Origin of the sequence: Pseudomonas graminis (assembly GCF_001705435.1) — a bacterium.
Lineage (GTDB): Bacteria > Pseudomonadota > Gammaproteobacteria > Pseudomonadales > Pseudomonadaceae > Aquipseudomonas > Aquipseudomonas graminis_B.
Genome location: NZ_MDEN01000047.1, coordinates 1 through 56,403, shown reverse-complemented (window position 1 = coordinate 56,403; position 56,403 = coordinate 1). Strand labels below are relative to the sequence as shown.

The 56,403-nt window shown below is 62.1% G+C and carries 52 protein-coding genes and 1 pseudogene (1 of these 53 only partly in view); 26 read left to right on the top strand and 27 right to left on the bottom strand.

The window, feature by feature from the left end; genetic code table 11:
* From BBI10_RS01510 to ssuE, 6 genes are all read left to right on the top strand, one after another.
* On the top strand, positions 1-414 hold the 3' end of the coding sequence (locus tag BBI10_RS01510; RefSeq protein ID WP_065986251.1) for a glycosyltransferase family 4 protein. The gene continues 708 nt to the left of window position 1, outside the view; the window shows 414 of its 1,122 coding nt (coding positions 709-1,122); its start codon lies beyond the left edge, outside the window; the stop codon is at positions 412-414.
* Between the two features lie 9 nt (positions 415-423).
* Positions 424-1,464: an acyltransferase family protein gene (locus BBI10_RS01505; protein WP_065986250.1), complete on the top strand. Its 1,041-nt coding sequence runs from the start codon at positions 424-426 to the stop codon at positions 1,462-1,464.
* A 96-nt stretch (positions 1,465-1,560) separates the two neighbouring features.
* Positions 1,561-2,784 carry a glycosyltransferase family 4 protein gene (locus BBI10_RS01500; protein ID WP_065986249.1) on the top strand — a complete coding sequence of 408 codons (1,224 nt, stop codon included), beginning with the start codon at positions 1,561-1,563 and terminating at the stop codon, positions 2,782-2,784.
* A gap of 13 nt (positions 2,785-2,797) precedes the next feature.
* Positions 2,798-4,210, top strand: a complete 1,413-nt coding sequence (locus BBI10_RS01495; RefSeq protein ID WP_065986248.1) for an undecaprenyl-phosphate glucose phosphotransferase — start codon at positions 2,798-2,800, stop codon at positions 4,208-4,210.
* Positions 4,211-4,378: 168 nt separating this feature from the next.
* Positions 4,379-5,461 carry a polysaccharide biosynthesis/export family protein gene (locus BBI10_RS01490; protein WP_065986247.1) on the top strand — a complete coding sequence of 361 codons (1,083 nt, stop codon included), beginning with the start codon at positions 4,379-4,381 and terminating at the stop codon, positions 5,459-5,461.
* Between the two features lie 352 nt (positions 5,462-5,813).
* Positions 5,814-6,395 (top strand): NADPH-dependent FMN reductase, encoded by a 582-nt coding sequence (ssuE, locus tag BBI10_RS01485; RefSeq protein ID WP_065986246.1) that lies wholly within the window; start codon positions 5,814-5,816, stop codon positions 6,393-6,395.
* A 10-nt stretch (positions 6,396-6,405) separates the two neighbouring features.
* On the opposite strand, the gene BBI10_RS01480 is transcribed toward ssuE, so the two are convergent.
* From BBI10_RS01480 to BBI10_RS01470, 3 genes are all read right to left on the bottom strand, one after another.
* On the bottom strand, positions 6,406-6,681 hold the full coding sequence (locus tag BBI10_RS01480; protein WP_065986245.1) for a hypothetical protein: 276 nt from the start codon (positions 6,679-6,681) through the stop codon (positions 6,406-6,408).
* 298 nt (positions 6,682-6,979) lie between these two features.
* Positions 6,980-8,350: a gluconate:H+ symporter gene (locus BBI10_RS01475; protein ID WP_065986244.1), complete on the bottom strand. Its 1,371-nt coding sequence runs from the start codon at positions 8,348-8,350 to the stop codon at positions 6,980-6,982.
* Positions 8,351-8,503: 153 nt separating this feature from the next.
* Positions 8,504-9,427, bottom strand: a complete 924-nt coding sequence (locus BBI10_RS01470) for a LysR family transcriptional regulator (protein ID WP_065986243.1) — start codon at positions 9,425-9,427, stop codon at positions 8,504-8,506.
* A 130-nt stretch (positions 9,428-9,557) separates the two neighbouring features.
* Here BBI10_RS01470 and BBI10_RS01465 point away from each other — a divergent pair, with 130 nt between their 5' ends.
* The 3 genes from BBI10_RS01465 (at position 9,558) to BBI10_RS01455 (ending at position 12,638) form a co-directional block, all read left to right on the top strand.
* Positions 9,558-10,259 carry a CoA transferase subunit A gene (locus BBI10_RS01465; RefSeq protein ID WP_037013408.1) on the top strand — a complete coding sequence of 234 codons (702 nt, stop codon included), beginning with the start codon at positions 9,558-9,560 and terminating at the stop codon, positions 10,257-10,259.
* An 82-nt stretch (positions 10,260-10,341) separates the two neighbouring features.
* Complete coding sequence (locus tag BBI10_RS01460) at positions 10,342-10,998, top strand: CoA transferase subunit B (protein ID WP_065986242.1); 657 nt, start codon at positions 10,342-10,344, stop codon at positions 10,996-10,998.
* Between the two features lie 221 nt (positions 10,999-11,219).
* Entirely contained in the window at positions 11,220-12,638 is a 1,419-nt protein-coding gene (locus tag BBI10_RS01455; protein ID WP_065986241.1) for a short-chain fatty acid transporter, read from the top strand.
* A gap of 155 nt (positions 12,639-12,793) precedes the next feature.
* On the opposite strand, the gene BBI10_RS01450 is transcribed toward BBI10_RS01455, so the two are convergent.
* Entirely contained in the window at positions 12,794-13,120 is a 327-nt protein-coding gene (locus tag BBI10_RS01450) for an antibiotic biosynthesis monooxygenase family protein (RefSeq protein WP_065986268.1), read from the bottom strand.
* A 4-nt stretch (positions 13,121-13,124) separates the two neighbouring features.
* Complete coding sequence (locus BBI10_RS01445; protein ID WP_065986240.1) at positions 13,125-13,835, bottom strand: CTP synthase C-terminal region-related (seleno)protein; 711 nt, start codon at positions 13,833-13,835, stop codon at positions 13,125-13,127.
* A gap of 89 nt (positions 13,836-13,924) precedes the next feature.
* On the opposite strand from BBI10_RS01445, the gene BBI10_RS01440 reads away from it, so the two are divergent.
* On the top strand, positions 13,925-14,803 hold the full coding sequence (locus BBI10_RS01440; protein WP_065986239.1) for a LysR family transcriptional regulator: 879 nt from the start codon (positions 13,925-13,927) through the stop codon (positions 14,801-14,803).
* 273 nt (positions 14,804-15,076) lie between these two features.
* Here BBI10_RS01440 and BBI10_RS01435 read toward each other — a convergent pair whose 3' ends face one another.
* The 4 genes from BBI10_RS01435 to BBI10_RS01420 all read right to left on the bottom strand — a co-directional run bounded on the left by BBI10_RS01435 (position 15,077) and on the right by BBI10_RS01420 (position 18,639).
* Positions 15,077-15,982 (bottom strand): helix-turn-helix transcriptional regulator, encoded by a 906-nt coding sequence (locus BBI10_RS01435; protein WP_065986238.1) that lies wholly within the window; start codon positions 15,980-15,982, stop codon positions 15,077-15,079.
* Positions 15,983-16,078: 96 nt separating this feature from the next.
* The gene (locus BBI10_RS01430; RefSeq protein WP_065986237.1) at positions 16,079-16,768 is read right to left on the bottom strand and encodes a fumarylacetoacetate hydrolase family protein; all 690 of its coding nucleotides are present in this window, start codon (positions 16,766-16,768) and stop codon (positions 16,079-16,081) included.
* A gap of 131 nt (positions 16,769-16,899) precedes the next feature.
* Positions 16,900-17,664: an SDR family oxidoreductase gene (locus tag BBI10_RS01425; protein WP_065986236.1), complete on the bottom strand. Its 765-nt coding sequence runs from the start codon at positions 17,662-17,664 to the stop codon at positions 16,900-16,902.
* Positions 17,665-17,706: 42 nt separating this feature from the next.
* Complete coding sequence (locus tag BBI10_RS01420) at positions 17,707-18,639, bottom strand: 2-hydroxyacid dehydrogenase (RefSeq protein ID WP_065986235.1); 933 nt, start codon at positions 18,637-18,639, stop codon at positions 17,707-17,709.
* 420 nt (positions 18,640-19,059) lie between these two features.
* Between BBI10_RS01420 and BBI10_RS01415 the strand changes: the two genes are divergently transcribed.
* Entirely contained in the window at positions 19,060-20,199 is a 1,140-nt protein-coding gene (locus BBI10_RS01415) for a glycerophosphodiester phosphodiesterase (protein WP_244160287.1), read from the top strand.
* Between the two features lie 65 nt (positions 20,200-20,264).
* Here the strand turns inward: BBI10_RS01415 and pyrF are convergent, their stop codons facing one another.
* The gene (gene pyrF, locus BBI10_RS01410) at positions 20,265-20,963 is read right to left on the bottom strand and encodes an orotidine-5'-phosphate decarboxylase (RefSeq protein ID WP_167355761.1); all 699 of its coding nucleotides are present in this window, start codon (positions 20,961-20,963) and stop codon (positions 20,265-20,267) included.
* Between the two features lie 175 nt (positions 20,964-21,138).
* On the opposite strand from pyrF, the gene BBI10_RS01405 reads away from it, so the two are divergent.
* Positions 21,139-21,306: a DUF2897 family protein gene (locus BBI10_RS01405; protein ID WP_065986232.1), complete on the top strand. Its 168-nt coding sequence runs from the start codon at positions 21,139-21,141 to the stop codon at positions 21,304-21,306.
* A 116-nt stretch (positions 21,307-21,422) separates the two neighbouring features.
* Here the strand turns inward: BBI10_RS01405 and BBI10_RS01400 are convergent, their stop codons facing one another.
* A complete protein-coding gene (locus tag BBI10_RS01400) occupies positions 21,423-22,235 on the bottom strand; it encodes a substrate-binding periplasmic protein (protein ID WP_244657039.1) in 813 nt (270 codons plus the stop codon).
* A gap of 441 nt (positions 22,236-22,676) precedes the next feature.
* On the opposite strand from BBI10_RS01400, the gene BBI10_RS01395 reads away from it, so the two are divergent.
* Together BBI10_RS01395 and BBI10_RS01390 are read left to right on the top strand one after the other, a co-directional pair.
* A complete protein-coding gene (locus BBI10_RS01395) occupies positions 22,677-23,219 on the top strand; it encodes an exonuclease domain-containing protein (protein ID WP_065986231.1) in 543 nt (180 codons plus the stop codon).
* 90 nt (positions 23,220-23,309) lie between these two features.
* Entirely contained in the window at positions 23,310-23,597 is a 288-nt protein-coding gene (locus tag BBI10_RS01390; protein ID WP_065986230.1) for a pyrimidine/purine nucleoside phosphorylase, read from the top strand.
* Between the two features lie 21 nt (positions 23,598-23,618).
* Here BBI10_RS01390 and BBI10_RS01385 read toward each other — a convergent pair whose 3' ends face one another.
* Positions 23,619-25,397, bottom strand: a complete 1,779-nt coding sequence (locus BBI10_RS01385; RefSeq protein ID WP_065986266.1) for an ABC transporter transmembrane domain-containing protein — start codon at positions 25,395-25,397, stop codon at positions 23,619-23,621.
* Between the two features lie 251 nt (positions 25,398-25,648).
* Between BBI10_RS01385 and BBI10_RS27515 the strand changes: the two genes are divergently transcribed.
* Positions 25,649-25,825 carry a PA1571 family protein gene (locus BBI10_RS27515; RefSeq protein ID WP_166650608.1) on the top strand — a complete coding sequence of 59 codons (177 nt, stop codon included), beginning with the start codon at positions 25,649-25,651 and terminating at the stop codon, positions 25,823-25,825.
* Positions 25,826-25,990: 165 nt separating this feature from the next.
* The gene (locus tag BBI10_RS01380) at positions 25,991-26,971 is read left to right on the top strand and encodes a zeta toxin family protein (RefSeq protein WP_065986229.1); all 981 of its coding nucleotides are present in this window, start codon (positions 25,991-25,993) and stop codon (positions 26,969-26,971) included.
* A gap of 1 nt (position 26,972) precedes the next feature.
* On the opposite strand, the gene pdxB is transcribed toward BBI10_RS01380, so the two are convergent.
* Both pdxB and tusA read right to left on the bottom strand, forming a co-directional pair.
* Positions 26,973-28,121 carry a 4-phosphoerythronate dehydrogenase PdxB gene (gene pdxB / locus BBI10_RS01375; RefSeq protein ID WP_065986228.1) on the bottom strand — a complete coding sequence of 383 codons (1,149 nt, stop codon included), beginning with the start codon at positions 28,119-28,121 and terminating at the stop codon, positions 26,973-26,975.
* A gap of 88 nt (positions 28,122-28,209) precedes the next feature.
* Positions 28,210-28,485 (bottom strand): sulfurtransferase TusA, encoded by a 276-nt coding sequence (tusA, locus tag BBI10_RS01370; RefSeq protein WP_167355760.1) that lies wholly within the window; start codon positions 28,483-28,485, stop codon positions 28,210-28,212.
* Between the two features lie 249 nt (positions 28,486-28,734).
* Between tusA and BBI10_RS01365 the strand changes: the two genes are divergently transcribed.
* The 6 genes from BBI10_RS01365 to BBI10_RS01340 are packed head-to-tail and all read left to right on the top strand — an operon-like array spanning position 28,735 to position 34,819.
* The gene (locus BBI10_RS01365) at positions 28,735-31,677 is read left to right on the top strand and encodes a monovalent cation/H+ antiporter subunit A (RefSeq protein ID WP_065986227.1); all 2,943 of its coding nucleotides are present in this window, start codon (positions 28,735-28,737) and stop codon (positions 31,675-31,677) included.
* Positions 31,677-32,021 carry a Na+/H+ antiporter subunit C gene (locus BBI10_RS01360; RefSeq protein ID WP_065986226.1) on the top strand — a complete coding sequence of 115 codons (345 nt, stop codon included), beginning with the start codon at positions 31,677-31,679 and terminating at the stop codon, positions 32,019-32,021. The genes BBI10_RS01365 and BBI10_RS01360 overlap by 1 nt, the downstream gene beginning before the upstream one ends.
* A complete protein-coding gene (locus BBI10_RS01355) occupies positions 32,018-33,697 on the top strand; it encodes a monovalent cation/H+ antiporter subunit D (protein WP_065986225.1) in 1,680 nt (559 codons plus the stop codon). The genes BBI10_RS01360 and BBI10_RS01355 overlap by 4 nt, the downstream gene beginning before the upstream one ends.
* Positions 33,694-34,182: a Na+/H+ antiporter subunit E gene (locus tag BBI10_RS01350; protein ID WP_065986224.1), complete on the top strand. Its 489-nt coding sequence runs from the start codon at positions 33,694-33,696 to the stop codon at positions 34,180-34,182. The genes BBI10_RS01355 and BBI10_RS01350 overlap by 4 nt, the downstream gene beginning before the upstream one ends.
* Entirely contained in the window at positions 34,179-34,457 is a 279-nt protein-coding gene (locus BBI10_RS01345) for a K+/H+ antiporter subunit F (protein WP_065986223.1), read from the top strand. The genes BBI10_RS01350 and BBI10_RS01345 overlap by 4 nt, the downstream gene beginning before the upstream one ends.
* Complete coding sequence (locus tag BBI10_RS01340; protein ID WP_065986222.1) at positions 34,454-34,819, top strand: Na+/H+ antiporter subunit G; 366 nt, start codon at positions 34,454-34,456, stop codon at positions 34,817-34,819. The genes BBI10_RS01345 and BBI10_RS01340 overlap by 4 nt, the downstream gene beginning before the upstream one ends.
* A gap of 107 nt (positions 34,820-34,926) precedes the next feature.
* Here BBI10_RS01340 and BBI10_RS01335 read toward each other — a convergent pair whose 3' ends face one another.
* Complete coding sequence (locus BBI10_RS01335) at positions 34,927-35,394, bottom strand: hypothetical protein (RefSeq protein ID WP_065986221.1); 468 nt, start codon at positions 35,392-35,394, stop codon at positions 34,927-34,929.
* Positions 35,395-36,148: 754 nt separating this feature from the next.
* On the opposite strand from BBI10_RS01335, the gene BBI10_RS01330 reads away from it, so the two are divergent.
* Entirely contained in the window at positions 36,149-36,385 is a 237-nt protein-coding gene (locus BBI10_RS01330; RefSeq protein WP_065986220.1) for a DUF2789 family protein, read from the top strand.
* A 93-nt stretch (positions 36,386-36,478) separates the two neighbouring features.
* On the opposite strand, the gene BBI10_RS01325 is transcribed toward BBI10_RS01330, so the two are convergent.
* The 12 genes from BBI10_RS01325 to BBI10_RS01270 form a co-directional block, all read right to left on the bottom strand.
* Positions 36,479-37,942, bottom strand: a complete 1,464-nt coding sequence (locus BBI10_RS01325; protein WP_065986219.1) for a T6SS phospholipase effector Tle1-like catalytic domain-containing protein — start codon at positions 37,940-37,942, stop codon at positions 36,479-36,481.
* A 273-nt stretch (positions 37,943-38,215) separates the two neighbouring features.
* A complete protein-coding gene (locus BBI10_RS01320) occupies positions 38,216-39,319 on the bottom strand; it encodes a methyl-accepting chemotaxis protein (protein ID WP_432213736.1) in 1,104 nt (367 codons plus the stop codon).
* Between the two features lie 704 nt (positions 39,320-40,023).
* Positions 40,024-40,428, bottom strand: a complete 405-nt coding sequence (locus BBI10_RS01315) for a TraR/DksA family transcriptional regulator (RefSeq protein WP_065986217.1) — start codon at positions 40,426-40,428, stop codon at positions 40,024-40,026.
* Positions 40,429-40,777: 349 nt separating this feature from the next.
* Positions 40,778-41,800, bottom strand: a complete 1,023-nt coding sequence (locus BBI10_RS01310) for an ABC transporter permease (protein WP_065986264.1) — start codon at positions 41,798-41,800, stop codon at positions 40,778-40,780.
* Between the two features lie 95 nt (positions 41,801-41,895).
* Complete coding sequence (locus tag BBI10_RS01305) at positions 41,896-43,458, bottom strand: sugar ABC transporter ATP-binding protein (protein WP_065986216.1); 1,563 nt, start codon at positions 43,456-43,458, stop codon at positions 41,896-41,898.
* Between the two features lie 85 nt (positions 43,459-43,543).
* Positions 43,544-44,470: a sugar ABC transporter substrate-binding protein gene (locus tag BBI10_RS01300; RefSeq protein ID WP_065986215.1), complete on the bottom strand. Its 927-nt coding sequence runs from the start codon at positions 44,468-44,470 to the stop codon at positions 43,544-43,546.
* A 536-nt stretch (positions 44,471-45,006) separates the two neighbouring features.
* Positions 45,007-46,026, bottom strand: a complete 1,020-nt coding sequence (locus BBI10_RS01295; protein WP_065986214.1) for a Gfo/Idh/MocA family protein — start codon at positions 46,024-46,026, stop codon at positions 45,007-45,009.
* A 163-nt stretch (positions 46,027-46,189) separates the two neighbouring features.
* Positions 46,190-48,121: a 3D-(3,5/4)-trihydroxycyclohexane-1,2-dione acylhydrolase (decyclizing) gene (gene iolD / locus BBI10_RS01290; RefSeq protein ID WP_065986213.1), complete on the bottom strand. Its 1,932-nt coding sequence runs from the start codon at positions 48,119-48,121 to the stop codon at positions 46,190-46,192.
* A gap of 223 nt (positions 48,122-48,344) precedes the next feature.
* On the bottom strand, positions 48,345-49,844 hold the full coding sequence (locus tag BBI10_RS01285; protein WP_065986212.1) for a CoA-acylating methylmalonate-semialdehyde dehydrogenase: 1,500 nt from the start codon (positions 49,842-49,844) through the stop codon (positions 48,345-48,347).
* Positions 49,845-49,866: 22 nt separating this feature from the next.
* Entirely contained in the window at positions 49,867-50,676 is an 810-nt protein-coding gene (gene iolB, locus BBI10_RS01280; RefSeq protein ID WP_065986211.1) for a 5-deoxy-glucuronate isomerase, read from the bottom strand.
* A 2-nt stretch (positions 50,677-50,678) separates the two neighbouring features.
* Entirely contained in the window at positions 50,679-51,632 is a 954-nt protein-coding gene (gene iolE / locus BBI10_RS01275; RefSeq protein ID WP_065986210.1) for a myo-inosose-2 dehydratase, read from the bottom strand.
* Between the two features lie 60 nt (positions 51,633-51,692).
* Complete coding sequence (locus BBI10_RS01270; RefSeq protein ID WP_065986209.1) at positions 51,693-53,630, bottom strand: bifunctional 5-dehydro-2-deoxygluconokinase/5-dehydro-2-deoxyphosphogluconate aldolase; 1,938 nt, start codon at positions 53,628-53,630, stop codon at positions 51,693-51,695.
* Between the two features lie 246 nt (positions 53,631-53,876).
* Between BBI10_RS01270 and BBI10_RS01265 the strand changes: the two genes are divergently transcribed.
* The 3 genes and pseudogenes from BBI10_RS01265 to BBI10_RS28465 all read left to right on the top strand — a co-directional run bounded on the left by BBI10_RS01265 (position 53,877) and on the right by BBI10_RS28465 (position 56,285).
* On the top strand, positions 53,877-54,803 hold the full coding sequence (locus BBI10_RS01265; protein WP_065986208.1) for a MurR/RpiR family transcriptional regulator: 927 nt from the start codon (positions 53,877-53,879) through the stop codon (positions 54,801-54,803).
* Between the two features lie 168 nt (positions 54,804-54,971).
* Positions 54,972-55,748 (top strand): annotated as a pseudogene (locus BBI10_RS28470) (PAS domain-containing protein); the annotation flags it as partial.
* A complete protein-coding gene (locus BBI10_RS28465; RefSeq protein ID WP_410929382.1) occupies positions 55,734-56,285 on the top strand; it encodes a methyl-accepting chemotaxis protein in 552 nt (183 codons plus the stop codon). The pseudogene BBI10_RS28470 and the gene BBI10_RS28465, both read left to right, overlap by 15 nt.
* Positions 56,286-56,403: the final 118 nt, after the last annotated feature.

Genomic DNA, 56,403 nt, shown 5'->3' with positions numbered 1-56,403 from the left:
CTGGGGCGCCTGAGCGACGACGAGCTGATCAGCCAGTATCAGGGCGCAACGGCCTTTGTGTTTCCGTCGCTGTATGAAGGCTTCGGCATTCCGCCCCTGGAAGCCCAGGCGTGCGGTTGCCCGGTGCTGGCGGCGAACGCGGCGTCGATTCCTGAAGTGCTGCAGGCCAGCGCGCTGTATTTCGACCCGCTGGACATTGAGCACATGGCCGCCGCCATGGAGCGCATTCTGACTGACATGCCGTTGCGGCTGTCGCTGCGCCGACGCGGACTGAACAACGTGGCGCGGTTCTCCTGGGAAGAATCGGCGCGCCAGGTTTCCCAACGCATCGACGCGCTGCTGAGTCCGGCCAGAGACCGGCGCAGCAGCCAGGGCAGCGATGCCTTGGGTCGTGAATCTTCCAGCAAGCTCTGAGGCACTGCCATGAAACGCCTTGCCTACCTCGACGCGTTGCGCGGCATCGCTGCCTTGATGGTGGTCTTCACCCATTTGTACGCACCGGTGATCGGTCACGTCTGGGCGCTGGATTACCTGATCGACCCCGGCAAATTGGGGGTGCTGTGGTTTTTCATGATCAGCGGCGTAGTGATTCCCTACAGCCTCAAGCCGGTGCCCGACGGCGCCCGACGCTTTCTGATCTCACGCTTCATGCGTTTGTACCCGGCCTACTGGCTGTCGCTGGTGTTGTTTGTGCTCATGCTTCAGTTGACCGGCGCGCCGCTGCCGTCCTGGCCGCAGATCGTCGCCAACCTGACCATGGTGCAAGCGGCACTGGGCTTCGACGACGTGGTCGGCCTGTACTGGACGCTGTTCATCGAACTGGTGTTCTACGGGCTGTGTTTGGCGCTGTTCATCGCCGGCAAGCTGTACGACCTGGCATTCCGGGCGCGCTGTTCGCTGGTGTTTCTGCTCGCCGCGCTGGCAATGGGCATTGCCCGCGCACTGACCGAACACAAACTGCCGGTGGCGCTGCCCCTGGCGTTGTCGCTGATGTTCTTCGGCTCGGTGTGGCGCCAGTGGTTGCTGGCCGAACACAGCGCGGCGCTGACGCGAAACCTGAACATGCTGTTCGTGGCCTTCGCCGTGCTGCTGCCGCCGACGCTGATCATGGCTTACAGCAAGGACATGGGCACCGGCGAAACCTGGGGCCGTTACTGCTTCACCTACGCCGTCGCCATCGTCAGCTTCGTGCTGCTGACCCGCAGTGTGCGTCTGAACCACCCGGCGCTGGTCTGGCTGGGCGCAGTGAGTTATTCGCTGTACCTGCTGCACCCGTCGATGGGCATGCTCAGCGAGTTTCTGCTGCGCGGGGCCGACGCACCGGGCCTGCTGGTGGCGCTGGTCGCGACGGTGCTGACCCTGGGCGCCGCCCATCTGTGCTTTCGCTACATCGAACACCCTTTCATCCAGCTCGGAAAACGCCTCAATAACCGCAACGCCAAGACGCAGCCTGTGAGCGTCTGATTTAGCGCCTGCGAACATGGAAAGGTTGTGGGACCGCCCTCGCGAGCTTCGCTCGACGTGCCGGGCGTCCTTCGGCCGTTAATGCAGAGAATTCCAATGAAAATTGCAATCGTCCACGACTGGTTGGTGACGTACGCCGGTGCCGAAAGGGTTTTGGCATCGCTGATCAACATCTGGCCCGAGGCGGACCTGTTCTCCGTCATCGATTTCCTCAGCGACCAGGACCGCGCCCAATTGGGCGGCAAGGTCGCGACAACCACGTTCATCCAGCGCCTGCCCAAGGCCAAGACCAAATACCAGCGCTATCTGCCGCTGATGCCGATGGCCATCGAGCAACTGGACCTGTCCGGTTACGACCTGATCATCAGCAGCAGCCACGCCGTGGCCAAAGGCGTGTTGTGCGGCCCGGACCAGTTGCACGTCAGCTACGTGCACTCGCCGATCCGCTACGCCTGGGACCTGCAGCATCAGTACCTCAAAGAGGCGAACCTGAGCACCGGCCTGAAGGGCAAAGTGGCGCGGATGATCCTGCATTACATGCGCATGTGGGATCAGCGCACCGCCGCCGGCGTCGATGACTTCATCGCCAACTCGCACTTCATTGGCGCGCGCATCACCAAGGCCTACCGTCGCGAATCCACGGTGATCTACCCGCCCGTGGACACCCGCGGATTCGCGCTGCAGGAACAGAAGCAGGATTACTACTTCACCGCCTCGCGCATGGTCCCGTACAAGCGCATGCCGATGATCATCGAAGCCTTCGCGGCCATGCCGAACAAGCGGCTGGTGGTGATCGGCGACGGTCCGGAAATGGACAAGGCCAAGGCCGCTGCGGCCAACGCGCCGAACGTTACGCTGCTGGGTTATCAGCCGTTCGCGGTGTTGCAGGAGCACATGAGCAACGCCAAGGCGTTCGTGTTTGCCGCCGAAGAGGATTTCGGCATCAGCCCGGTGGAAGCCCAGGCCTGCGGCACGCCGGTCATCGCGTTCGCCAAGGGGGGCGTGGTGGAAACGGTCTGCGGCCTGGATCACCCGCAGCCCACCGGCGTGCTCTACCCGGAGCAGAGCGTGGCGTCGCTGATGGCCGCCATCGAGACGTTCGAGATCAACGGTTCACGCATCACCGCGCAAGCCTGCCGGAGCAACGCCGAGCGCTTCAGCGAAGCCCGCTTCGAGCAGGAAATGCGCCAGTTCGTCGAGGCCCGCCTGACCGCTGCCCGTCAGAGCCGCCAGCCAGCACACACCCGGCCGATCCTGAGCGCGCCGACGCTGGTCAGCAGCGACCTCTCCGCCCGCGTTGTTCCGATCAAATCCGTCTGAGCGAGCACAGAATATGCGCACTCCATTACGGGGCATCCTGCATGCCCATTCATCGTCGCTGTCCGTCGCTCACCGGCTGCTCGATCTGGCGGTCATCGCGGTCGGCGGTTATGGCATCAACCTGCTCGCCGGCACGCCGATGAGCGCCGAAGCCTGGATGCAGATTCTGCTGGCGGCGGTGGCTTTCCACTGGCTGGCTGAATATCACCAGCTGTACGGCTCGTGGCGGGGCGAGCGCATCGTGCGCGAGCTGCTGAAGGTCGCCAATTACTGGGGCCTGGCCTTCGTGCTGCTGCTGTTCGTCGACTACCTGCTGTTACAGCCCGACCATCTGGCCGACAACAGCCAGATGGCCTGGTTTGCCGCCGTGCTGGTAACGCTGTGTGGCTACCGTCTGGCGATCCGCAGCGTGCTGCACAGTTTGCGCGCCCAGGGTTTCAATACCCGGCGCGTGGCGATCGTCGGCACCGGCCATTGCGGCGAGCGCCTGGCGATGTCCATCGAGCGCGCGCCCTGGATGGGCCTGAACTTGCTGGGCTTTTATGACGAAGCGCCGCAGCAGATCGACCTGGCGCGCATTGGCCGGCGCATTCCGGTGCTGGGCGATCTGGATCAACTGATCCAGGACGCCCGCGACGGCAAAATCGACAAGGTCTACATCACCCTTGAACTCGGTGCACAGGAACGTTTGCAGGCACTGATCAAAGGCTTGAGCGACACCACCGCGTCGGTCTACGTGATCCCGGACGTTTTCATGTTCGAGTTGCTGCACGCCCGCAGCGAGAGCATCAACGGCCTGCCCAGCATCAGCATTTTCGACTCGCCCATGGACGGCGCCTGGAGCGTGGTCAAGCGGCTGGAAGACATCGTGCTGTCGAGCATCATCCTGACCATGATCGCCCTGCCGCTGATCCTGATTGCCCTGGCGATCAAGCTCACCTCCCCCGGCCCGGTGCTGTTCCGTCAACGCCGTTACGGGCTGGACGGTCGGCCGATCATGGTCTGGAAATTCCGCAGCATGAGCGTGCAGGAAAACGGCTCGGTGGTGACCCAGGCCACGCGCAACGACAGTCGCATCACGCCGCTGGGCGCGTTCCTGCGGCGCACTTCGCTGGACGAGCTGCCGCAGTTCTTCAATGTGCTGCGCGGCGAGATGTCCATCGTCGGCCCGCGCCCCCACGCCGTGGCGCACAACGAGCAGTACCGCAAACAGGTGTCGGGTTACATGCTGCGGCACAAGGTCAAGCCGGGCATCACCGGCTGGGCACAGATCAACGGCTGGCGCGGCGAAACCGACACGCTGGACAAGATGCAGAAACGCGTTGAATTCGACCTGCAGTACATCGAGCACTGGTCGGTCTGGCTGGACCTGAAAATCATCCTGCTGACGCTCTTCAAAGGCTTCGTCAACAAGAACGCCTTCTAAAAGAAAATCTGCCAATAACCACAAACATGGCCAAGGGCTAGTAAGCTTGGCGGGAGGTGCACGGGTGCATGAGCGAATGTGATCCGATGTTCGGTGTAAGTAAGGGATGCAAAGAAATCACTGCGGTGCCAGTACGCACCTATTAGTAGGATGAGAAGGAACATTCATATGAAAGTAACGTTAGCGGTCGTGCTGCTTTCCAGTCTGGTGTTGCAAGGCTGCGCATTCGCCCCCGGTCAGTACATGTCTTACAGCGATGTCACCGAGAAAGACCCCGACGGTCCCCAGGTCACGCTGATCAACATCACCCCTGCCACCCTTGCGCAGCAGCAGAAAACGGCGGACGCAGCGGCCAAACCGCTGCCCCCGGAACTGCTGAACTACAAGACGCCTGAATACGTCGTCGGCCCGGGCGACGCCTTGCTGGTGACGGTGTTCGAACACCCTGAACTGACCGCGCCCGGCTCCCAGGAACAACTGGACGCCAACAGCCGCGAAGTGCTGAACGACGGCACCGTGTTCTTCCCGTACGTGGGCCGTATCCAGGCCGCCGGCAAGACCGTTTCGCAGATCCGCGATCAACTGCGCATGGGGCTGGCGCCGCAGTACACCGAAGTGAAAGTCGACGTCAAAGTGCTGCGTTACAACAGTCAGCGCGTCCTGCTCTCGGGTGCCTTCAAATCGGCTGGCCCGCAACCGATTACCAACATTCCGCTGAGCCTGGTTCAGGCCATCAGCCAGGCCGGTCTTGATTCGACCGACGCCAACCTTGCCGGCCTGACCCTGCGTCGCGATGGCAAGGATTACGTGATCGACGTGGACTCGCTCAACCGCAAGGATTCGCAGATCAGCAAGATCTTCCTGAAAGACGGCGACTACCTGCACCTCAACAGCAATTCGAAGAACAAGATCTACGTGCTGGGCGAAGTTCAGCGCCCGCAGGTGATCTCCTTCAGCACCACCAGCGTGACCTTGCTGGAAGCGCTTGGCACCTCTGGCGGCCTGAGCCCTGACGCAGCCGATGGCGATGCGGTGTATGTGATTCGTGCACAAGACGCCACCCACGGCGCGACGGTCTATCACCTGGCCGCGAAGAAGCCGACCAGTTACGCGCTGGCGAAAGGCTTCGAGCTGGCCGCCCAGGACGTGGTGTTTGTCGGCCCGGCCAACATCACCCGCTGGAGCCGTTACGTGAGCCAGTTGCTGGGCTCGAACAACATCATCCAGACCGGTGCGATGTTCAGGAATTGAGTGCCAGCTTCAAGCCGCAAGTCTGAAGCTTCAAGCTGACAGCAGAGCAACAGAGAAATCCCCGCAGTGGTCCGACTGCGGGGATTTTTTTTGGGTTTGATTTGATGAGGGCAAGTGTCGCTGGGGAAACAGTGGATCAACAGTCGCGTGCGCCTGGATCAACAGTTTGGGGTGGTTGGCAGGATTGCAGCTGTGTGTGATCGCTGGATTGACGGGGGCGGCGGGCGATGGAGAGCGCTGGCACGCATGCTGCTTGAGTACCGGCGAAGGGTCTTCACGCCCATTACTTCGCGTTGAACGCGGCCTGCTCGGTGCCTCGCACCTCGGGTGACTGACCCCAAGGAAACAACACATGTTGGTAGTTTCGATTTCAGGTAGCCCTTCCACCCGATCGCGCTCGGGCGTGGTGTTGCAGCATGCGGCGCACTGGCTCAAGGACCGTGGCGTCGAAGTCAGCGGTGTGCGCATTCAGGATTTTGCTGCCGAGGATTTGCTGTACGCCCGATTCGACAGCCCCCAGGTGGTGGCTTTCATCGACGCGGTGGCGAAGGCGGACGGTTTGCTGATCGGCACGCCGGTGTACAAGGCGTCGTTTTCGGGGGCGTTGAAGACGCTGCTCGACCTGCTGCCGGAGCGTTCATTGCACGGCAAAGTGGTCTTGCCGATCGCAACGGGGGGGAGCATTGCCCACATGCTGGCGGTGGATTACGCGCTGAAACCCGTGCTGTCGGCACTGAAATGCCAGGAAGTGCTGCACGGTGTATTCGCCATCGACAGCCAGATCAGCTATGGCGAGAACGCGTTGGGCGGTGAGCTGGATGAACTGCTGACCCAGCGCCTGCATGACGGTCTGGATCACTTTTTACTGGGCCTGCAACACCGGACTCAGGCGCGTCACAAGGAAGCGGGCGGGCACTTGAAGCTGGCGTTGTAAGTGTTCCGGCTTAACCCTGACGGGCTTTCGACGCGACGCTGACTTCGGCATTCACTTCACCACGGTTATCGAACGCGTGGGCCCGTTGCAGCTGTGGCTGTTCGATCAGTCGGGCTTTGCGGGCCTGGAATTCGTCGTAGGACAAGCCACGACGATTGAGGTCTTCGAGGGCCAGCTGGTGGGTTTCTTCAGCGCTGTAGGCACGCAGCTCGGGATGATTGCCAGCGGCACAACCGGCGAGGAGGGAGGCGCAGAGTAACAGGGAGAGGACAAGAAGACGGTTCATTGGGAGCCTCCATTCGGCTCGTTTCCGGAATGAAGCCAAGGCTACGCCCCGGGCCTTTCCAGCAGAAATCAGTCGTCTTGATAGTGGCTATCGGGTTGGGCGGTGACTGGACTTTTTGCGTTCGAAGATCGAGATCAAAAGCTTCCCGGCTGAAGCCGGTCCTACAGACACCGCATACCCATTGTAGGACCGGCTTCAGCCGGGAAGAGGCCCGCATGACCGCCATCAATTTCTTGGCAAATACCATTCCATAAGGCTCCTCACTCCGAAAAGGCTTCAGCGTTTGCTCTGGACATGGTCAGACCAAAAAGTGCCACAACAGCGACGTGCCGATCAGACCCACCACCGACACAATGGTCTGTAGCACCGACCAGACCCAGATTGTCTGCTTCAGTTGCAGGCCGAAGTATTCGCGGACCATCCAGAACCCGGCGTCGTTGACGTGGCAGAAGAACACCGAGCCCGCCCCGATCACCAGCGCCACCAGTGACGCTTCCACCGGCGCCAGCCCGGCCATCATCGGCGCAAGGATGCCCGCCGTGGTGGTCGTCGCGACGGTGGCCGAACCGGTCGCCTGACGCAGCGCGACGGCAATCAACCACGCCAGCAGCAGGTACGGCATGTGCGCGCCTTCGGCCACTTTGCTGATGGTCTGGCTGACGCCGGCGTCCAGCAAGGTTTGCTTCAAGCCGCCGCCCGCGCCGATGGTCAACAGCAGCACGGCAATCGGCGCGAGACTCTTACGCAGCGTGCCGCCCACTTGCTCGCGGGAGATACCGTTGGCCCAGCCCAGACACACCGTCGCCGCCAGCACCGCAATGCCCAACGCCACCAACGGCTCACCGAGAAATTTCAGCGTCAGGGCGGTGTTGCTTTCCGGCGCCATGGCGATTTTCGCCAGGGTGCTGCCGAGCATCAGGATCACTGGCAGCAGGATGATCAGCAACGAGATGCCGAAGCCCGGTTGGCGGGAGGCAGTGGGTTTGGCCGAGAACAGCTCGCCCAGCTCTGCCGGCTCCTCGATGTGCATGCGCTTTGACAGCCAGTTGCCGTACAGCGGACCGGCGAGAATCACCGCCGGCACCGCCACGCAAAACCCCAGCAACATGGTCAGGCCCAGATCGGCGTGCAACGCAGCGACGGCGATCAGCGGCCCCGGGTGCGGCGGCATCAGCGCATGCAGCGTGGTCATGCCGGCCAGCGCCGGAATGGCGATTTTCAGCAGCGGCTGATTCGACTGGCGCGCCATGACGAAGATGATCGGCACCATCATCACCAGGCCCACTTCGAAGAACAGCGGCAGACCAATGACCATGGCCACCAAGGCCATGACCCACGGCAGCATCTTGCCCTTGCCCAGCCCCAGCAGCGTCGACGCGATGCGATCCGCCGCCCCCGATTCGGCCATCAGCGCACCGAGCATGGCACCGAGGGCAATGATGATCCCGGCCTCTCCGAGAATCCCGCCCGCGCCCTTGCTGAACGCCTTTGCCACTGCTTCCGCTGGCAACCCCGCGCCTATCCCTGCGATGAATGTGCCCACCAGAATCGACAGAAACGGCGGGAGCTTGGTGGCGCTGATCAGCACGATGATGGTGGCAATGGCGATCAGGCAGCAGATGATCAGGCGAGTGTCATGAAACACCCAGGCAGCAGACGACAGATCCAACGCGGAGCCCCTTACCGTTCGGTTTTTATCTCGGGATGTTTTGAAACAATATGTTTCAACCGGCCGAACCATACCGGATGCGGCATTGCGTCGCAGTTAAATTTTTACAGGATCTGGCCGTTTCGCCGCCGGTCTCCAACGTGGAATGCGGTATCACCCAGCGGGAGCGAGCTTGCTCGCGAGGGCGGCATTCGAATCCCGCGCGCATTCGATCAGCACCTCGCGCAACCCCTGGGCCGCTGCCGACAGTTGGTGATCCGCCTGGGTCATCAAACCAATACGACGCTCGATGCGCGGGCCTTCCAGGGCAATGCAGCGGGCGCCGAGTTCTTCCATCTGCGCGATGCACAGCGATGGCACCGCGCTGACCCCCAGGCCATTGGCGACCATGCGCCCCACCGTCGACAGCTGATGGCTTTCGAACGCCACCGACAGCTTGCCGTGCTGGCTCTGCAGGTCCTGCTCCAGCAGCAGGCGCACGGCGGACGGGCGTTGCAGGGTGATGAAGTCGTGACGCAGCAGCTCATCCCAACTCACTTCGCGGCGCGCGGCCAGTGGCGAATCTTTCGGCACCACGGCGACAAACCGATCCATGTAGAACGGCGTGAAGATCAGGTTAGTGCCCGCCTCGGGCTCGAAGCCGATGCCCAGTTCCACGCGGCGATGGCCGACCATTTCCACCACCTGCTCGTTGATCACGTCGTGCACCGCCACGTTCACCCGTGGGTAGCGCTCGCGAAACACCTTCAGCGCGATGGGCAGCAGATTGCCCGCGTAGGACGGCATGGCGGCCACCGACACCTTGCCCATCTGCAGGGTGAAACGCTGACGCAGGAGTTCCTCGGTGTTGTCCCAATCAGCGAGCAACTGGCGGGCCAGTGGCAGCAAGGCCTCGCCCTCCGGGGTCAGGCTGACATGGCGCGTGGTGCGGGTCAGCAACTGCCCGCCCAGGTCTTCCTCCAGCGCCTTGATGGTCAGGCTTAAGGCCGGTTGCGACACATGCAGCCGCTCGCCGGCCTGAGCGAAACTCAGGCACTGCGCCACCGCCAGAAACGCACGAAGCTGTTTCACGTTCATATATTTGGATTACTTATCAATCGATGAATAAATCAAAATTAACAAATCACTGCGTGCGAGAGAAGATGCGGCCAACGCTCTCCGATGCTTAGATTGTCGGACACAACTACAAATAAGGCGGGATCTCACCATGGCTGGACTCGACAAACGCGTGGCAACCTACGCTGAAGCCCTCGCCGGGCTGACCGACAACATGACCGTGCTGTCCGGCGGCTTCGGATTGTGCGGCATCCCGGAAAACCTCATCGCAGAAATCAAACGCATGGGCGTGAAAGGCCTGACGGTGGTTTCCAACAACTGCGGCGTCGATGGCTTTGGCCTGGGCATCCTCCTGGAAGACCGGCAGATCCGCAAAATGGTCGCGTCCTACGTCGGTGAAAACGCCCTGTTCGAACGCCAGTTGCTCAGCGGCGAGCTGGAAGTCGAGCTCACCCCCCAAGGCACCCTGGCCGAAAAAATGCGCGCAGGCGGCGCCGGCATTCCCGCCTTCTATACCGCCACCGGCTACGGCACGCCCGTCGCGGAAGGCAAGGAAACCCGTCAGTTCAACGGCCGCAACGTGATTCTGGAAGAAGCCATCACCGGCGACTTCGCCATCGTCAAAGGCTGGAAGGCCGACCACTTCGGCAACGTGGTCTACCGTCACACCGCGCAGAACTTCAATCCGGTCGTGGCCACCGCCGGCAAGATCACCGTGGTGGAAGTCGAAGAAATCGTTGAGCCCGGCGTGCTGCTGCCCACCGAAATCCACACCCCCGGCATCTATGTCGATCGCGTGATCCTGGGCACGTTCGAGAAACGCATCGAGCAGCGAACCGTCAGAAAAGCCTGACCCAAGCGCCGTACTCGCACCGATTTCCCCCTTGTATCTCCGGTTTTCTACAGTCCGGACAGAATAAAAGAGACCCAAGACCATGGCACTCTCCCGCGAACAAATGGCACAGCGCGTTGCGCGCGAACTGCAAGACGGCTTCTACGTGAACCTGGGCATCGGCATTCCGACCCTGGTCGCCAACTACGTCCCGGACGGCATCGACGTGATGCTGCAATCGGAAAACGGTCTGCTCGGCATGGGCGCCTTTCCGACTGAAGAGACCATCGACGCGGACATGATCAACGCCGGCAAACAGACCGTGACCGCACGCAAGGGCGCATCGATCTTTTCGTCGGCCGAGTCCTTTGCGATGATCCGTGGCGGCCACGTCGACCTGACCGTGCTCGGCGCGTTCGAGGTGGACGTCGAGGGCAACATTGCGTCGTGGATGATCCCCGGCAAGCTGGTCAAGGGCATGGGCGGCGCGATGGATCTGGTGGCTGGCGCCGAAAACATCATCGTCACCATGACCCACGCGTCCAAGGACGGCGAATCCAAGCTGCTGTCACGCTGCAGCCTGCCGTTGACCGGCGCCGGCTGCATCAAGAAAGTGCTGACCGACCTTGCGTACCTTGAGATCGAAAACGGCGCCTTCGTGCTGCGCGAAACCGCCCCGGGCGTGACCGTGGATGAAATCATCGCCAAGACCGCCGGCAAACTGATCGTGCCGGATGACGTGATTGAAATGACGTTTTGATCGCCCCGGCAATGGCGCGGTTCTGCAGGATCCGCGTCATGCCCCACGTTTTCGCCACAGCGTAAGCGTTTGCCACACCCGCACCTTTCGTCAGACCGCCCTGCCCCTTCAGCGATGAAGGGGCTTTGCTGTATCTGAACCGGTGCTTTTTTCACGTCACCGCCAACACTTGAAACTGCCGTCCAAAAAACCTGAAAAATAACTAAAATGAGGTAACACACGTGGCCGCCGACATCGAAGAAAGCCGCTCCGCCCGCTTTGCCCTGCGTTGCGCCAAATGGGCGGAACGCTGGTTCCCGGACTCGTGGGTGTTCGCCGCCCTGGCCGTGGTCATCGTCACCCTCGCCACGCTGGTCATCGGCGCCAAACCCGCCGACACCGCCAAAGCCTTCGGTGACGGTTTCTGGAGCCTGATCCCGTTCACCATGCAAATGGCCTTCGTGGTCATCGGCGGTTACGTCGTCGCCAGTTCGCCGCCGGCGGTCAAACTGATCGACCGCCTGGCGCGCCTCCCGAAAAACGGCCGCTCGGCCGTGGCCTGGGTCGCGCTGATCAGCATGGTGGCCTCACTGCTCAACTGGGGACTGTCGCTGGTGTTCGGCGGCTTGCTGGTGCGGGCCCTCGCCCGTCGTACCGATCTGAAAATGGACTACCGCGCCGCCGGTGCTGCGGCTTATCTGGGTCTGGGCGCGGTGTGGGCCCTGGGCTTGTCGTCGTCCGCCGCGCAGCTGCAAGCCAACCCGGCCAGCCTGCCGCCGTCGATTCTGGCGATCACCGGGGTGATTCCGTTCACCCAGACGATCTTTCTCTGGCAGTCCGGGGTAATGCTGCTGGCCCTGGTGGTGGTCTCGATCATCGTCGCCTACGCCACGGCGCCCGGCCCGGCCAACGCCCGCGATGCCAAGGAATGCGGCATCGACCCGAGCTTCAGCCTGCCACCGCTGCCGCCGCGCACCCGCCCGGGCGAATGGCTGGAATACAGCCCGCTGCTGATCATTCTGATGGTCGCGCTGGCGTCCGGCTGGTTGTACAACGAGTTCAGCACTAAGCCCGCCATCACCGCGATTTCCGGCCTGAACACCTACAACTTCCTGTTCATCATGGTCGGCGCGCTGCTGCACTGGCGTCCGCGCAGTTTCCTCGATGCCGTCGCCCGAGCAGTGCCGACCACCACCGGCGTGCTGATTCAGTTTCCGTTGTACGGCTCGATCGCCGCGCTGCTGACAACCGTCAAGGGCGGTGACGCGCAAACGGTCGCGCACCACATCTCGACGTTCTTCACCAGCATCGCCTCCCACGACACCTATGCGCTGCTGATGGGTGTGTACTCGGCGATTCTCGGGTTCTTCATCCCGTCCGGCGGCGGCAAGTGGATCATCGAAGCGCCGTACGTGATGCAGGTCGCCAACGACCTCAAATACCACCTCGGCTGGGCGGTGCAGATCTACAACGCTGCCGAAGCCCTGCCGAACCTGATCAACCCGTTCTACATGCTGCCGCTGCTGGGCGTGCTCGGCCTGAAGGCACGGGATTTGATCGGCTTCTCGTTCGTGCAGTTGCTGGTGCATACGCCGCTGGTGCTGTTTCTGTTGTGGGTGCTGGGTACGACGCTGGCGTACATCCCGCCGGTCATGCCTTGATTAGATAATTAGGACCGGCTCTAGCCGGGAAGACGTCATTCGCCACACCGCACAATCGAGGGTGCATGTGAAGGCCCCTTCCCGGCTATGCACAAAGGGGACTGATTTATTTACAGCGCTTCACCGTAAATTAATCTGTCCCCGGCTACGGTACTTCAACTGCCAAAGCTGTACTCCCGCTCCACCCTGCAAACCCGCGTCGTACATTGCCGATACCAGGTCGACCGGCCGCGCTCACGGATTGCTCGATGTTCCGGATGTTCTTTCCAGGCCAGGATCGCGGCTTCATCCGCCCAGTAAGACACAGTGATCCCCAGCCCATCGTCGCCGCGTGCCGACTCCACGCCAAGGAAACCCCGCTGCTGACGAACAAGTTCGAGCATCCGTCGGGCCGCGTCGTCATATTCCGGTGCTTCGAGCTCAGTGCGGATCGAAGTGAAGATCACCGCGTAATACGGCACACCAAACGTGTTGGCCATCATCATGTCAAATCAACTCCGCCGCGCAGGCGCGCACAAAAGCCTTCACCAGCGGCGGGGTGCTGCCCTCCAGCGCGGCGCGTTCCGGTTGAAACAACGTGGCGACGAAAAACGGATGACCATCGAGTTCCACAGCCCGGACCTCGTCGTCTTCGTCGTAACCCGACACTCTCAGCGGGCCGGCAAACACGTCGGCCTCCAGTTCCTTGCGCAAACCATAACGGCAACGGTAGCGCTCCCGGGTTTCGAGCGAGTTGTACGCAGCGGCAATCCGCGACCCGGCCCGTAGACGAATCGGCGCGAAGGCCTCGACCAGCGAGCAAGTCAAGGGCGTGATGATGGCGTTCTCCGATTCCGGCGCCGTTTCGGCGTGCTCGGCATCGGCCCAGCCCAGATAATTGCGCGCGTACTCCAGCAACGCATGCTGAAAGCCGCCGCACGTCCCGAGGAAGGGCACCTGCCGCTCCCGGGCGAAGCGAATCGCCGTCAGCGCGCCGTCCATGTCGAGGTAGGGGCTGGCCGGCACGCACCAGATGCCCGCGAACCCCTGCGGGCTCGCGCCATCCCCGATGTCCGTCGTCGGGACCCACGTTGCCTGGACGTCGAGCCCCGTTTCGTTCGCCACCCTGTCCAGCGCCACGGGTATCGCTTGATGCGCCGGCACGCTCGGGTCGTAGTCTCCCACCAACGCGATTCGGATTTTCTGCCGCTGAGTCATGTGTGCTCCCTGATATCAAAACGCTTTGCATGAGGTCCGGGGGCGACTATAAGCTTGTCGTTCTGCAATCAGAATTGGCGTCCAGGCAAGTGATCAATGCAGCTGCGCACTATCGAATCAATCATGCCGACCTCACCCTCATCCTCGCGCTGGTGCGTGGGCGGACGCTGGCCAAGGCCGCTGAACTGCTGAGGGTCGATGTCTCGACGGTGTTTCGCGCGGTGCGTCGGATGGAAAAGGCGGTGGGCACGGCGCTCTTCGACAAGAGCCGCGCCGGCTATGTGCCGACCAGCGCAGCACTGGCGCTTGCCCAGCAGGCCGAAAGTGCCGAGAACGCGCTGGCCCTCGCGCAATTGAGCCTTGAGCAGGGCCGGCAAGTCGTCAGCGGCACCGTGCGCCTGACCTGTACCGAAGCTGTTCTGCAAAGCCTGTTGCTCCCCGCCCTGAGCCGCTTCATGCCGGACTACCCGGGCCTGCGCCTGGAACTGAACACCTCCAGCACCTTTGCCAACCTGAGCCGCCGCGACGCCGACATCGCGCTGCGTCTGACCAACACACCGCCTGAGCACTTGGTCGGGACTCGCCTGGGCACGGTTACGTATCAGGTCTGTTCGAGCGAGGCCTACGCACAACGCTGCGGTGATCGGGCCCTCGACGACATGGCCTGGATCGCCCCCGACGATTTCCTCCCCGATCACCCGACCGTGATGTGGCGCTGGCAGCATCTGCCCGGCGTGAACCTCGCTTATCGCTGCAGCTCCATGCTGGCAGTGGCGCAACTGGTGCGCGCAGGCATGGGTGTGGCAGCGCTGCCGGATTTCATGGTTCGGGACAGCGAGGTTCAGCCCATTACTGAAGCACTCGCAGGGCATGACACCGGGCTGTGGCTGCTGACCCGGCCGGATTGCCGGGCGCTGCGCTCGGTGTCGGCGCTGTTCAGCGAGCTGACCAAGGCGATTGAGCTGTAGGTTAGACGGCGCCAGATTGATGCCAGCTGTGTCGACGCCTTCCCGGCTAAAGCCGGTCCCACTAAGTAGGCGGTGTTCAGGTGGCCTGGGTTCAGGCAGGAAAGAAGTCAGCACATTGCGATTGAGCGGGCAAGATGCTTTCAGTGGGACCGGCTTTAGCCGGGAAGAGGCCAGTCCCGGCGCCATCACTTTCTCCCTCGAACGGGGACAGATTAATTTACGGTGAAGCGCTGTAAATAAATCAGTCCCCTTTAAAACCGTTCCAAACCCTCTTCAACCACCCCGCCGCTCCCGGCGAAACTGCCCCGGCGGCATGCCGTGGGCTTTGCGAAAACGCCGCGAGAAATAGGCTTCGTCGGCGAACCCGCAGATCTCGGCGATGTGGCTCAAGGGTTTGCTGCTGTTCATCAAATGCGTGCGCGCCAGCCGCATGCGCCGCTCCAGGACCAGTTCGGAAAAGCTGCTGCCGGTTTCCTTGCGCAGCAGGTGGGTCAGGTAATTGGGCGACAAAAAGGCCGCCGACGCGGCATCGGTGAGGGTCAAGGCCGGATCGGCGATGTGCGCGCGAATGTAGTCGATCACCCGGCCCATCGCATCGCGCCGTCCCCGCCGCTCGGCCTTGTTCGCCGACAGCGCCAGCAACTGCGCTTCGTAGCGATTGCACACCGTGCCGATCAACTGCAGCAGACACCCCCGCAGGATCGCGCCTGAACCCAATGGCCTGGCGCGATCCATGTCGCGCATCCGCATCAACAGCGCGGTTACCTCAGCGAAGTCAGCGTCGTCGAGTGTGAAATCCACATGCTCCTGAAACCGGAACGGCGCCAGCTCAGGCGCGTCGGCGACGGGCACGTCTTCAAGGTCCATCGGATCGCACTGCAGATGCTGCAGGAGAAATTCCTGAGAAAAATTGATCAGCACAAAATTGCCGTCTTCGGGGTGCGGAATCACGTGCAGTCGATGGGGCAGGATGAACGCCAGGGTGTTGCGCGGAAATGGCCTGACCGCGCCACCGATGTGCTGCACGGTGTCGCCGCCGAGGTTGATCTGGATCTGGAAATATTCATGGCGATGGGGCGCTGTCAGCGCGGGTCGGGCGGACTTGTCACGGATGTAGAAATCCATGCGGTCGCTGCGCTGCTGCATGCCATAGGTCTGGATGCGGGACGGATGGGCCATCGCTGAAACACCTGAAATCGCTGGTTCGGACTGCCCCATGGTAGGGCAACGGCAGCAGCCGGACCAATCGATTATCAGGCGGGCATCCACATCGGATCAGCCAATTGTCACACTGAGTTCGGCAATGCCTTCGATCCCGGCGGTGAGCACATCGCCACGCTGCAACGCACCTACACCGGCCGGCGTGCCGGTGTAGATCAGGTCGCCCGCCTTGATCCCGACCGACTGCGACAGGTGCGCAATCACGTCCCGCACAGCCCAGATCTGGTCAGACAGATCGCCGCGCTGACGGCGCTCGCCATTGATGTCGAGCCAGATCGCCCCGGCTTCCGGGTGGCCGATCTCGCTGACCGGACGCAACGGTGTGGCAGGCGCAGAGGCGTCGAAGGCTTTGGCCCACTCCCACGGCCGGCCCATTTTCTTGGCCTGCGCCTGCAAGTCGCGGCGCGTCAGGTCCAGACCGACGCCGTAGCCCCAGACGTGGGCCAAGGCATCCTGCGGGTCGATGTTCACGCCGTCCTTGCCGATCGCCACGACCAGTTCGATCTCGTGATGCAGGTCCTCGGTGAGCGGCGGGTAGGCAATCCGGCCTTCGGCGGGCACCACGGCATCGGCGGGCTTCATGAAGAAGAACGGCGGCTCGCGGTCGGGGTCGTGGCCCATTTCCCGGGCGTGGTCGGAATAATTGCGGCCGACGCAGAAAACCCGACGAATCGGAAAGCGGCCGGACGTCCCGGCGACGGCCAGGGACGGTGTGGCAACGGGGGCGATAACGAACTCGGTCATGGCAGTGTCCTCGATTGAAGGTGGCGCGGCATGGGTTGAGTGTGGCGATTGATCCTTCAGCCGGGTTGGACGGATCCCGCCAGCTCTTGGACAAAACAACGCAACTCAACGCAACGAGCCGCCCCGGTCAATCAGCCACGTCCCACAAACGGCATGCTGCTGGCCATGACAGTCATGTTCAGCACGTTGGCCGACAGTGGCAGCCCGGCCATGTAACTCACCGCTTCAGCCACGTGCTGCACATTCATGGTCGGCTCGACTTGCAGCTCACCGTCAGGCTGCAAGACGCCTTTGGTCATGCGATCGGTCATTTCAGTCAGGGCGTTGCCAATGTCGATCTGACCGCAGGCGATATTGAATTGCCGGCCGTCCAGCGCGGTGCTTTTGGTCAGGCCCAGCACGGCGTGTTTGCTGGACGTATAAGGCGAGCTGAAGAGACGTGGCGTGTGCGCGGAAATCGAGCCATTGTTGATGATCCGGCCGCCTTGGGGCGCTTGGCGCCGCATCAGGCCGAACGCTGCACGCACGCACAAAAACATCCCGGTGACGTTGGTGTCGATGACGTTCTTCCACTGCTCGACCGACAGCTCATCCATCGGTACAGCGGGTGCGCCGATGCCGGCGTTATTGAACGAAACGTCCAGCCGGCCGAAAGAGCGTTCAATGGTAGCGAACAGCGCCTCGACACTGGCCGGATCGCGCACGTCCGTCGGCACCGCCAGCGCCTGCTGACCGGCAGCCTCGGCCTGTTCAACCAGCGCCTGCAACGGTTCAGACCGACGACCGGCCAGCACGACAGCAAAACCGTCGGCCAGTAATTGCAGCGCCACAGCACGGCCAATGCCGCTCCCGGCGCCCGTCACCAAAGCAACTTTCAACACAGAAGATGAAGACATGCACGATTCCTTTTTTGTCAGAGAGTGCCAGACCACTGATCGTCAGCTGTGAACAGGCGTCAGCACCGGCTTGCCCGCGTAAAACGCCAGCAGGTTGTCGGCAACCCTTTGCACGGTGTCGCGCGATGCTTCCGGCGACAGCCCCGCAAGGTGCGGCGTGAGAACCACGTTGTTCAGCGCCTTCAAGGCATCGGGGACCTGCGGTTCATCGTCGAACACGTCCAGCGCCGCCCCAGCCAGGCGACCCTGCTTGAGCGCGTCGATCAGCGCATCGGTGTCGACAACACTGGCCCGGGCGATGTTCACGATGAAGCCGTCAGCGCCCAACGCTTCGATGGCGGCCTTGTCGATCAGGTGCCGCGTCGACCCGCCGCCCGGCGTTGCCACCACCAGAAAGTCAGACGCTTCTGCCAGCGCCAGCGGCGTCGCGCAATAGTTGAAATCCACGCCCGCCCGGGGCGAACGGCTGTGATAGTTGATGATCATGTCAAACCCCAGCGCGCGTTTGGCGATGGTCATCCCGACCGAGCCAAGGCCAAGAATGCCCAGGCGTTTGCCAGCGAACGAGGGCCGGGTGACCTTGCGCCATTCGTTGCGGCGCACCGACGCGTCGGCCTGGGGAATGTCGCGGACCGCCGCCAGCAGCAAGGCCATCGCGTGGTCCGCCACCGTCGGGGCATTTACCCCTGCCCCGTTGGTCACCACGATGCCTCGCGCTTCGGCGGCTTCGAGGTCGACGCGCTCGTAGCCCGCGCCAATCACACAGATGATGCCGAGGTTCGGCATCGCGGCCATCTCCTCGGCGGTGAACCCCAACGGGCCACGGGTCAACACGGCGTCAATCTCCCCACCCCCGTTCACCACCGCCTCCGCGCGCATCGCCGGCGTCGGCGCCAGAATCAGGCGAAAGCCGCTGCTTTCCAGAATCGGCAAATACATGTTCACGCTCTCAACCAGCACCAACACTGTTTTCATCATCCCTCCGCTGCGCGAAATTCGTGGAGCTGACAGTAGCGCGAGTAAGAGCGGTTTGGCAGGGTTGGAAGCCAGATAGAGATGGATTTCATAATAGACACGGTGCCGGAGTGCCAGCCCGACTGAGTTTTTCCCAGCTAAAACGAGGCCCACTGCGCTAATCCCCGTCGCTGAGTCGTAACCCCCGGTTAGGACCATCGGCCTCAATGTCATAAAAATCCCGGAAACTGGCAGCGCCGCATTAACACTCAAACCGACAGCAATTCCCCTCACAGCGACAACCCCGGTTGCCCGCGACGCGCTTTGCTGTTTAAGGTCTGAGCCCTGCGACACCCGATTTCGTCACGACAAAACGATGTGCCACGCGGTGCGGCAACGGCTGCGCCATGAACGGACATGCACAAAAGGAACATCAGAACCATGTTGAAAGGATTATCCAGAACGTTGAGCGGCGCCGCGATTGCCGGCGTGTTGTTGTCATCTGCCGTGGCCATGGCCGCCGCTGACACCGGCAACGCACCGGGTCGGGCGCTGGCGGCGAAGATCGGTGTGCCGTGGCCGGCGGTGATCGCCCATCGCGGTGCTTCGTTCAATGCGCCCGAAGAAACAGTGCCTTCGTACACGCTGGCCCGCGAACTGGGCGCGGACTACCTGGAGATGGACATTCAGCGCACCAAGGATGGCGTGCTCATCGCGCTGCATGACAACACGCTGGAGCGGACGACCAACATCGCCGACGTCTATCCGCAACGGGCCAAGGACCCGCTGAACACCTTCACGCTGGAAGAAATCAAGCGCCTTGACGCCGGCTCCTGGTTCAACAAGGCCTACCCCGATCGCGCCCGCGCCACCTACGCCGGGCTGAAGATTCTGACGCTGGACGAAGTCATCGACATCGCCGAAGGCGGCAAGAACAAGCCCGGTCTGTACATCGAAACCAAGGTGCCGGCACAGTTTCCGGGCATCGAAGAAGATTTGAAGAAGAAACTCGATCAGCGCGGTTGGCTGAGCCAGCGCCCTGCCGCCGAGAAAGGCTACGTCAACGTCGCCCACATGCCGGGCCGCGTGGTCCTGCAGACCTTCGAAAAACCAAGCCTGGAATTGCTGCAAAAGAGTATGCCCGACACGCCGAAAGTCCTGCTGCTGTGGCTGGGTGACGGCTCGATCGAAACGGCTTCGGGCAAGACATTCAAGGATTCGGGCGCAAAGGACAAGGCCAGCTTCTACGCCAGCCAGCAGGTGAAATCGAAAGAGGAGTTCGCCGCCTGGATGGACTGGGCCAAAGCCCACGGCGCCGTAGGGACCGGGCCGTCGGCAGCGCTGAAGAACGGCGGGGACCAGAGCTACAGTGACCTGGTGCAGCCTTGGATGAACAAGATGGCCCACGATCGCGGAATGATCGTTCACCCGTACACCGTGGATGACGCGGTGGACTTCAAAGCGATCAGCGAACAAGGGGTGGACGGGTTCTTCACCAACCGGGCTGCGGAATTGCTGAAGTTCTACGGCCGGCCGTCGAAGGAAAGCATGGACTCGATCCTGAAACGCAGCGGTTTCTAACGTCGAAACCAGTGATCAGGATGTGGGAGCGCCACCCCGGTCACTCCCACAAATGCCCGACGGTTTTAAGCCAGCTCTGCCACCACCGCAGCCAATGCTTTCGCCGGATCGGCCGCCTGGCTGATCGGGCGGCCGATAACCAGATAATCAGACCCCGCATCCAGTGCCTGACGCGGCGTCAGGATGCGGCGCTGATCATCCAGCGCACTGCCAGCCGGACGAATGCCCGGGGTCACCAGTTGCAGTGACGGATGCGCGGTTTTCAGCGCCTGGGCCTCCAGTGCGGAACACACCAGACCGTCCATCCCGGCTTTTTCAGCCAGCGCCGCCAACCGAAGCACTTGCTCCTGGGGCTCAATGTCCAGACCGATCCCGGCCAGATCCTCGCGTTCCATGCTGGTCAGCACGGTGACGCCGATCAACAGCGGCTTGGGGCCGGTGCGCTGATCCAGCACGTCACGGCAGGCCGCCATCATGCGCAGGCCGCCTGAGCAGTGCACGTTGACCATCCATACGCCCATCTCAGCAGCGGCCTTGACCGCCATCGCCGTGGTGTTGGGAATGTCATGGAATTTGAGGTCCAGAAACACGTCGAAGCCCTTGCCGTTAAGGGTTTCGACGATGTCCGATGCACAGCTGGTGAACAGCTCCTTGCCCACTTTGACCCGGCACAGCTTGGGGTCAAGCTGATCAGCCAGATTCAACGCGGCTTCGCGGGTCGGGAAATCCAGGGCGACGATGATGGGGGTCTGGCAGGCGGACATGAGCGGGTTCTCTGGCAAGTCGAAATCGGCGCGCATTGTAGCCGAACATCCCCCATGGCGGGACCCGGCAATCGGTAAATGCCTGCCCGACACGCACCAGGCGTCGGGCATCTTCTACAATTGAACCACTGGGCAGCGTCGCTGCTCCAACCTCTATCACAAGAAGGAGAGCGTTATGCCCTGGTATGCCTGGTTAATTCTGGTCGTTGCAATCGGCTCGATCGTCGGCGGTCTGCTGATGCTCAAGGACTCAGCGAAGAAACTGCCCCTGACTGATGAACAGCTCAAGCGTGTCCACGAGCGCAATGCCGAGATGGACGCAAAAGAAGCGCGGGACCGCTGAGTCAGCCCGCCAAACGATACGGTTAAAGCCCATTGCGGGAGCACGCTGCCAGCGCTCCCGCATCGCGCGCCCCCCCTCTTGCGCCGCGCTTCCTCAGCCGGTAATAGGTGCCCTCGTCAGTCCCCCTCCTTCCTGTCGCCCAACGCCACCGCGCGACGGGTGGACTGCGGTGTCACCGCGATGCGAAACGGCTGAAAGATTTTGAACATCTCCCCGTTCTCCCGGAGCTGCCGCAGCAGTTCGCTGAAGCGTTCGCCGCTGATGGGCGCATCCGGACGCAACAACGCGTAGTGGCGATAGACCTGATCCACACGGTCCGAGATCAGAAACTGATCGGCGTCCTGCGGGTTGTTCGACATGAACGTGCTCAGGTAGGAGCGCGTCACCAGGGCGATGTCCGCACGGTCACGCAGCACCATCAGCAAGTTGCTGTCGTGGGAATAGGTCAGCGTGGCGTTGTAGTTGTCGGCAAGAAATTTAGGGTCGGGGTCGAACCCCGCGAACGCATAGTGATAGCCGCTGAACAGCGCAAGGCGCTTGCCATGCAGCTCATCGAAATAGGTCTGGGTCCTGCCCTTCAAGCGATGGGCCACAAACACTTCGGCGTCTTCGAGCCCCATATCGACCGCTTCGTGGGGAATGCCTTTCCAGCCCCAGTCGGGGTTTTCGAAAATGGCCATGTCGAAGCGTGCCTGCTGGAAATCGCGAAACCGGCGCGGGATGGACGTGGGCACCGCTTCGAAGCGGTATTCGGTCTGCATCGCGTTCAGTGCGCTGATCATCTGCGGCAGCAGCCCGGTGTCTTCGCCGCGCTCGGGACGAATCGTATACGGCGGGAAATGCGCTGCACCAATGCGCACGATCTGGGTCGCACCGACCTGCCAGGCCCACAGCGTTGTGGTCGTGAACAGCAGGGTTTTAAAAACCATCCGCATCGGCGTGGATATCAAGAAAAGGCACCTCAGGCGAAACGGAGTACGTAAGCTATGCGTTCGCGATCAATTAGACAACGGTCAAACGGAAGCTAAATCGCCTCTGTCGTTCCAACTCTCGCCCTCCTTGCGCCTTGCTGCCCCCTTTCCCTTTTAGCCCACATCCGGGCTGAAGCTGTCCTTGTCCTGTGCATTATCGACCGCGCAGCGCTTTATGTGAGGACCAATGCGCCTGCAATTTATGCCGAGGGATGGGGGCCAGGCAAGCGCTGTCCCGGCCATATGCAAGTCAGGCACTACAAAAGACGCTGGCCCGGCAAACCTTCCTGCCCGCCGCGAGTCCCAATCATGGATCATCTGCGCCGGCAGTTGGACGTAAGGGCCGTGATGTGGCTACGCTCCAGGGCGCTGCCGCAGGTTATGAGACAGGAGTTCGAAATGCCCTACTGGCTGGTGATAGACCTGGAGGCCACCACCGAAGAGGGCGGGTGGCCGGTGGCGGAAATGGAAATCATCGAAATCGGTGCGTCGCTGGTCAATCAGGACGGGCGCGAAATCGACCATTTCGAACGTTACGTGCGGCCCATGCGCCGGCCGTTGCTCACGCCCTTCTGCCGCGAGCTGACGCACATTCGGCAGAGCGTCATCGACAGCGCCTTGACGCTGCCCGCCGTATGGCCACAGTTCGAACGCTGGATCGCCCAACACCGCGAGCGACTGGTGGCCTGGACCAGTTGGGGCGATTACGACCGCCAGCAACTGCAACAGGATTGGCATCAGCACCGGCTCGCCAGCGAACTCGCCACCCTGCCCCACATCAACCTGAAACAACGCTTCGCCAAAGCCCGTCACCTGCAAAAGCCCTGCGGCCTGAACACCGCGCTGCAACTGGCGGGAATGCATTTCAACGGCCAGCAGCACCGGGCGTTGTCAGACGCGCGCAATACCGCACGGTTGTTACCGCTGGTGATTCCCGGCTAGGGCGTGACGCATTTATCAAAGCGGATGACGGCCTTTTATACGTTCGGCATACTGTCCGGCCCTTTCCAGCCCTTCCCAAGGAATTCAGCCATGTTCAAGGTCAACGAGTATTTCGACGGTACCGTCAAATCCATCGCCTTCAAGCAAGCAGCAGGCGACGCGACCATCGGCGTCATGGCTCCCGGAAAATACAACTTCGGCACCGGCGACCGGGAAATCATGCACGTGATCTCAGGCGAGCTGAAAGTGCTGCTGCCGGGCGCCAATGATTGGGAAACCTTCAAAGCCGGCACGGATTTCAAGATCCCGGCGAACGTCAAATTCGACGTCGAAGCCACCGAAGAAACCGCCTACCTCTGCGAATACCGCAAAGACTGATACGCAGATTCAGGCCGGCGCTCAGCCGGCCTGCTCCACCCCGGCATTGAACTGCAAGGCTGCCAGCCGCGCGTACAGCGGGTTGCTGGCAATCAGCTCGCGATGGGTTCCCACCGCGACCAATTTCCCCTGATCCATGACAGCAATTCGGTCTGCGTTCTGCACCGTCGCCAGTCGGTGGGCGATCACCAGGGTCGTGCGGCCCTTCATCAACGTTGGCAACGCCTGCTGAATCAGGTACTCGCTCTGGGCATCCAGTGCGCTGGTGGCCTCGTCGAGCAACAGAATCGGCGCATCGGCCAGCAAAGCCCGGGCGATCGCCAACCGCTGACGCTGCCCGCCCGACAAGCCCATGCCGCCGTCACCCAGGTGCGTCTGATAACCCTGGGGCAGCAGTTGAATGAACTCATGGGCATGGGCAATCCGCGCCGCGGCCTCCACCTGCTCGACACTCGCCGCCGGGTTGCCGTAGCGAATGTTGTCCTCCACCGAGCCGAAAAACAGCGCAGGGGTCTGTGACACCCAGGCGAAGCACCGGCGCAGGTCCAGAGGATCAAGGCGCTCGGCGGGGATGCCTTCAATCAGCACGCGGCCCTGTTGCGGGTCATAGAAGCGCAACAGCAGGTCGAACAAGGTCGACTTGCCCGCGCCCGAAGGCCCGACCAGCGCCAGGGTTTCCCCCGCTTCGACGCTCAGGCTCAAGCCGTCTACGGCATTGCGTTCCGGGCGAGAGGGGTAGGCGAAACTGAGGTTTTCCAGCGCCAGGCGACCGCTGATGCGCTCGGGCAGCGTGAGCAGATCACTGGCGGGCGCGGTGATTTCACTGCGCGCCTGCAGCAACTCGCTGATCCGCTCTGCCGCGCCCGCCGCCCGTTGCATTTCCCCGATCACCTCGCTGAGGGTGCCGAACGCGCTGCCGACGATCAGGCTGTAGAACACGAACGCTGCCAGCTCGCCCCCGGAGATGCGGCCGGCAATCACGTCCATCCCGCCGACCCAGAGCATCACACCCACCGCGCCCAGCACCAGCACGATCACCAGGGTAATCAGCCACGAGCGCTGCAGAATCCGCTTGCGTGCCGTCTCGAAGGCGCCTTCGGCGGTCTGCGCGAAACGCTGTCGATCCTGCTCCTGATGGTTGTAGGCCTGGACGGTTTTGATCTGTCCCAGGGCCTCGGACACGTAGCTGCCGACATCCGCCACGCGGTCCTGGCTCTCCCGCGACAGGCTGCGCACACGCCGCCCGAAAATCAGAATCGGCGCGATCACCAGCGGCAGTGCCACGACGACGATGCTGGTGAGCTTGGGGTTGGTGAAGAACAGCAGGATGATTCCGCCAATGACCATCAGCGCGTTGCGCAGGAACATCGACAGCGACGAGCCGATCACCGATTGCAGCAGCGTGGTGTCGGCGGTCAGGCGCGACTGGATTTCCGAGCTGCGGTTGTTCTCATAGAAGCCCGGGTGGAGGCTGACCAGATGGTCGAACACCTGCTTGCGCAGATCGGCGACCACCCGTTCGCCGATCCACGACACCAGATAAAACCGCGCGAAGGTGCCGATGGCGAGGGCGATCACCAGCCCCATGAACAGGCCGATGGTTTCATTGAGCAGCGTCGGCGAACGGGTCATGAACCCCTGATCGACCATCAGCCGGATGCCTTGCCCCATCGACAGCGTGATGCCGGCAGTGACCACCAGCGCGAGCAACGCGCCGAGGGCTTGCTTGCGGTACGGGGCGATCATGCGCAAGGCAAGACGAATGGCATGCCGCTGACGGCCGGAAAAAACTGAAGCCATGGAGAACACTCGCAAGACGAATCAGTCGCAGAGCCTACACCTCCCTCCCCGCGCACGCTCGTCAGCTTTCGCTGAACTCTGCGCGCCGTCGTCAGTCATGGATTGTTCTCACGCCCTGCGTGCATGGGCCTTGCACACCGCCTTCCCCGACGACTCGCGACCGCGACGCAGATCGGCCGGAGCAGGTGTCACGGCGCAGTCACGCGGGCGTGGCTACTATGACGCGCAACCCCCTGATGAGGAGACAGCCCATGAGCTTGCAAAGCAGCAGCAATCAAGAACCCGTGTTCCGCCCGCAACCTGAGCTGCAACTGGGCGGCGCGATTCTCGACAGAAACGGGCAGGAAATCCTGATCACTGAAGAAATGGTTCAGGCTGCCTGTCAGGAATGCGAGAAGTACTGGGTGCAGCCCGAAAAACAAGATTGATGCACAGATCTGCTTGAAACCCGGCCATGGCGCCGGGTTTTTTATGGGCGCGATAAACATTCTGCAATACACAGCGCGTTTATTCCGTTGCCCATCGGCGGGCACTCCGATTACGTCCTTGGGACTTTCAACAGTCAATCCGACTCAACTCAAGGAAGACCTGCCATGACCGACACTCACTACGCCTACACACCAAAAGAACTGGATGCCGTATTTGAGGCAGTTGTGAACACCATCTTCGATGTACCGAAGGACATTGCAGACGATGGGCAGCCCGCCCCGAAAATTCTGGTGGTCGCCGGCGTACAAGGGTCCGGCAAGACCTACATGCTGAACAACACGCTGCTCAAGATTCCCGGATACGGCAACTACGTGCATCTTTATCAGGAGTATTTTCGCGAGCTGCACCCGCGCTATGCCGAGTTCGCCGATCAGGACGTGACCCGCCGCTACAAGCACACTGAAACCTTCATCTGGGAGCTGTGCAGCCGCATCTTTGCTTATGCCCACAGCAACACGTTCAACATCGTGATGGAAACCGCGCTGGACACCAAAGCCTTCGCCACGGTGATCTCGGGCCAGGCACTGGCCGCCTACCAGTTCGACGTTCACCTGATTGGCTGCAAGAAGGATTTCGTGCACCTTTCAACCATCAGGCGCGCCTTCAACGCGCTGGAAGCCGGGACCCTCGAGCGTTTTGTCGATATCGCCACCATCGAGACGAGCATCGAGAACGCCGAGGTCATTCTCAATGCGTTCGAGGAGGCTTGCATGAGGGTGAGCGGCTCCACCATCACCCTGTACGAGCGCGGCTTCGGTGAGCTCAAAGACCGCAAAAAAATCTGCAGCAGCCGCTGTGATCGAGTCGACTCGCTGACCCCGTACGTGTTCACCAATGAACAAGGCACAGAAATCACGTTGCAGGAACAGGTGCACCGGATCGAACGCAGCGAAGCGTTACCCACCCCCTGCAGCTTTGCCAGCTTCATCGCGCTGATCCAAGCCCCTGTCTCAGGCGCTGAAGATCGCCTGGAAGCCTGGCAAGAGGCCTACAACGCACTCCCGAGAATGCGCCGATTCTGGCAGCACGTTCCGCCCCGCCTGCCCGAGACACTCTGGTCTTACATCAAAAAATACAGCGAGTGACTCACTCAGTGACAACGGTGGCGCCCAAGGCCTCGACGATCTGACTCAACGTCGCCGACTCACCGTTGAGGCGAACCCGCAGGCTGTCGATTTCCCGACGGGGCGGATAATGCTTGCGCAGGGCATCGAAGGCCAGGCGCTGGCTCTGGGCATCCCCCACCAGACTGCGGCGGAAATCCGCGTCATCGCGGCGCGGATCGTACACGCCGCGACACAGCGTGTTCAGCGCCCAGACCGGGTCCGTGGCGGCATCCAGCGTGACCTCGGCCAGCCACGGCTTGGGCAGCAGATCTTCAAGACGGATGCTCGCCGGTTGCTCAAGGTGCGCACACAGGGCCTGATAGATTTGCGCCGTGCCGCGCTGCCTGCCGTCGAGGCTGTAACCGGCGATGTGGGGCGTGCCGATGACGCACAGCTCGGCCAGCTCGACGTCGACCGCCGGTTCCTGCTCCCAGACATCCAGCACCGCTTGCAGGTCTTCGCGCTCCAGCAACACTTGGCGCAAGGCGGTGTTGTCGACCACCGGGCCACGCGCCGCGTTGATCAGCCAGGCGCCGGGCTTGAGCTGTTGCAAGCGGGTGCGGTCGAACAGGTGCCAGGTGGGCGTGTCGCCGGTTTTATCCAGCGGTGTGTGCAGGCTGATCACATCGCAGCGGGCAATGATCTCGTCGAGGCTGACGTAATCGCCGCCCTCGCTGGCCTGACGCGGCGGGTCGCAGACCAGGACGTTCCAGCCTAGGCCGCGCAACACCTTGATCAAGCGACCGCCGACCTGCCCCGCGCCGACCACGCCGTAGGTGCGACTGGCGAGGCCGACGCCTTCGATTTCCGAGAGGGTCAGCAGGCTGCCCAGCACGTAGTCCACCACGCCGCGGGCATTGCAGCCCGGGGCGCTGGACCATTGAATGCCGGCTTCTTTGAAGTAATCGAGGTCGAGGTGATCGGTGCCGATGGTGCAGGTGCCGACGAATCGTACGGGTGTGCCTTCGAGCAAGGCGCGGTCGACCCGGGTCACCGAGCGCACCAACAGAATATCGGCGTCGGCAACGGCGGCACGGTCAAGGGTGCGGCCCGGGTAACGCTGGATATCACCGAGTCCGGCGAAAAAGGCGTCGAGCAAGGGAATGTTTTCGTCGGCAACTATGCGCATGTCAGGGCTCCTGGAGTGGCCGCAGTGTAGGCGCCAGCGCCCCGTCGAGCCAGCGTGACGCGCAACGCGTCAGCGAGTAGGTCGCAAATCAGTCTAGCTTCTTGCGGATCCAGTACAGGAACTCGCCGTCGCCCGCCTGTTTATCCACCAGTTCGTGGCCGAGGAAGACACAGAATTTCGGGATATCCCGCTGGGTGGAAGGATCGGTGGCGATCACCTTGAGCAGGCCGCCGGGCGGCAGGTCGCGCACCTTCTGGTGCAGCATCATGACCGGCTCGGGGCAGTTGAGGCCGGTGGCGTCGAGGACGGCATCGACGGCGGGGCTTTCAATGGGATCAGACAGGGGGGTGATCGAATCAGACATGAGGGGGCTCCGGAAACAGGCCGGCATTGTCGCCTAATCGGTACATGCCGCCAATCGGCACTTTGCCTCGGCCCTTTCGCGAGCAAGCTCGCTCCCACAATAGGGCAGATAGCCGCCAACCTTACGCGAACCAGACTGTCAACTACGCTGCTGCCTACAAACTTTGTAGGATTCTGCGACATCTTGGCGTTTGGTCATCCCGGACCCGGCACGTATGATCCTTGACATTTCTCCGCAGATTAGAAGCCTATGTCCCTGATAGTTCTACTGCTTCTGCCTTTCATCGGCAGCTGTCTGGCGGCGCTTTTGCCGCACAACGCACGCAACAGTGAATCCCTCCTCGCCGGCCTGATCGCCTTGATCGGCGCGGTGCAGGTCGCACTGTGGTATCCGCAGATCGCCCACGGCGGGGTCATCCGAGAAGAGTTTTTCTGGCTGCCCAGCCTGGGCCTGAACTTCGTCCTGCGCCTGGACGGTTTTGCCTGGCTGTTCTCGATGCTGGTGCTGGGAATCGGCGCGCTGGTGTCGCTGTATGCGCGTTATTACATGTCGCCGGACGACCCGGTGCCGCGCTTCTTCTCGTTTTTTCTGGCGTTCATGGGCGCCATGCTCGGACTGGTCATGTCCGGCAACCTCATTCAGATCGTGTTTTTCTGGGAGCTGACCAGCGTCTTCTCGTTCCTGCTGATCGGCTATTGGCACCACCGCGCCGACGCCCGACGCGGCGCTTACATGGCGCTGATGGTCACCGGCGCTGGCGGCCTTGCGCTGCTGGTGGGGATGATGCTGCTCGGGCATGTCGTCGGCAGTTATGACCTGGATCGCGTGCTGGCTTCAGGCGATGCGATTCGCGCCCACGCGCTGTACCCCGTGCTGTTGACGCTGATCCTGATCGGCGCGCTGAGCAAGAGCGCGCAATTCCCCTTCCACTTCTGGCTGCCCCACGCCATGGCGGCGCCGACACCGGTGTCGGCGTATCTGCACTCGGCGACCATGGTCAAGGCCGGGGTGTTCCTGCTCGCGCGCCTGTGGCCATCGCTGTCGGGCAGTGAGCAGTGGTTCTGGATCGTCAGCGGCGCGGGGGCGTGCACACTGGTGATCGGCGCTTATTCGGCCATGTTTCAAAACGACCTCAAGGGCCTGCTGGCCTATTCCACCATCAGTCACCTGGGGCTGATCACCCTGCTGCTGGGCCTGAACAGTCCACTGGCCGCCGTCGCGGCGGTGTTTCACATCCTCAACCACGCCACGTTCAAGGCCTCGCTGTTCATGGCGGCGGGGATCATCGACCACGAAAGCGGCACCCGCGACATCCGCAAACTCAGCGGGCTGATCAAGCTGATGCCCTACACCGCGACGCTGGCCATGGTCGCCAGCGCATCAATGGCGGGGGTGCCGCTGCTCAATGGCTTCCTGTCCAAGGAAATGTTCTTCGCAGAAACGGTGTTCATCACCTCAACCGACTGGGTCGAGATCGCCCTGCCGGTGATCGCCACGATCGCCGGGATCTTCAGCGTGGCGTATTCCCTGCGCTTTACCGTCGACGTGTTCTTCGGCCCTAAAGCCACGCGCCTGCCTCACACGCCCCACGAGCCGCCGCGCTGGATGCGCCTGCCCGTGGAATTGCTGGTGCTGGCGTGCCTGATCGTCGGCATTTTTCCCACGCACTCCGTTGGCCCGTTGCTGGCCGCTGCGGCACAGCCGGTGGTGGGGGGTGAACTCCCCGAGTACAGCCTGGCGATCTGGCACGGGTTGAACGCGCCGATGATCATGAGCCTGATCGCCATGGCGGCTGGCATCGTTCTATACCTGCTGCTGCGCGGCCCGATCAAGCGCAAACAGGTCAACGGCCCGCCGCTGATGTGGCGCCTGAACGGCAAGCGCATGTTCGAGCGCGTGCTGGTGTGGAAGATGCGCGGCGCCCGCCGACTGATGAGGCTGCTGACCACACGTCGTTTGCAGGCGCAGCTGTTTCTGATGGTGCTGGCCGCGCTGGTCGCCGGTTTCGTGCCGATGTACGAAAGCGGGCTGAGCTGGGGCGATCGACCGAAGATCCCGGGTTCCGGCGTATTTGTGATGCTCTGGCTGATCGCGATTGCCTGCGCCATTGGCGCTGCGTGGCAGGCCAAATATCACCGGCTGGCGGCCGTGACCATGGTCAGCGTGTGTGGGCTGATGACCTGTGTGACCTTCGTCTGGTTTTCCGCGCCGGACCTGGCACTAACCCAACTGGCGGTGGAAGTCGTCACCACGGTGTTGATCCTGCTCGGCCTGCGCTGGCTGCCGCGACGTAACGAAAACGTGCCACCACCGTCCCAGGCGCGACGCCGGGCCAAGGTGCGGCGGATCCGCGACTTCGTCCTCGCCGTGGCGGTGGGTGGCGGCATGGCGGTGTTGTCCTACGCGATGCTGACGCGGCCGACGCCGAACGCCATTTCCGAGTTTTACCTGAGCCGTGCCCTGGCCCAGGGCGGCGGCACCAATGCGGTCAACGTCATGCTCGTGGACTTCCGTGGCTTCGACACCTTTGGCGAAATCACCGTGCTGGCCGTGGTGGCGCTGACGGTCTTTGCCCTGCTGCGGCGCTTCCGTCCACCGAAAGAGAGCATTGCCCTGCCAGCCCAACAGCGCTTGCTGGCCCGTGACGTGGTCACCGATCTGGTCAATCCGCGTCACGCCGCCGATACCGCACTGGGCTTCATGATGGTGCCGGCGGTGCTGGTGCGCCTGCTGTTGCCGGTGGCTTTTGTGGTCTCGATGTACCTGTTCATGCGCGGGCATAACCAGCCGGGCGGCGGTTTCGTGGCCGGGCTGGTCATGTCAGTGGCGTTCATCCTGCAATACATGGTGGCCGGCACCCAGTGGGTCGAGGCCAACATGAGCCTGCGGCCGTTGCGCTGGATGGGCACCGGGCTGTTCTTCGCGCTGGCCACGGGTCTGGGCTCGATGGCCCTCGGTTATCCGTTCATGACCACCCACACCGCGCATGTGGTCCTGCCGATACTGGGTGACCTGCACATCGCCAGCGCGCTGTTTTTCGACATCGGCGTGTACGCGGTGGTGGTCGGCTCGACCCTGTTGATCCTCACGGCGCTGGCTCACCAGTCGGTGCGCAGCCATCGCCCGACCTCGCTGCCGCAGCCCATTGAACCGGTCCCGGCCGACAGTCCGATTTCACAAGGAGCCATCTGATGGAAGAAGTCATCGCCATTGCCATCGGCGTGCTTGCCGCGTCCGGCGTGTGGCTGATCCTGCGTCCACGGACCTTTCAGGTCGTGATGGGCCTGTGCCTGCTGTCCTACGGCGTCAATCTGTTTATCTTCAGCATGGGCAGCCTGTTCATCGGCAAGGAGCCGATCATCAAGGACGGCGTGCCCCAGGACCTGCTCAATTACACCGATCCCCTGCCCCAGGCGCTGGTGCTGACGGCCATCGTCATCAGCTTCGCCATGACTGCGCTGTTCCTGGTGGTGCTGCTGGCGTCGCGCGGTCTGACCGGCAACGACCACGTCGACGGCCGGGAGCTGGGTGAATGAGTGTGATGAATCAACTGATCGTCGCACCGATCCTGCTGCCGGTGCTCACCGCTGCGCTGGTGCTGTGGCTCGGCGAGAAACACCGCCCGCTGAAAGCGCGGATCAACCTGTTCTCCACCGGACTCGGCCTGGCGATCGCCATCACGCTGATGATCTGGGTGCAGAAGACCGGCACCACCGGCTCCATTGGCGTGTACCTGCCGGGCAACTGGGAGGCGCCATTCGGCATCGTGCTGGTGGTCGACCACCTGTCGGCGCTGATGCTGGTGCTGACCGGCATCGTCGCCTTCTGCGCCCTGCTCTTCGCCCTGGCCCGTTGGGACCGCGCGGGCGCCAGTTTCCACGCGCTGTTTCAGATTCAACTGATGGGGTTGTATGGCGCCTTTCTTACTGCCGACCTGTTCAACCTGTTCGTGTTCTTCGAGGTTTTGCTGGCGGCATCTTATGGCCTGATGCTGCACGGCTCGGGCCGCGCGCGGGTGTCCGCGGGCCTGCATTACATCACCATCAACCTGCTGGCTTCGTCATTGTTTCTGATTGGCGCGGCGCTGATTTACGGCGTCACCGGTACGCTAAACCTGGCCGACCTGGCGGTGAAAATTCCTCAGGTGCCGGAGGGCGATCTGGGCTTGCTGCACGCGGGCGCGGCCATTCTGGCAGTGGCGTTTCTGGCCAAGGCCGGCATGTGGCCGCTGAATTTCTGGCTGGTGCCGGCGTATTCCGCCGCCAGCGCACCGGTGGCGGCGCTGTTCGCGATCATGACCAAGGTCGGTTTCTACACGCTGCTGCGGCTGTGGACGCTGCTGTTTTCCGGTCAGGCCGGCGCGTCGGCGTTCTTCGGCGGGGACTGGCTGATCTGGGGGGGCATGGCCACCGTGACCGTGGCGGCGATCTCAGTGGTGGCCGCCCAGCGCCTGGAGCGCATGGCCAGTCTGAGCATTCTGGTGTCGGCGGGGATCCTGCTCTCGGCGGTCGGTTTCGCCCAGCCGAGCCTGACCGCAGGCGCACTGTTTTATCTGGTCAGCTCGACCCTGGCGCTCAGCGCGATGTTCCTGCTGGCGGAGTTGATCGAACGCTCACGCTCGGCCAATGACATCGCCCTCGACGAGGACGCCGACCAGTTGCCCAAGGCGCTGGAGTCGTTGCACCCGGTGCCGGGGACCAATCTGGATGACGAGCAGAAAGCCGTGGTCGGCCACGTCATCCCCTGGACCATGGCGTTTCTGGGCCTGAGTTTCATTGCCTGCGCACTGTTGATCATCGGCATGCCGCCGCTGTCGGGCTTCCTCGGCAAGCTGACACTGATCAGCGCCCTGCTCAATCCGCTGGGCCTTGATGTGGCGAAGGCCGAGGCCATTCGCGGCGACAGTTGGACGCTGGTGGCACTGCTGATTATTTCCGGACTGACGTCGCTGTTTGCCTTCGTGCGGGTCGGCATCAAACGCTTCTGGACGCCCCAGGAACATGCGGCGCCACTGCTGCGGCTCAACGAATGCCTGCCGATCGCCTTGCTGGTGGGCTGCGCCATCGTGCTGACGTTCAAGGCCCAGGCGCTGTTGCATTACACCCAGGACACCGCCCAGGCGCTGCATGACCCGCAGCAATACGTGCTCTCCGTCAAGGCAGCCAGGCCGATACCGGGGCCCGCTTCGGCAGCGGCGGAGGTGCAGCCATGAAGCGCCTGTTTCCCGCGCCACTGTTGTCGCTGTCGCTGTGGGGGTTGTGGCTGTTGCTCAACCTGTCGCTGAGCCCGGGCAATCTGCTGCTGGGCGCCCTGCTCGGCTTTTTCGCGCCCTACATCTTCGCGCCGTTGCGCCCTTCGCCCGCGCGAATCCGCAAACCCGGCGCCGCACTGCGCTTGTTCTTGCTGGTGGGCCGCGATGTGGTGGTGTCCAATCTGGCCGTCGCCTGGGGCGTACTGCGCGCGGGCCGCCGTCCACCGCGCTCGGCCTTCGTCAAGGTGCCGCTGGACCTGCACGACGCCCACGGCCTCGCGGCGCTGGCGATGATCTGCACGGTGGTGCCGGGCACGGTCTGGTCTGAACTGGCGCTGGATCGCAGCGTGCTGCTGATGCATGTGTTCGATCTGGACGACGAAGCTGCCTTCATCGAGCACTTCAAGAGCACGTACGAACGGCCACTGATGGAGATTTTCCAATGAGCGCCCTGCTCACAAACGCGATTCTTTTTACGCTGTCGGTGTTCACCCTCGCCATGGTCCTGACCTTGATCCGCCTGTTCAAAGGCCCGTCGGCGCAGGACCGGGTGCTGGCGCTGGACTACCTGTACATCCTGGCGATGCTGATGATGCTGGTGCTGGGGATTCGCTATGCCAGTGACACCTACTTCGAGGCGGCGCTGCTGATCGCACTGTTCGGCTTCGTCGGCTCATTTGCGCTGGCCAAATTTCTGTTGCGCGGCGAGGTGATCGAATGAATTCGTTGCAGGTTCTGCCGTTCTGGGTCGAAGTGCTGACCGCCGTCCTGCTGGTGCTGAGCAGCCTGTTCGGGCTGATCGGCGCGCTGGGTCTGTTGCGCATGAAAGACTTTTTTCAGCGCATGCACCCGCCTGCCTTGGCATCGACCCTCGGCGCGTGGTGCGTGGCGCTGGCGTCCATCGTCTACTTCTCGGCGCTGAAGGAAGGTCCCGTGCTGCACGCGTGGCTGATCCCGATCCTGCTCGCCATCACCGTGCCGGTCACCACCTTGCTGCTGGCGCGCACCGGACTGTTTCGCAAGCGCATGGCCGGTGACGACGTGCCACCTGAAGTCAGCGACGGCAGACAGCAAGGGCATTGATGCTGTGCCGTTGGCGATAGCCGGACGCACGCATGCCCGCCACCCATCGCTTGTGGCGTGGGGGGATGTGGGCGCGTTCCGTGTGCAGGTGTGTTGAAGCGCGGCGCTTACTCGCTGGCTTTGAACGTCAGCTCGCCCTTGCGCCATTTCGCGGCTTTGGCGGTGGCGGCTTTGAGGACTTTGCTCAGGCCGGACTCAATCTGCTCGTGGGCGGCGAACACCATGAAGATGCTGTGGGACTCTTTGAACACGATGCCCTGGCCTTCAGGCACTTCGACAAACGCGTATTCGCCCAGACCATAGATGGTCATCCTGATGTCGCGAAAGCGGATTTCGAATTTGCCGCCTTCGCGGCTGGGCAATACCGCGGCACGGAAGTGGTCACCCACTTTCAGCTCCAGACCGGGTTTGTCATCGACCACCAGTGCGGTGTCGGTGTCGACCTCCGACATGTAAATGCCTTCAGGGGATTGTTCGATGACGTAAACGAATCGCGCCTGGAATAGCTTCACCAACTTCGCGCGCACGTCGCCGAGCACGAATAACGCGTGGGTATCCAGATTACCTACTGCCAATGTACAAACTCCCAACCAGATAGGAACTCGCCCGGACAGCGGACCGGGCGAGAAAAAAACGAGAAATGGTGCGTCCTGAAGCCGGACGCTGGCGTGGGTACGGATTCTACCGGCAGTCAGTCTATACGGGCTATATCCCTTTCGTCCGCTGCGATGACGTTTTTGCCGCCATACGATGTTTCGGTGGGACTGGCCCGACACGGCAAGACGCCATCGGATGTTTGAGTGGGGTGGATTCACCCCAGTAAAGAGCCATGCGATTTTGTTCTAGTAGGACCGGCTTCAGCCGGGAAGAGGCCTGATCGGGCAACCTCAATTCTGCGGTGTGACACCTGACGCCTTCCCGGCTAAAGCCAGTCCTACTAACAGCGCGTGGTGTGTCAGTTGCGATTTTGTTTTAGTGGGACCGGCTTCAGCCGGGAAGAGGCCTGATTGAACACCCTCAATTTCGCGGTGTGACACCTGACGCTTTCCCGGCTAAAGCCAGTCCTACTAAAAGCGCGTGGTGTGTCAGTTGCGATTTTGTTTTCGTAGGACCGGCTTCAGCCGGGAAGAGGCCTGATTGAACACCCTCAATCTCGCGGTGTGACGCCTGACGCTTTCCCGGCTTAAGCCAGTCCTACTAAAGCGCGCGGTGTGTCAGCGGCTCTTCAGGCAATCAGTTAGAACTCTTGCCTGCCGCGCGTACTCCCATGCAGCAGAAGGTTACTCACTGACACGCCAACCCGGGTCCTTGACCCGTTCGGGAGAAAAAATGGAAATCATGACGCCGTCGCTTGAAATGTTGTTCGAACAACTGGGGCTGGAGTCCGATCAGGCCAGCATCGACGCATTTGTCGCCGCGCACCAACTGCCGGAAGGTGAGAAGGTCTCCGAAGCCGATTTCTGGACGGAGAATCAAGCCGGACTGCTCAAGGAGAAGATTCAGCTGGATGACGATTGGGCGCCCATCGTTGACGAGCTGAATGTGTTGCTGCACACGCCGACCTGACCCGGCGCACGTGTGAAAAAGGCGGCCCTTCGAGGCCGCCATTTTTTTGCCTGATCCGCCATTATCGTGCCCCAACCCCTCAAGGCAGCCCGGTCACTGTGGGTAACCGGGCTGGCCGACATTGGAAAACATCTGCCGCCCATTCCGCGCAGGCGCGTGCACGAAAAGGCCATCCACCAGCGCATCGCGTCGGGCGTTGTTCCAGTGCGCCGAGCGATGAATGTAGCGCTGATGCAACAGCGTCAGCTCGGCGTCGTTCAGCACCCCGCCCTCTCCTTTTGCATGGCTGATCAGCTTGGCGGCGATGGGACGCAATTCTGGTGGCAGGGTGATTTCTGCGGAATCACGGATCGGCAAAAACGGCACACCTTCGTCACTCGCCAGGGTGTGCATGAGCCGCAGGTAAACGTGGGCAAGGTGGTTGTAGACGCGGCGTTCCAGCGTCACCGTCGCGACCACCGTTTTGACCCCGCGTGAGCTGCTGGCAAACCGTTCGAAACATTCAACGCCGAGCGAAGCGCTCTCATCGGTGGGGTCGAGCAGACGCCTGGCGTCGAGGGTGGACAGCTCGGCGTGGGCCTGCAGCCAGGCGTCCGTTTCGTCGTAGGGCGTGTTGACGCATACCAGGCTGCGGCGTGGCCGGAACAGCGACACCTTCTCCACCTCCTGAGGCTGGTAACCGCCGCCGATGTCCGAATGGCTGCCGGGCAGCACGATTTCCCGGGGCCAGTCGGGCTTGACGCTGTTTAGGACGAAGTTGCGCCGATGCTCATCGCCGGCCACCAGATGCAGCACCTGCTGCGCGCACCCGGGCGGCAGAAACAGATTGACCCGTTTATTGACCGCATCCCGAACGCTGCCCAGATCGGCGATCCCACCGACGGCGGCCACGGTGTCGAACAGCCCGATAACCTTCAACCGTACGCTGCCGCTGGCCCATGAAAAGCTATCCGACAGCGGCAGTTTGCGCGGGTCCAGAACCGGGTCCAGCGCGCCCCGGGATTTTTTCAGCACTTCGTTGGCCAGATGCCGGGCCGAGGCCGCACCCCGACTGAAGCCAAACACGTCCAGTTCCAGCGCACCGATGACACAACCCGGGTTATCGCTTTCAAACATCTGAAGTTCGTCGGCGAGTTTTTTGATGCCCCGCGACACTTTTGCCACCACGCCGGTGGTGCCGCGACCAAAGCCCTGGCCCGACACGCGTGAATCGCGCCCGCCAGAGGTAGTGCCAACGCCGCTGACATACACCGCACCATATACATACAGGCCGTCGGCTTTAATGATCGCCTTGCGCTGTTGCTTATATAAGCCGGCCAGTCTCGCGATATTGGTGGGGCTGTTGCTGTAACTGCTGCCGGGGTCAGTGTGTCGGCCACCACACTCTTTTATATGCACGCCGCCGTAGACTTCCGCCATGGCCTCGCAGTCGGCGCCTATCTGGCTATTGACGCGATTATTACCGGTCCCGTCGAAGAACACACCGAGACGAACGGTGACTTCCGGCGCGTCGGTGCGGGAATCGGCCGACGCGTGAGTGATAGTTTTCTTTGTCATTTGATTCATCCGTGAGTACTGACATGAGTCCCGAACAGGCATTTACATATTCGGACATATACTCACAGGATGATCGCAGTTAACGTCCCGTCAACCGATGGAACTGCACTTCAGACGCTTCCTACTTCAATATCGGACGTTTAAATAATTGAAGGGCCTTAGTCTCACAACTAACGCTCCGCGAAGAGCTGCAAGCTTCAAGCGGCAAGCCACAAGACGCCCGATCACTGCTCACTGCTCTTCACTTGAAGCTTGTAGCTTGCAACCCAGTCCTCAGCTTTTCTCCGGCCTATAGCCCAGTCGCAGCCCGCCCCAATGCCGGCCCTTGACCATGACAGGCACGGAAAGATCGTGCATCAGTTCGCCGGTATCGCGGGTGTAGGTCTGCAACAGAACCGGCTGCTGGTGACTGCCGCAGCGAATCCCGGTGCGGTCGTCGAACTTGCGCTTGGTGCGGTTGTTGACCGCGTCGACTGCCGTGTCGCCCGTCAAAGGTCGGCTGAACGCCTGATTGTGGGTCGGCACGTAGCCTTGCTGCGTGCAGGCGATGGCGAACACCAGCCCCTCATGACGGGTCAGCAGAGGTTCCTGAATGGCCGGCAGCGTCTGGTCGGTGTAGCGGTCGTAGCGCGTCTGGTACTTGGCCGGCGAGGTGTTGGCGATGGGCTGATAGGTGCGGTCGAACAGATCGGTCAGGCTGACCCGGCCCTGATCGATGTCCTCCTCGAACGTGGCGGCGATCTGACTGGCGCCTTCGCGGGCGAGGTCGTAAATGCGCTGGTGATAGTCATCCAGACCGACCTGGGCCAGGCGTTCGCTGATGGTTTCCGCCTGCTCCTCCATCTGCAACGCAGATTGCGCCAGGCGCCGGGTCTGGTCATCGCTGACGGCAAGGTCGCTGCGCATTTGCTCGACGGCCACGAACAGGCTGCTCAATTGCGCCTGATTGGTCTGGGCGCCCCGCGCGATCTCACCCACTTGCTGCTCTACGCCAACCGCCAGCTGAGCGATGCTCGCCAGTTGCTGACCGGTGGATTCGACCTGCGCCACGCCGCCACTCAGGTCGCCCGACAACTGCCGGATCTGCTCGACCACCTGACGGGTGCGCTGCTGGATATCAACGACCATCTCCCCGACTTCACTGGTCGCCGTCGCCGTGCGCCCGGCCAGCCCGCGCACTTCATCGGCCACCACCGCAAAGCCACGGCCGTGTTCGCCGGCCCGCGCGGCTTCGATGGCGGCGTTGAGGGCGAGCAGATTGGTCTGGCTGGCGATGGACTGAATCACCGCCGTCACACGCTGAATGTCTTCGCTGCGCTGGCTGAGCGCTTCGATCAGTTCACGGCTGCTGTCGGCCCGCTCACTGAGTTGGTGCATGAGGCCGATGGAAGCGTTGAGGACGTTGAGCCCGGCGCCGCTGCTCTCCCGCGCCTGGCTGGCGGCCGTCAGCGCTTGCTGGCTGAGGGTCGACGTGGCGCGCTCGGTAGCGATCATCACATCGGCGCTGCTGACGATCTGCTCGGCCGCGTTGACCTGAGACTGCAGCTTGCCCGCCAGTTGCCTGACCGAAAACGCCACGGCCGCAGCAGACAACGCGTTGTGACTGGTGCTTCGGGACAGGTCCCGGGTCAGACGGGTCATGGTGTCTTCGCCCGCCTCTCCCGCCGCCACCGGCGTTCGGCCGGCGAACAGCGGCGGCAACCACAGAATCAACAGCGCGACGGGCAGGCACACGTAAACGGACACATAACCCCACGCCATCGCCGCAAACAGCAGGCACAAGCCAAGGCTTTGCAGGGCGGGCGTCAGCCAGCGCGAACCGGTGACAACCTGACTGTCGACGGCCGCGTGCGCGGGGTGGGAGGGTGTTGCTGCGTGACGACCTTTCGCATCCATGTCCGGGACCTGCCCTGCTTTCATTATTGTGAAAGCATTAAACGCCCAAATAGCGGCCATGCGCCATGAGTCATTGGTGGTAGTCGGTCGGAATGTGCTGCGACGGGGGGGCTATACGGTAGGCGCTTGAAAGGTGCGCAAGGGAACGGCTCGACCACCCGTTGCGGGCGGTCGAACCCGATGGATCACGCCTGACGCTGGTGGCGGTCGATCTGCTCGTGACGTTCCTGAGCTTCGATGCAGTACTTGGTGGTCGGGCTGATCAGCAGGCGCTTGAGGCCAATCGGCTCGCCGCTGTCTTCACACCAGCCAAAGCTGTCGTCAGCGATGCGGCTCAAGGCCATTTCCAGCTGAGGCAGCATGCGCTGATCGCGGTCAATCACGTTCACCAGCCAGTGGCGCTCTTCTTCCACGGAAGCGGCGTCGGCAGGGTCAGCCGGGGTGTCCAGGCTTTCGATCGCGATACGGCTCTGCTCGATGCGCTCGTGGATTTCGACTTTCATGGCTTGCAACAGGCCGACGAAGAACGCGTGCTGCTCGGCGTTCATGTAGTCATCGGCCGGCATCGCCAGCAACTTTTCCTTGGTCATTGATTTCTCTATAAAAAAACGTGCATTAAGGCGATCTCAAAGGTGCGCCTCAACCTGGCATTAAACGCGCCGTAGTCTCGAAGCGCCGCTTGGCACTCAATTTACGAGGGGCGGCAGTCTAAGGCCGGGTTCGGTACTCGGCAACATAATTGATCAGGATTCGTCCAACAAGGGCCGCAATACCCGGTGGCATTGGGTCGCGCCGGGGATTTGATCGCACCCTTCACCCGGCCCGGGCGTCCTCGAAACGAGGCAGATGGTGTCTGACCGACCGTGGCGTGATCGGTTCAAACCGATGAAAAACGAAAAGGGCCTGCAATGAGGCCCTCTTTGATGACGCCTGAACGACTCAGCGCTTGAGCTTGCGCTTGTTGCGGTACTGATCGATGACCACGGCGACGACAATGATCAGGCCCTTGATGATGTCCTGCACGTAGGCATCGACGCCGACGAAGGTAAAGCCGCTGGCCATGACCCCGAGGATCAGCGCGCCGATGACCGTGCCGGTGATCCGCCCGACGCCACCGGCCAGGCTCGTGCCGCCGATCACCGCCGCCGCGATGGCGTCCAGCTCGTAGGAAACGCCCATGCCGGCCTGCCCGGTGGCCGCCCGTGCCGACGCCACCACCCCGGCCAGCCCGGCCAGCAGACCCGCGATGCTGTAGACGATCACCAGATGCCGCTTGACGTTGATCCCCGAGGTGCGCGCCGCCTGCATGTTGCCGCCGATGGCGTAGGTGTATTTCCCGTACTTGGTGTAGCGCAGGGCGATGTGAAAGATCACCGCGACCACCAGAAAGATGATCACCGGCATGGCGCCCTGGCCGATCGCGGTGTAGGAATCATTCAGCATGCTCACGGGCTGGCCGCCGGTGTAATAGCGCGCCAGCCCCCGCGCCGAGACCATCATGCCCAGCGTGGCAATGAACGGCGGGATGCCGGTGATGGCGATGATGCTGCCGTTGATCGCCCCGGCGAGCAGCCCCACCCCAAGGCCGGCGATGACGGGCGCCCACACCGGCAGATCGGTCAGCGACGGAAACACGGCGCGGGTGTAGTCCGACGATTGCGCCAGGCTGGCGGCAATCATCGCCGACAGCGCCAGCACCGAACCTGACGACAAGTCGATGCCGGTGGTGATGATGACCTGGGTCACGCCGATGGCCAGCAGACCGATGATCGACACCTGCAGAATCATCAGCACCAGCCGCTGGGAATTCATCAGAAAGCTCTGATCGCGGACGATCCACCCGAACAACTCGAAGATCAGACCAATGCCGATCAGCACCAGAAAGATGCTCAATTCGGTGGGCAGCCGGCGCTTGTGCTTGCGGGGCGCCAGTGCGGGTTTGTTTTCCAGCATCGCGTTCATCTTCATGTGTGCCTCTTGTTCTTGTGCGACCCGACTGGGGCAGTGTGACTGGGGCGTGGTGCAGTGCTTGAATCGGAGCGTCAATAGCCCGAGATTCAGTGGACCGGGTTTCCGGACGCCAGGTGCATGACCCGCTCCTGGGTGGCCTCGGCGCGGTCGAGGGTGCCCATCATTTCGCCTTCGTGCATGACCATGACCCGGTCGCTCATCCCCAGCACTTCCGGCAGTTCGGAAGAAATCATGATCACCGCCATGCCCTCGCTGGCGAGCAGGGAAATCAGCCGATAGATCTCGGCCTTGGCGCCGACGTCGATGCCACGGGTGGGCTCATCGAGGATCAGCACCCGCGGGTTGGTCATCAGCCAGCGCGCCAGCAGCGCCTTCTGCTGATTGCCGCCGGACAGCGTGTCGATGCACTGCTCAAGGGACGGCGTCTTCACCCGCAGCTTTTTGCACATGTCTTCGCACAGCACGCGCAGGGCTTTCTGGTGGACAAAACCGTTGCCAGCGTAATGGGGAAGCACCGCCATCTCCATGTTTTCCAGCACCGACAGGCACGGAAACAGGCCGCTGAGCTTGCGATCCTCGGTGAGCAACGCGAAGCCCTTCTCGATGGCGAAGTGCGGGTCGCTGACACGGATCGGCGTGCCGTCGAGGAGGATTTCCCCGCGCGTACTGGGGGTGATGCCGAAGATCGTTTCAGCGACATTGGTGCGCCCCGAGCCCATCAGCCCGGCGATGCCCAACACTTCGCCGGCGTGCAGGTCGAACGACACGCCTTCGAACACGCCGTTGAGCGACAGGTCGCGAACCGACAGCAGCAACTTGCCCACGGGCTGGTCGCGCTCGGGAAACAGCTGGGTGAGTTCACGGCCAACCATCATCGAAATCAGGCTGTCGCCGTTCATGCTGTCGGCCCGCTGCAGACCGATATAGGCGCCGTCCCGGAACACCGCCACTTCATCGGCGATGGCGAACACTTCGTTCATCTTGTGGGTGATGTAGATGATGCCCTTACCCTGGGCCCGCAGGTCGGCAATGATCGAAAACAGGTGGGCGACCTCCGTCTCCGTAATGGCGGAGGTCGGCTCGTCCATGATCAGTACGTCGGAGTCGTAGGAAACGGCCTTGGCGATCTCGACCATCTGCCGCTCGGCGATGCTCAGGTTGCCGACCATCTCCTCTGGATCGAGGTTGATGCGCAGGCGTCCAAGCAATTCCGCCGTGCAGCGGTGCATCGCACGGTGGTCGACCATGTGCAGGCCGTTAAGCTGCTCGCGGCCGATCCAGATGTTCTCGGCGATGCTCATGTGGGGCATCAGGTTGAGCTCCTGATGGATCATGGCAATGCCCGATTGCAGCGCCGCCAGCGGCGACTGGAACACCACCGGCTCGCCACGCAGGCGGATTTCGCCGCTGTCGGGCTGGTAGATGCCGGCAATGATTTTCATCAGCGTGGACTTGCCCGCGCCGTTCTCGCCCATCAGCGCCAGCACGCTGCCGGGCCGCACGCGCAGTTGCACGTTGTCCAGCGCCACCACCCCGGGGAAGCCCTTGCTGATGTTGGTGATTTCCAGCAGATAAGGGTGCTCGGCGTCGTTCGTCGTCCCGGAGACAGGCGAGAGGGTTGAAGCCGAAGCGGTTGTGGAAGCGAACATGGTCACAGGCTCCTCGGTTGACAGGGTCGGCAGAGGCACGGCCAGGCGGTGCTCTGCCGGGTGTCAGTCGGTCTGAGATGAGCGGTTATTTGAAGGTGTTGACGTTTTCCGGGGTGATCAGCTTGAAAGGAATCACGATGGCCTGTTCGGGCAGCGTTTCCTTCTTCGCCAGTTTCACAGCGGCATCGATTGCGCCCTCGCCCTGCCCCTTGGCGTCCTGAAACACCGAGACCGAGAGGTCGCCTTTCTTGACCGCGCTCAGACCGTCCGGCGTGCCGTCGACACCGGCCACAAATACCTCACCTTTTTTGCCCGCCTGCTTCAGGGCCATGGCCGCACCGATGGCCATTTCGTCGTTGTTGGAGATGACCGCCTTGAAGTCGCGGCCCTGGGTCAGCCAGTCATTGGTGACGTCCATGCCTTTCTGCCGCTGCCAGGCGCCGGTCTGCTCCTGAGTGACCTTGATGTCGGGGTAGTTTTTCAGGACTTCCTTGACGCCCGCCGTGCGGTCGCGGGTCGAGTTATTGGCCAGCTCACCGAGCAAGATGACGACGTTGCCCTTGCCGTCCATTTTCTTGGCCAGGTATTCCATTTGCATGCGCCCGGCTTCCTTGTCGTCGGAGGTCACAGAGGCAACGCCTGCGGGCAGCTTCGGATCGTCCGGACGGCGGTTGACGTAGACCAGCGGAATGCCGGCATCCGTGGCAGCCTTGGTGATCTTCACGGTGGCTTCGGTGTCGACGGGGTTGACGATCAGTGCGTCAACCTTCTTGCCAATCAGCTCTTGCACCTGATCGAGCTGTTTGTTCACGTCATTGCGGCCATCGACAAACTGCAAATCGACGCCGCCCATGGCTTTGACTTTTTTGTCCATGTCCTCGCGCATGTAGGTCAGATACGTGTCATCGAACTGCGACATGGACACGCCGATCTTCAGGTCGGCGGCCAGGGTGGCGCCGCTGCTCAGCATGAGGGCTAGAGCGAGTGAGGTGAAACGGAGCGGGGTATTCATGAACGGTCTTTCTCCAGATTCTTGTTGTTGTAATGACAGGGATGATGACGGCTGGAGGTACTGACACTCAGCGCGGAGCAGTGCGCGCTGTGTCTGAAAGGTGCGCGACCGAACCACCCGATGCGCCGCATACCACAACGCCGCGGCGTTGGACGCAGAGCACATGGGCGATGGTTTCGAGGGCGGATTCGACAGCGGGGGCGGCGTTGATCAATCTGTGGGAAACAGCGCGGGGGATAGCAGGAAGCGCGAGTAAGAAGGGACGGCAAGCCTTGGCGGCTGATCTGAAGATATTCATTGGCGGTACCTGTCTGCGATTGGCTTTCTTGTTTTTGTGTCGCTCGTTCGGCCTGCTGCCGGGAAACCCGGCACCAGGCGCTGACGGCGATCGTCGGCAACCTGGAAATGACTCTATTGGAAAATAATTTCTACTTCAACAGCTTTTAGAATTAATTTCTATTTTCGGTTTGATGCGCCTCGTCCGGTCAATCCGGTGGGTGCAGCGCACTCCCTCGCGGGACATCCGGGTGCACGTCCTACAGCACAACCACCCTGCCCTCCATCGCGCTGATCCTCGCGGCATCCAGCACGCGGGCCGAGGCCACCGCATCGTTTGCATCCACAGGATTACGCCCCTGGTTCATCACCGCTTCCTGCCACTGCCGGTAAAACTCGGTCCAGCAGCCACGCTCCGACGGGACCCGCTCGCGGTGCTCGCCCTGCTCGAACCAGCCCCAGCGTCGGTGTTCTTCCACGCCCCAGCGATCGCCTTCGGATCGGGGGGACAACCCGGCCAGTGCGGCAGCTTCCTGACCGTCGAGGCCCTCCACGGTATAGCAGCCCTGTGAACCGTTGACTCGAAAACGCGGGCCCTGGGCGTTTTGCAGGCAGTTGCCCCAGAGGTGCGAAACCACGCCGTTGGCATGGGTCAGTGAAATAAAGAAGCCGTGATCGACCTTTTGCTCCGGCGTCGCGAACTCAAGCTCGGCGTACACCCGCTTCACCGGCCCGAACAGCAGCAGTGCCTGATCCACCAGATGGCTGCCGAGATCGCGGAGAATGCCGCCGCCGCTTTCCTTGCCAACCGAGGACGGCGAATAGCGCTCGACCCGGGACTCGAAGCGGCTGATGTCGCCGAGAACGCCCTGATCGATCAGCTTGCGCACGGTGAGAAAATCCGAGTCCCAGCGACGGTTCTGGTACACGCCCAGCAGCACGCCTCGGCGTTCGGCGGCGTCTACCAGTTCCTGGGCCGCCTGGGCATCCGGCGCGAACGGTTTGTCGCTGACGACCGGGACGCCGAGTTCGATGGCTTCGAGAATCAAGGCACGGCGGGAGGCCAGCGGCGTCGAGATCACCACCGCATCGACACCGGCCGCGACCAGATCGGCCAGGCTGTCGAAGGCCGGGACCTTGGGGTAATCGTTGCGCAGGTCCTGGCGGCGTTCCGGCGAACGGGTGACCACGCCGGCAAACGTCATGCCGGGCTGGCTGGCAATCAGCGGCGCGTGAAAGTAACGCCCGCCCTTGCCGTAGCCGATGAGTCCGATTTTCATAAGTAATCTCCTTGCCCTGTAGGAGCGTGGCTTTGTCCCGCGATCGGCGACGCAGTCGTCGTCAATCCAGCCAATGCGGTGTATCAGACACATCGCGTTGCCTGAATGTGCTGCCGGTTCCCGGCAGATCGCGGGACAAGCCACGCTCCTACAGGGCCTGTGTTCAATACTGGCGGGCCTTGGCCAACGCCGCTTTTTGCCGCTCGTACGCCTCGGCCGTTGTTCCAGTGGTCGACACCTGCGCCACGCCCACGCGCCACCACGACAGGTAGCCGTGGATCATGGTTTTCGGCAGCACCTTGATGTCGATCAGCGTCGAAACGGTCTGCGTGCGGGCATCGGCCAGTGCCGCCTCCAGCTCCCGGGCGTTGCTGACCTTGTAGGTCTTGCAGCCATAGGCCGCGGCACTCATGGCGAAATCCACCGGCACTAAGTCGCCATCCAGCTGACCGGTCTTGGGATTGCGATAGCGGAGCTCGGTGCCGAAACTGCCCATGCCGTTGCCCATCTGCAAATTGTTGATGCAACCGAAGGCCATGTTGTCGAGGAGCACCACGTTGATCTTGCGCCGTTCCTGAATCGACGTGGCCAGTTCCGAGTGCAGCATCATGTAGGAACCGTCACCCACCAGCGCGTACACCTCACGCTCCGGCGCCGCCATCTTCACGCCCAACGCGGCGTTGACCTCATAGCCCATGCAGGAATAGCCGTACTCGACGTGGTAACTGTCGACGCTGGTGCTGCGCCACGCCCGCTGCAAATCGCCGGGCAGACTGCCGGCCGCCGCGACGATGACCGCGTCCGAGGGTAATTGCTGGTTGAGCACCCCCAATACCCGGCTCTGGGTCAGGCACGAACCGGTCATTTCGATGAAATCGCGCAGCACCTGCGGGTCGAGATGACCGCTGACTTCCGGCTCGAAAGCCTCGGCCTGGTATTCCACGGCGTACAGCCGATCCACTTCCGCATCCAGAGCAGCCCTCGCCTCGCGCGGCTGAGTGCCCCACTGCGCGCGGTAGTCCCCCAACTGATCCGACAGGGAGAGAAGCGCGAGGCGCGCATCGGCCAACACCTGCACGCCATCCAGTTTCTGCACATCGAATGCGCCAACGTTGAGGTTGAGGAATTGCACGTCAGGGTTCTGGAACAGGGATTTGGAGCCGGTGGTGAAATCGCTGTAACGGGTGCCGACGCCGATGATCAGGTCCGCCTCCCGGGCCAGGGTATTCGCCGCCAGGGTGCCGGTCTCGCCGATGCCGCCCATGTTCAGTGGATGAGCGGAGACGATGGCGCTCTTGCCTGCCTGGGTTTCGCTGAATGGGATGCCGAAGCGCTCGGCGAACGCCTGCAACTCGGCGGCCGCACCGGAATAACGCACGCCGCCGCCACAGATCAGTAGCGGCTTGCGTTTGCCTTTGAGCAGCGTCACGGCATCGTTGAGCATCGCTTCGGTGGGCGGACGACGGTCGATGCGATGCACGCGCTTTTGCAGGAATGAATCGGGGTAGTCGTAGGCTTCGGCCTGAACATCCTGGGGCAGTGCCAGGGTGACGGCGCCGGTTTCGGCAGGGTCCGTGAGCACGCGCATGGCGTTGAGGGCCGCGCTCATCAGCTGCTCGGGGCGGTTGATGCGGTCCCAGTATTTGCTCACGGCCTTGAAGGCGTCGTTGGTGCTGATGCTGAGGTCGTGGAACTGTTCGATCTGTTGCAGCACCGGATCGGGCTGGCGACTGGCGTAGACATCGCCGGGCAGCAACAACAGCGGAATGCGATTGGCCGACGCGGTGGCCGCGGCAGTGATCATGTTGGCGGCGCCGGGGCCGACCGACGAGCTACAGGCGTAGACCTTGCGCCGCAGGTGTTGCTTGGCAAAACCCATGGCGGCGTGGCACATGCCTTGTTCGTTGCGGCCTTGATGGACGATGAGCTCGCCGCTGTCCTGCTCCAGCGCCTGGCCCAGGCCGAGCACGTTGCCGTGACCGAAAATGGTGAACACCCCGGCGACGAACTTGCTCTGCACGCCGTCGACTTCGACGTACTGGTTATCGAGAAACTTCACCAGGGCCTGGGCCATGGTCAATCGAGTCGTGGTCATGCTTGCACCTTGTTGTTATTGGCGGTGATGAAAGCCCTGGGAATGGTTAGCGGACTTGGCTGACTGGGCTGAATATTCAGACTCAGCGATGATCCCTGTGGGAGTGAGCTTGCTCACGAAGGGGCCGGTCCGTCTGGCACATCCCCAGTGGCCATACAGCCGCCTTCGCGAGCAAGCTCGCTCCCACATCGACCGCGTTCAGCAAACGATTAACGTTGTTCCCCTACTTCGCCGTCGGCATGCTGAATTCCGCGCCCTTGGCGATGCTGTCCGGCCAGCGCTGCATGACGCTCTTGTAGCGGCTGTAGAACCGCAGGCCTTCTTCGCCGTAGGCATGGTGATCGCCGAACAGCGAGCGCTTCCAGCCGCCGAACGAATGCCAGGCCATCGGCACCGGAATCGGCACGTTGATGCCCACCATGCCGACCTTGATGTTGCGCGCAAAGGCCCGGGCAATGCCGCCGTCGCTGGTGAAGCACGACACGCCGTTGCCGAATTCGTGGGCGTTGATCAGCTCCACCGCCGAGGCAAAATCGGGCACGTGGACGATGCCCAGCACCGGTCCGAATATTTCCTCCTTATAGATAGTCATCTCCGGCGTCACCTCATCGAACAGCGTGGCACCGACGAAGAAGCCCTGTTCCGCCCCCGGCACGGTGAAGTTGCGCCCGTCGACAATCAGCTTCGCGCCCTCTTGCACGCCCTGGGCGATGTAGCCTTCGACCTTGGCCTTGTGCACCGCCGTGACCAGCGGGCCCATGTCCGAGTCGGCGTTCATGCCGTTGCCGACCTTGAGGGCATCGATGCGCGGCAGCAGCTTGTCGATGAGTTTCTGCCCCACGTCACCCACCACCACGGCGATGGAAATCGCCATGCAGCGCTCGCCCGCCGAACCGTAGGCCGCGCCGATCAATGCGTCGGCCGCCTGATCCAGGTCGGCATCGGGCATGACGATCATGTGGTTTTTCGCACCGCCGAGGGCCTGCACGCGCTTGCCGTGGGCCGTGCCCTGCTGATGAATGTATTCGGCGATGGGCGTGGAGCCGACAAAGGAAATCGCCTCGATGCCCTTGTGCTGCAACAGCGCGTCCACGGCCACTTTGTCGCCCTGCACCACGTTGAACACGCCATCCGGCAGGCCCGCCTGTTTCAACAGTTGCGCCATCAGCAGACTTGCAGACGGGTCGCGTTCGGACGGCTTGAGGATGAAGCAGTTGCCGGTGACCAGCGCCATGGGGATCATCCACAGCGGCACCATCACCGGGAAATTGAACGGCGTGACGCCGGCGCAGACGCCCAGTGGCTGACGCAGGTTCCAGTTGTCGATGCCGCCACCGATGTTGTCGCTGTAGTCGCTTTTCAACAGGCTCGGCGCGCCACAGGCGAACTCGACGATTTCGATGCCACGGACCACTTCGCCCTTGGCATCGGAAAACACCTTGCCGTGCTCGCGGCAGATGATGGCCGCCAGCTCGTCATGGTGCTGGTCCAGCAGCTCCTTGAACTTGAACATGACCCGCGCACGGCGCAGGGACGACTGGTCTGCCCAGGCGGGAAACGCCGCCTGGGCAGCGGCAACGGCTTCATCGACGGTCTTCAGTTCCGCCAGCGCGACCCGGGCCTGCACGGCGCCGGTGGCCGGATTGAACACATCGCTGAAACGCTCGGCGCTGTCGTGAATCTGGCCGTTGATGTAGTGGCCAATGATCGGGGCAGTGCTCATTGAGGGGCTCCTTCCAATAGATTTACAAATCGAGCAGCCAGCTATGCTGCGGATCGTTATGAAATTGCCAGGCGCGTTTGGGGCCGGCCATCACGTTCAGGTAATAGGATTCGTAGCCGTACGGCACGGTGACCGGGTGATACCCCTTGGGCACCGTGACCAGGTCGTTGTTCTCCACGGCCATGGCCTGATCGATGCTGCGATCGTCGGTGTACACGCGCTGGAACACATAGCCCTGGGGCGGGTTGACCTGATGGTAATAGGTTTCTTCGAGAAAGCTCTGGTGCGGTAAATCATCTGTGTCGTGCTTGTGCGGCGGGTAGCTGGATGAGTGGCCCGAGGGCGTGCGCACCTCCACCACCAGCAACGAATGCGCGGGCTCGGAATCAGGGAGAATGTCGCAGACGTAACGGGTGTTGGCCGCCCGGCCGCGCACGCTGCGTTTCATCGTGTCGGGGGTGATGACTCGCGCCGGCAGGTCTTTGGACGCATCGCCGGGCGCCGCGCACACGGCAATCTGCACCGCGCTCAACGCCGTGACTTCGGCCTGGCTGCCCGGCGGCAGATACACCGCAAAGGGAGATTTGTCCTCGAACACGGACTGCCGATCACCTAGGTTTTCCCAGTTGAAACCGCCCTGCCCCGGCGCCTCGCCGCTGACGCTGATGCGACCGCTGAGCAGCACCAGGCAGATTTCCTTGTCGCCCGCACTCACCGGCAGACGTTCGCCGACGCTCAATCGATGGGCGGAGAAGCCGACGTACGTCAGCACGCCGTCGGCCAGCGCGACCACGTCGCGCCCTTCGGCCTTGCTCTTGACCAAGAGATTCATGTTCACAGACTCCTGTGTTCAGGCGGTTGTTGGGGCGTGCGGTGTTGTCGAGCGGAGTGATTGACCTGCGCGGCGGCCAGCAACGCGCGCAGGGTCTCGTAGCCTTTCTTTGCATAGGCATAGCTCGGCGCGACGGCCGGGTCCTGTTCCGCTTCGACCACCAGCCAGCCTTGGTAACCGGCCTGCATCAACACATCCAGCAGCGCGGCGAAATCGATGTCGCCATCGCCGGGCACGGTGAAGGTGCCGTTGACGATGCAGTCCGGAAAGCTCCACAAATGGTTGCGCGCCAGTTGCACCACTGGCTTGCGCACGTCCTTGAAGTGAACGTGACAGACGCGGTCGATGTGTTTGCTCAGCACTTGAAGCGGTTCGCCGCCGCCCATGTAGCAGTGACCGGAATCGAACAGCAGGCCGACTTCATCGCCCGTCAGCGCCATCAGCGTGTCGATGTCCTTCGGCGATTCCACGTACGCGCCCATGTGGTGGTGGTAGGCCAGGCGCACGCCCTGGGACAGGGTAAACCGGGCCAGCTCGGTGAGCTTGTCGGCGTAGGCCTGCCAGGCGCTGGCGCTGTGGAAACGCGGTCGCTCGACCAATCGAATGCGCTGACCCTGAATCGAATCGGCCACTTCGCCGTAAACCAGCACCGTGGCGCCATTGTGCTTGAGCAGCTCGACGTGGCTGGCGATGGCGTCGATTTCCTCGGCCGCCGAGCGGCTGGCGAGCCGACCGGAATACCAGCCCGACACCAGCGCCAGGTCATAGGGGCGCAACACATCGGCCACGCCTTGGGCATCCTTGGGGAATTTGCCGTTGAGCTCGAAGCCTTCGTAGCCGATTTCCTTGCCCTCACTCAGCGCGGTGCTCAGGGGCGTTTCGCCGCCGAGGGCCGGGAGGTCGTCGTTGCTCCAGGAAATCGGGTTGATGCCAATTCGGATTGCAGAAGCGGGCATGGCTGCACCTTTATTGTTGTTATCTCGTTCAACTGAAAACAGAGGCCGCGGGTTCTGACGTCAGGCCCGGGCGTCGCGCCAGGATTCGATGAGGAAACCGAAATTGCTCTGCACCCGCGTGATCAGGCCCGCGTCATCGATTTCGCCTTCCAGCCAGGCTCGGCTGGGCTCGTGAAAAATCGTCCGGCCGACGGCAAAACCCCGGCAGGTGGTGCTTTTCGCCGCCTGACGAAAACCGGCCGCCAGGGTTTCGGCGGGCGCGTTCAGCCCCAGCAACACCACGCCCCGGCAGTACGGATCGCGCTCGTGAATCAGCGCGTCGAGCTGCTCCCAGACCTCGGCGGGCTGCGACTCGATTTTCCACCAGGCCGGGTAAATGCCGAGGTTGTAGAGGCGCTTGAGGGAACGGTAGATAACGTCTGGATGGGTCGAAGGATGATCCTTGGGCGGAATAACCTCCAGCAGCAGTTCGTGACCACTGGCCAGTGCCGCCTGATACAGCCCCAGCAGTTGCGCTTCCTGTTCCAGGCGCAGCATCGGCTCGTCGTCCGGGTGGTATTGCACCAGGCACTTGATGATCTGTTCCTGAGGCCAGCTTTGCAGCGTGCTGCCCACCGAACGCCCGTGCTCGAACGCCAACGGGCGTGAACCCTGGACTTCCACCGGGCGAGCCACCCACCAGCCGCGCCCGCTGGCGGCATTCAGTGAATCCTGACCGAAGCGCTGATCCGCCAGCACGCCGACATCGGCAGCGATGCCGCGCGTGTGCAACTCGGCTTCGACCCGCGCGACCGCTTGCACGAACAACTGCTTGAGCTGGCCGATACAGGCCGGATCGCGCCCGGCCTTTTGCGCCAGCTCCACCAGTTGCCCGCGGTGATCGAAGGCGAAGATGAACAACGGCTGCCATTCGCGACGGGGCACGCTGACCCGGTGCAGGCGCTGCAGCACCGCGTCCTGATCGGGTCGGGTAATCGGCACCGGGCTGTTGAACAGGTATTCCAGTTCGACCAGCGTCGGCATGGCCGGCGCGCACGCATGCCGCGACACCACCAGACCGCCGCAGGCATTCGCCAACTGGCAGCAGCGCTCATCGCTCTCGTCGTTGAGCCAACCCTTGAGAAAGCCGGACATAAACGCATCGCCCGCGCCCAGCACATTCAGCACTTCGACGCGCACGCCGGGGTAGATCGCGCCGTCTTCCAGCTTTGCCGGAATCGCACCGTGAATCACCGTGCAGCCTTGGGGCCCAAGCTTCACCACCAGGGTCGCGGCACTGAGTTCGCGGACCCGACGCAGGGCGCTGAGCAAATCGGTCGTGCCACCGGCGATGAGGAATTCTTCTTCGGTGCCGACGATCAGGTCGAAGCGCGGCAGGATGCGCTGCACGTGCTGGCTGACGGTGTCGTTGGCGACAAAGCGCGTCTCGCCGTCAGCCTTGCCGGCCAGGCCCCAGAGCACCGGGCGGTAATCGATGTCGAGGACGCGTTTGACGTGGTGTTTTTCGGCGTAGTCCAGCGCCTGACTGCTGGCGCGGAACACCTGATCGGTGGAGAAATGCGTGCCGGTGATCAACAGCGCCTTGCTGGAGGCGATCTGCGCTTCGTCGATGTCTTCCGGTTGCAGCGCCATGTCGGCGCAGTTCTCGCGGTAGAACACCAGCGGAAAGGTTTCGCGGTCCTTGATGCCGAGCAGGACCATGGCGGTCAGGCGTTCGGCGTCGACCTTGACGCCGCTGACGTCGCAGCCTTCCCGCGCCAGGGACTCCACCAGAAAACGGCCCATGTGGTCGTCGCCAACGCGGGTCAGCATGGCGGATTTCACACCCAACCGTGCGGTGCCAAACGCGATGTTGGCGGAGGAGCCGCCGAGGTATTTGGCGAAACTGCTGACGTCCTCCAGGCGCGCGCCGATCTGCTGCGCGTAGAGATCGACACCCAGGCGCCCGAGACAAATCACGTCCAGCTGACGCCCAGTGGCAAAACGAGTCTGGCCCATGCCGGCCCCTCTTCTTTTATTGTTATGGATATGAGTGCTGATGCCCTTGCCTGCGAAACCGATGCTTGCAAGCGAGTTCGTGGATGCAGACTAGAACGGCGCCGGGCCTTGATCAATGAATTTTTCTAAATTATTTTCAGGTGGAATATTTATTCCACTTTGCATTGCGGGTCACAGCCTGCAAAACTGGCCGCCTGTCTTCCCGGACAATCCGCCAAGCCACCACCCGCCAAAGGATTTGCACGTATGTCCAGCCTCGATCAGCCAGGCGCGCCCGATACCGGAGCCGACGGCGAAACGCCCGTCACCGCCGCGCCGGAGACCGCCGATGCCCTGCTCAAGCTGATCACGGCCGAATACGAGAGCCTGCCGCGCCAGCTCAAACGCATCGCCAGCTACATGAGCCAGCAGAGCGACCGGATCATGGTCGACCGCATCAGCGACATCGCCCGGGAATGCGAGGTGCATCCTTCGGCCATTGTGCGGTTCTCCCAGCGCTTCGGCTTCAGCGGATTCAGCGAAATGCAGGCGCTGTTTCGCGAGGCCTACACCCACAAAACCACCCCGGTGCAGAACTACCAGCAACGCATTCGCAGCATGATCGCCAACAAATCCCAGAAGGCCAGCGCCGGCGACCTGGCCCGCGAATGCGTGAACGCCACACTGTCGGGGCTGGAACGGCTGGCGCTGGAACTGGACGACGAAGCGTTCGAGAAAGCCGTGGACCTGGTGGTCAACGCCGACAACATCTACGTGGTCGGGGTACGACGCTCCTTCGCCGTCGCCGACTATCTGGTCTACAACCTGCAGCACACCAATAAGCGCATCCACCTGATTTCCGGCCTCGGCGGCAGTTACCGCGAGCAGATGCGCAGCGTGCGCGCCAATGACCTGGTAATCGCCATCAGCTTCACGCCCTACGGCAAGGAAACCCAGCACTGTCTGCGCATCGCCCAGCATCATCAGGCCAAGACCTTGATCATTACTGACAGCAATCTGTCGCCCCTGGCCAAGCGCGCCAACGCCGTGCTGCTGGTCAACGAAGGCAGCTCGTTCGCGTTTCGTTCGCTCAGCGCTACGTTGTGTTTGTGTCAGGCACTGTTCATTGCCGTGGCCTATCGACTGGAGCTGAAGGTGGACGAGATCTCCGAGCAGGCCGGTTTCGACGATTAACTGGCAGCCTTGTACAAACCCGACGAGCTGTATAACTTTGGTATAGCTTTTTAACATCACCTGCGTGATTATCCGCTGGACTGCACAGGGAACACGCATCTGAGCTGACTCTCGCTCGCACGGTCATGGACCTGGACCCTCGCCTCTCCACCTGCGTGAGCCGCCATCATGTTTTTCGACTCGTCCAAGAATAAAATCATCCAGGACCTGCAGCTGACCGTCGCCCATCAGGCCAGTCTGCTGGAAGCGATCAATCGCTCGATGGCCAGCATCGAGTTCGATCTGAACGGTGTGGTGCTCAAGGCAAACGACAACTTCTTCAACACCATGCGCTACCGGCCCGAGCAGGTCATCGGTAAAGAGCACCGCATGTTCTGCACCCCGGAACACGCGCGCAGCCCTGAGTACGCTCAGTTGTGGTCACGTTTGCGCAGCGGCGAGTTTGTGACCGCGACGTTCCAGCGTGTCGCCGGCGACGGCAGCACGGTGTGGCTGGAGGCCAGTTACAACCCGGTCAGGGATTCGGACGGCAAGGTCATCCGGGTGGTCAAGTACGCCATGGACGTGACCGCCAAGCTTCAGGCCGAGAGCGAAACCCACAACAAGTTGCAGGCCATCGACCGCGCCATGGCGGTGATTGAGTTCGACCTGGACGGCACGATCATCGCGGCCAATGATAACCTCCTGCGTTTGTTGGGCTACAGTCGGCAGGAGTTGTTGGGCAAAAGCCACAAGATGCTCTGCCCACCTGAGTTCAGCAACAGCGCCGATTATCAGGACTTCTGGCGTCGGTTGAACAAGGGTGAGTTTTTCAGCGATCAGTTCAAGCGCGTCGGCAAGCAGGGCCGAACGCTCTGGCTGGAGGCGTCCTATAACCCGGTGTATGACGCCAGCGGCAAGCTGTGGAAGGTGGTGAAGTTTGCGTCGGATGTGACCGCGCGTATTCAGAAGCACGAGGAGGATTCCCAGAGTGCTGCGCAGGCCTATCACATTTCGGTGCAGACGCAGAAATACGCTGAGCAAGGCACGCAGGTGATTCAGCAGGCGGCCAGTGAGATGCGTCAGATTTCGCAGAATATCGATGATTCGTCGCGGATCATCGGTCAGTTGGGTGAGCGCTCGGAGCAGATTACGGCGATCGTGAACACGATTCGCAGTATTGCGGATCAGACGAATCTGTTGGCGTTGAATGCGGCGATCGAGGCGGCCCGGGCCGGCGATCAGGGCCGTGGGTTTGCGGTGGTGGCCGATGAGGTTCGGCAACTGGCGGGTCGTACGAGTCGGTCGACGCAGGAGATTTCGGAGATGATTCAGGTGATTCAGACTGAGACGCGTCAGGCGATTGTGAGTATGGACAATACGCGGAGTACGGCGGTGAAGGGTGTGGATCTGGCGGATCAGGCGGGGGCTGCGATTGTGCAGATCAGTTCGGGGACGAATGATGCGGTGGATGCCGTCAAAATGTTCGCTGGGCGGGATTGATCTTTGAGATCAAGATCAAGATCAAGATCAAGATCTAGGGTGTCTGCCTGGGGGCAGACTGTTTCGCCTTCGGCGAGTTACTTGGAAAAGCACCCCAAGTAACCAAGGGTGCTTGCTC

What these genes read in the sequence shown, in the direction of transcription:
- BBI10_RS01505 (WP_065986250.1), top strand. Translation starts at nt 424, where the DNA reads ATGAAACGCCTTGCCTACCTCGACGCGTTGCGCGGCATCGCTGCCTTG.
- BBI10_RS01500 (WP_065986249.1), top strand. Translation starts at nt 1,561, where the DNA reads ATGAAAATTGCAATCGTCCACGACTGGTTGGTGACGTACGCCGGTGCC.
- BBI10_RS01495 (WP_065986248.1), top strand. Translation starts at nt 2,798, where the DNA reads ATGCGCACTCCATTACGGGGCATCCTGCATGCCCATTCATCGTCGCTG.
- BBI10_RS01490 (WP_065986247.1), top strand. Translation starts at nt 4,379, where the DNA reads ATGAAAGTAACGTTAGCGGTCGTGCTGCTTTCCAGTCTGGTGTTGCAA.
- ssuE (WP_065986246.1), top strand. Translation starts at nt 5,814, where the DNA reads ATGTTGGTAGTTTCGATTTCAGGTAGCCCTTCCACCCGATCGCGCTCG.
- BBI10_RS01480 (WP_065986245.1), bottom strand. Translation starts at nt 6,681, where the DNA reads ATGAACCGTCTTCTTGTCCTCTCCCTGTTACTCTGCGCCTCCCTCCTC.
- BBI10_RS01470 (WP_065986243.1), bottom strand. Translation starts at nt 9,427, where the DNA reads ATGAACGTGAAACAGCTTCGTGCGTTTCTGGCGGTGGCGCAGTGCCTG.
- BBI10_RS01465 (WP_037013408.1), top strand. Translation starts at nt 9,558, where the DNA reads ATGGCTGGACTCGACAAACGCGTGGCAACCTACGCTGAAGCCCTCGCC.
- BBI10_RS01460 (WP_065986242.1), top strand. Translation starts at nt 10,342, where the DNA reads ATGGCACTCTCCCGCGAACAAATGGCACAGCGCGTTGCGCGCGAACTG.
- BBI10_RS01450 (WP_065986268.1), bottom strand. Translation starts at nt 13,120, where the DNA reads ATGATGGCCAACACGTTTGGTGTGCCGTATTACGCGGTGATCTTCACT.
- BBI10_RS01445 (WP_065986240.1), bottom strand. Translation starts at nt 13,835, where the DNA reads ATGACTCAGCGGCAGAAAATCCGAATCGCGTTGGTGGGAGACTACGAC.
- BBI10_RS01435 (WP_065986238.1), bottom strand. Translation starts at nt 15,982, where the DNA reads ATGGCCCATCCGTCCCGCATCCAGACCTATGGCATGCAGCAGCGCAGC.
- BBI10_RS01430 (WP_065986237.1), bottom strand. Translation starts at nt 16,768, where the DNA reads ATGACCGAGTTCGTTATCGCCCCCGTTGCCACACCGTCCCTGGCCGTC.
- BBI10_RS01425 (WP_065986236.1), bottom strand. Translation starts at nt 17,664, where the DNA reads ATGTCTTCATCTTCTGTGTTGAAAGTTGCTTTGGTGACGGGCGCCGGG.
- BBI10_RS01420 (WP_065986235.1), bottom strand. Translation starts at nt 18,639, where the DNA reads ATGAAAACAGTGTTGGTGCTGGTTGAGAGCGTGAACATGTATTTGCCG.
- BBI10_RS01415 (WP_244160287.1), top strand. Translation starts at nt 19,060, where the DNA reads ATGTTGAAAGGATTATCCAGAACGTTGAGCGGCGCCGCGATTGCCGGC.
- pyrF (WP_167355761.1), bottom strand. Translation starts at nt 20,963, where the DNA reads ATGTCCGCCTGCCAGACCCCCATCATCGTCGCCCTGGATTTCCCGACC.
- BBI10_RS01405 (WP_065986232.1), top strand. Translation starts at nt 21,139, where the DNA reads ATGCCCTGGTATGCCTGGTTAATTCTGGTCGTTGCAATCGGCTCGATC.
- BBI10_RS01400 (WP_244657039.1), bottom strand. Translation starts at nt 22,235, where the DNA reads ATGGTTTTTAAAACCCTGCTGTTCACGACCACAACGCTGTGGGCCTGG.
- BBI10_RS01395 (WP_065986231.1), top strand. Translation starts at nt 22,677, where the DNA reads ATGCCCTACTGGCTGGTGATAGACCTGGAGGCCACCACCGAAGAGGGC.
- BBI10_RS01390 (WP_065986230.1), top strand. Translation starts at nt 23,310, where the DNA reads ATGTTCAAGGTCAACGAGTATTTCGACGGTACCGTCAAATCCATCGCC.
- BBI10_RS01385 (WP_065986266.1), bottom strand. Translation starts at nt 25,397, where the DNA reads ATGGCTTCAGTTTTTTCCGGCCGTCAGCGGCATGCCATTCGTCTTGCC.
- BBI10_RS27515 (WP_166650608.1), top strand. Translation starts at nt 25,649, where the DNA reads ATGAGCTTGCAAAGCAGCAGCAATCAAGAACCCGTGTTCCGCCCGCAA.
- BBI10_RS01380 (WP_065986229.1), top strand. Translation starts at nt 25,991, where the DNA reads ATGACCGACACTCACTACGCCTACACACCAAAAGAACTGGATGCCGTA.
- pdxB (WP_065986228.1), bottom strand. Translation starts at nt 28,121, where the DNA reads ATGCGCATAGTTGCCGACGAAAACATTCCCTTGCTCGACGCCTTTTTC.
- tusA (WP_167355760.1), bottom strand. Translation starts at nt 28,485, where the DNA reads ATGTCTGATTCGATCACCCCCCTGTCTGATCCCATTGAAAGCCCCGCC.
- BBI10_RS01365 (WP_065986227.1), top strand. Translation starts at nt 28,735, where the DNA reads ATGTCCCTGATAGTTCTACTGCTTCTGCCTTTCATCGGCAGCTGTCTG.
- BBI10_RS01360 (WP_065986226.1), top strand. Translation starts at nt 31,677, where the DNA reads ATGGAAGAAGTCATCGCCATTGCCATCGGCGTGCTTGCCGCGTCCGGC.
- BBI10_RS01355 (WP_065986225.1), top strand. Translation starts at nt 32,018, where the DNA reads ATGAGTGTGATGAATCAACTGATCGTCGCACCGATCCTGCTGCCGGTG.
- BBI10_RS01350 (WP_065986224.1), top strand. Translation starts at nt 33,694, where the DNA reads ATGAAGCGCCTGTTTCCCGCGCCACTGTTGTCGCTGTCGCTGTGGGGG.
- BBI10_RS01345 (WP_065986223.1), top strand. Translation starts at nt 34,179, where the DNA reads ATGAGCGCCCTGCTCACAAACGCGATTCTTTTTACGCTGTCGGTGTTC.
- BBI10_RS01340 (WP_065986222.1), top strand. Translation starts at nt 34,454, where the DNA reads ATGAATTCGTTGCAGGTTCTGCCGTTCTGGGTCGAAGTGCTGACCGCC.
- BBI10_RS01330 (WP_065986220.1), top strand. Translation starts at nt 36,149, where the DNA reads ATGGAAATCATGACGCCGTCGCTTGAAATGTTGTTCGAACAACTGGGG.
- BBI10_RS01325 (WP_065986219.1), bottom strand. Translation starts at nt 37,942, where the DNA reads ATGACAAAGAAAACTATCACTCACGCGTCGGCCGATTCCCGCACCGAC.
- BBI10_RS01320 (WP_432213736.1), bottom strand. Translation starts at nt 39,319, where the DNA reads ATGCACCAACTCAGTGAGCGGGCCGACAGCAGCCGTGAACTGATCGAA.
- BBI10_RS01315 (WP_065986217.1), bottom strand. Translation starts at nt 40,428, where the DNA reads ATGACCAAGGAAAAGTTGCTGGCGATGCCGGCCGATGACTACATGAAC.
- BBI10_RS01310 (WP_065986264.1), bottom strand. Translation starts at nt 41,800, where the DNA reads ATGAACGCGATGCTGGAAAACAAACCCGCACTGGCGCCCCGCAAGCAC.
- BBI10_RS01305 (WP_065986216.1), bottom strand. Translation starts at nt 43,458, where the DNA reads ATGTTCGCTTCCACAACCGCTTCGGCTTCAACCCTCTCGCCTGTCTCC.
- BBI10_RS01300 (WP_065986215.1), bottom strand. Translation starts at nt 44,470, where the DNA reads ATGAATACCCCGCTCCGTTTCACCTCACTCGCTCTAGCCCTCATGCTG.
- BBI10_RS01295 (WP_065986214.1), bottom strand. Translation starts at nt 46,026, where the DNA reads ATGAAAATCGGACTCATCGGCTACGGCAAGGGCGGGCGTTACTTTCAC.
- iolD (WP_065986213.1), bottom strand. Translation starts at nt 48,121, where the DNA reads ATGACCACGACTCGATTGACCATGGCCCAGGCCCTGGTGAAGTTTCTC.
- BBI10_RS01285 (WP_065986212.1), bottom strand. Translation starts at nt 49,844, where the DNA reads ATGAGCACTGCCCCGATCATTGGCCACTACATCAACGGCCAGATTCAC.
- iolB (WP_065986211.1), bottom strand. Translation starts at nt 50,676, where the DNA reads ATGAATCTCTTGGTCAAGAGCAAGGCCGAAGGGCGCGACGTGGTCGCG.
- iolE (WP_065986210.1), bottom strand. Translation starts at nt 51,632, where the DNA reads ATGCCCGCTTCTGCAATCCGAATTGGCATCAACCCGATTTCCTGGAGC.
- BBI10_RS01270 (WP_065986209.1), bottom strand. Translation starts at nt 53,630, where the DNA reads ATGGGCCAGACTCGTTTTGCCACTGGGCGTCAGCTGGACGTGATTTGT.
- BBI10_RS01265 (WP_065986208.1), top strand. Translation starts at nt 53,877, where the DNA reads ATGTCCAGCCTCGATCAGCCAGGCGCGCCCGATACCGGAGCCGACGGC.